At 41.9% G+C, this 57,671-nt stretch carries 41 protein-coding genes, 1 tRNA gene, 1 pseudogene and 1 CRISPR repeat array (1 of these 44 cut by a window edge); of the genes and pseudogenes, 13 read left to right on the top strand and 30 right to left on the bottom strand.

Annotation, left to right across the window (positions count from 1 at the left end; translation table 11 throughout):
- A protein-coding gene (locus tag TOL9009_RS0127445) for a DUF3685 domain-containing protein (protein ID WP_029636375.1) crosses the window boundary here: on the top strand, positions 1-1,704 show its 3' portion. Its footprint begins 57 nt before the window's first position; only the last 1,704 of its 1,761 coding nucleotides appear in the window; its start codon lies off the left edge, out of view; its stop codon occupies positions 1,702-1,704.
- Positions 1,705-1,817: 113 nt separating this feature from the next.
- On the opposite strand, the gene TOL9009_RS42355 is transcribed toward TOL9009_RS0127445, so the two are convergent.
- The 9 genes and pseudogenes from TOL9009_RS42355 to pilM all read right to left on the bottom strand — a co-directional run bounded on the left by TOL9009_RS42355 (position 1,818) and on the right by pilM (position 12,274).
- On the bottom strand, positions 1,818-2,192 hold the full coding sequence (locus tag TOL9009_RS42355; protein ID WP_221928656.1) for a hypothetical protein: 375 nt from the start codon (positions 2,190-2,192) through the stop codon (positions 1,818-1,820).
- Between the two features lie 152 nt (positions 2,193-2,344).
- Positions 2,345-3,841 carry a dihydrolipoyl dehydrogenase family protein gene (locus TOL9009_RS0127435; RefSeq protein WP_029636374.1) on the bottom strand — a complete coding sequence of 499 codons (1,497 nt, stop codon included), beginning with the start codon at positions 3,839-3,841 and terminating at the stop codon, positions 2,345-2,347.
- A gap of 225 nt (positions 3,842-4,066) precedes the next feature.
- On the bottom strand, positions 4,067-5,275 hold the full coding sequence (locus TOL9009_RS0127430; protein ID WP_029636372.1) for a threonine-phosphate decarboxylase: 1,209 nt from the start codon (positions 5,273-5,275) through the stop codon (positions 4,067-4,069).
- Between the two features lie 26 nt (positions 5,276-5,301).
- Complete coding sequence (locus TOL9009_RS0127425; protein ID WP_029636370.1) at positions 5,302-5,586, bottom strand: HU family DNA-binding protein; 285 nt, start codon at positions 5,584-5,586, stop codon at positions 5,302-5,304.
- 883 nt (positions 5,587-6,469) lie between these two features.
- Positions 6,470-6,697: pseudogene (locus TOL9009_RS40680) on the bottom strand (DUF433 domain-containing protein); the annotation flags it as partial.
- A 245-nt stretch (positions 6,698-6,942) separates the two neighbouring features.
- Positions 6,943-9,438: a type IV pilus secretin family protein gene (locus tag TOL9009_RS0127415; RefSeq protein WP_029636368.1), complete on the bottom strand. Its 2,496-nt coding sequence runs from the start codon at positions 9,436-9,438 to the stop codon at positions 6,943-6,945.
- 190 nt (positions 9,439-9,628) lie between these two features.
- Positions 9,629-10,393: a hypothetical protein gene (locus TOL9009_RS0127410; protein ID WP_029636366.1), complete on the bottom strand. Its 765-nt coding sequence runs from the start codon at positions 10,391-10,393 to the stop codon at positions 9,629-9,631.
- Positions 10,390-11,160 carry a PilN domain-containing protein gene (locus tag TOL9009_RS0127405; RefSeq protein WP_029636364.1) on the bottom strand — a complete coding sequence of 257 codons (771 nt, stop codon included), beginning with the start codon at positions 11,158-11,160 and terminating at the stop codon, positions 10,390-10,392. Before TOL9009_RS0127405 ends, TOL9009_RS0127410 begins: the two co-directional genes overlap by 4 nt.
- 4 nt (positions 11,161-11,164) lie before the next feature.
- Positions 11,165-12,274, bottom strand: a complete 1,110-nt coding sequence (gene pilM / locus TOL9009_RS0127400; protein ID WP_029636362.1) for a type IV pilus assembly protein PilM — start codon at positions 12,272-12,274, stop codon at positions 11,165-11,167.
- Positions 12,275-12,449: 175 nt separating this feature from the next.
- On the opposite strand from pilM, the gene TOL9009_RS0127395 reads away from it, so the two are divergent.
- Entirely contained in the window at positions 12,450-13,751 is a 1,302-nt protein-coding gene (locus TOL9009_RS0127395) for an ABC transporter substrate-binding protein (protein WP_029636360.1), read from the top strand.
- A gap of 119 nt (positions 13,752-13,870) precedes the next feature.
- Here the strand turns inward: TOL9009_RS0127395 and TOL9009_RS0127390 are convergent, their stop codons facing one another.
- The 3 genes from TOL9009_RS0127390 to TOL9009_RS0127380 all read right to left on the bottom strand — a co-directional run bounded on the left by TOL9009_RS0127390 (position 13,871) and on the right by TOL9009_RS0127380 (position 16,178).
- Positions 13,871-15,145 carry a bifunctional folylpolyglutamate synthase/dihydrofolate synthase gene (locus TOL9009_RS0127390; protein WP_029636358.1) on the bottom strand — a complete coding sequence of 425 codons (1,275 nt, stop codon included), beginning with the start codon at positions 15,143-15,145 and terminating at the stop codon, positions 13,871-13,873.
- Positions 15,146-15,218: 73 nt separating this feature from the next.
- Entirely contained in the window at positions 15,219-15,338 is a 120-nt protein-coding gene (locus TOL9009_RS0127385; RefSeq protein ID WP_029636356.1) for a photosystem II protein Y, read from the bottom strand.
- A gap of 306 nt (positions 15,339-15,644) precedes the next feature.
- The gene (locus TOL9009_RS0127380) at positions 15,645-16,178 is read right to left on the bottom strand and encodes a gamma carbonic anhydrase family protein (protein WP_029636354.1); all 534 of its coding nucleotides are present in this window, start codon (positions 16,176-16,178) and stop codon (positions 15,645-15,647) included.
- Positions 16,179-16,419: 241 nt separating this feature from the next.
- Between TOL9009_RS0127380 and TOL9009_RS0127375 the strand changes: the two genes are divergently transcribed.
- The gene (locus TOL9009_RS0127375; RefSeq protein WP_029636352.1) at positions 16,420-16,929 is read left to right on the top strand and encodes a TIGR02652 family protein; all 510 of its coding nucleotides are present in this window, start codon (positions 16,420-16,422) and stop codon (positions 16,927-16,929) included.
- Between the two features lie 99 nt (positions 16,930-17,028).
- Positions 17,029-17,442 (top strand): VOC family protein, encoded by a 414-nt coding sequence (locus tag TOL9009_RS0127370; RefSeq protein ID WP_029636350.1) that lies wholly within the window; start codon positions 17,029-17,031, stop codon positions 17,440-17,442.
- A 187-nt stretch (positions 17,443-17,629) separates the two neighbouring features.
- Here TOL9009_RS0127370 and TOL9009_RS40675 read toward each other — a convergent pair whose 3' ends face one another.
- From TOL9009_RS40675 to TOL9009_RS0127340, 6 genes are all read right to left on the bottom strand, one after another.
- Positions 17,630-18,757, bottom strand: a complete 1,128-nt coding sequence (locus TOL9009_RS40675) for a protein kinase family protein (protein WP_038296632.1) — start codon at positions 18,755-18,757, stop codon at positions 17,630-17,632.
- 330 nt (positions 18,758-19,087) lie between these two features.
- Complete coding sequence (locus tag TOL9009_RS0127360) at positions 19,088-22,300, bottom strand: hybrid sensor histidine kinase/response regulator (RefSeq protein ID WP_029636348.1); 3,213 nt, start codon at positions 22,298-22,300, stop codon at positions 19,088-19,090.
- 107 nt (positions 22,301-22,407) lie between these two features.
- Complete coding sequence (locus tag TOL9009_RS0127355) at positions 22,408-25,248, bottom strand: methyl-accepting chemotaxis protein (RefSeq protein WP_029636346.1); 2,841 nt, start codon at positions 25,246-25,248, stop codon at positions 22,408-22,410.
- A 62-nt stretch (positions 25,249-25,310) separates the two neighbouring features.
- Complete coding sequence (locus tag TOL9009_RS0127350; protein WP_029636344.1) at positions 25,311-25,808, bottom strand: chemotaxis protein CheW; 498 nt, start codon at positions 25,806-25,808, stop codon at positions 25,311-25,313.
- A gap of 4 nt (positions 25,809-25,812) precedes the next feature.
- Positions 25,813-26,190: a response regulator transcription factor gene (locus TOL9009_RS0127345; RefSeq protein WP_029636342.1), complete on the bottom strand. Its 378-nt coding sequence runs from the start codon at positions 26,188-26,190 to the stop codon at positions 25,813-25,815.
- Positions 26,191-26,267: 77 nt separating this feature from the next.
- Entirely contained in the window at positions 26,268-27,329 is a 1,062-nt protein-coding gene (locus TOL9009_RS0127340) for a response regulator (protein WP_029636340.1), read from the bottom strand.
- A gap of 876 nt (positions 27,330-28,205) precedes the next feature.
- Here TOL9009_RS0127340 and TOL9009_RS0127335 point away from each other — a divergent pair.
- Genes TOL9009_RS0127335 through TOL9009_RS0127325 form a run of 3 tightly spaced genes read left to right on the top strand, consistent with a single transcriptional unit; the run spans position 28,206 to position 31,294 of the window.
- Positions 28,206-29,960, top strand: coding sequence for a Mu transposase C-terminal domain-containing protein (locus tag TOL9009_RS0127335; RefSeq protein ID WP_084763316.1), 1,755 nt, complete (start codon positions 28,206-28,208; stop codon positions 29,958-29,960).
- 3 nt (positions 29,961-29,963) lie between these two features.
- On the top strand, positions 29,964-30,794 hold the full coding sequence (locus TOL9009_RS0127330; RefSeq protein ID WP_029636336.1) for a TniB family NTP-binding protein: 831 nt from the start codon (positions 29,964-29,966) through the stop codon (positions 30,792-30,794).
- Positions 30,791-31,294 (top strand): TniQ family protein, encoded by a 504-nt coding sequence (locus TOL9009_RS0127325; protein WP_029636334.1) that lies wholly within the window; start codon positions 30,791-30,793, stop codon positions 31,292-31,294. Before TOL9009_RS0127330 ends, TOL9009_RS0127325 begins: the two co-directional genes overlap by 4 nt.
- 134 nt (positions 31,295-31,428) lie before the next feature.
- Here the strand turns inward: TOL9009_RS0127325 and TOL9009_RS0127320 are convergent, their stop codons facing one another.
- The 6 genes from TOL9009_RS0127320 to TOL9009_RS0127295 form a co-directional block, all read right to left on the bottom strand.
- Complete coding sequence (locus TOL9009_RS0127320; RefSeq protein WP_029636332.1) at positions 31,429-32,835, bottom strand: hypothetical protein; 1,407 nt, start codon at positions 32,833-32,835, stop codon at positions 31,429-31,431.
- Between the two features lie 61 nt (positions 32,836-32,896).
- Entirely contained in the window at positions 32,897-33,235 is a 339-nt protein-coding gene (locus tag TOL9009_RS0127315; protein ID WP_029636330.1) for a hypothetical protein, read from the bottom strand.
- A 10-nt stretch (positions 33,236-33,245) separates the two neighbouring features.
- On the bottom strand, positions 33,246-39,659 hold the full coding sequence (locus TOL9009_RS49730; protein ID WP_051503046.1) for a tetratricopeptide repeat protein: 6,414 nt from the start codon (positions 39,657-39,659) through the stop codon (positions 33,246-33,248).
- A 290-nt stretch (positions 39,660-39,949) separates the two neighbouring features.
- A complete protein-coding gene (locus TOL9009_RS0127305) occupies positions 39,950-40,153 on the bottom strand; it encodes a hypothetical protein (RefSeq protein WP_029636328.1) in 204 nt (67 codons plus the stop codon).
- A 103-nt stretch (positions 40,154-40,256) separates the two neighbouring features.
- Complete coding sequence (locus tag TOL9009_RS0127300) at positions 40,257-40,559, bottom strand: hypothetical protein (protein WP_029636327.1); 303 nt, start codon at positions 40,557-40,559, stop codon at positions 40,257-40,259.
- Positions 40,556-41,113, bottom strand: a complete 558-nt coding sequence (locus tag TOL9009_RS0127295; RefSeq protein ID WP_029636325.1) for a hypothetical protein — start codon at positions 41,111-41,113, stop codon at positions 40,556-40,558. Before TOL9009_RS0127295 ends, TOL9009_RS0127300 begins: the two co-directional genes overlap by 4 nt.
- A 172-nt stretch (positions 41,114-41,285) precedes the next feature.
- Between TOL9009_RS0127295 and TOL9009_RS40660 the strand changes: the two genes are divergently transcribed.
- The 3 genes from TOL9009_RS40660 (at position 41,286) to TOL9009_RS0127280 (ending at position 44,958) form a co-directional block, all read left to right on the top strand.
- Complete coding sequence (locus TOL9009_RS40660; RefSeq protein ID WP_072022197.1) at positions 41,286-41,450, top strand: ribbon-helix-helix domain-containing protein; 165 nt, start codon at positions 41,286-41,288, stop codon at positions 41,448-41,450.
- A gap of 281 nt (positions 41,451-41,731) precedes the next feature.
- Positions 41,732-42,061 (top strand): hypothetical protein, encoded by a 330-nt coding sequence (locus tag TOL9009_RS0127285; RefSeq protein WP_029636323.1) that lies wholly within the window; start codon positions 41,732-41,734, stop codon positions 42,059-42,061.
- Positions 42,062-42,063: 2 nt separating this feature from the next.
- Positions 42,064-44,958: a CHAT domain-containing protein gene (locus tag TOL9009_RS0127280; RefSeq protein WP_029636321.1), complete on the top strand. Its 2,895-nt coding sequence runs from the start codon at positions 42,064-42,066 to the stop codon at positions 44,956-44,958.
- 239 nt (positions 44,959-45,197) lie between these two features.
- Here TOL9009_RS0127280 and TOL9009_RS0127275 read toward each other — a convergent pair whose 3' ends face one another.
- The 4 genes from TOL9009_RS0127275 to TOL9009_RS0127260 form a co-directional block, all read right to left on the bottom strand.
- Positions 45,198-46,865, bottom strand: coding sequence for a restriction endonuclease subunit S (locus TOL9009_RS0127275; RefSeq protein ID WP_186227661.1), 1,668 nt, complete (start codon positions 46,863-46,865; stop codon positions 45,198-45,200).
- A gap of 70 nt (positions 46,866-46,935) precedes the next feature.
- Positions 46,936-48,378 (bottom strand): type I restriction-modification system subunit M, encoded by a 1,443-nt coding sequence (locus TOL9009_RS0127270; RefSeq protein ID WP_029636317.1) that lies wholly within the window; start codon positions 48,376-48,378, stop codon positions 46,936-46,938.
- A gap of 68 nt (positions 48,379-48,446) precedes the next feature.
- Positions 48,447-50,780 (bottom strand): EcoAI/FtnUII family type I restriction enzme subunit R, encoded by a 2,334-nt coding sequence (hsdR, locus tag TOL9009_RS0127265; RefSeq protein WP_084763314.1) that lies wholly within the window; start codon positions 50,778-50,780, stop codon positions 48,447-48,449.
- Positions 50,781-50,906: 126 nt separating this feature from the next.
- Entirely contained in the window at positions 50,907-51,359 is a 453-nt protein-coding gene (locus tag TOL9009_RS0127260; protein ID WP_029636314.1) for a MerR family transcriptional regulator, read from the bottom strand.
- 80 nt (positions 51,360-51,439) lie between these two features.
- Here TOL9009_RS0127260 and cas12k point away from each other — a divergent pair, with 80 nt between their 5' ends.
- Complete coding sequence (cas12k, locus tag TOL9009_RS0127255; protein ID WP_029636312.1) at positions 51,440-53,359, top strand: type V CRISPR-associated protein Cas12k; 1,920 nt, start codon at positions 51,440-51,442, stop codon at positions 53,357-53,359.
- Positions 53,360-53,804: 445 nt separating this feature from the next.
- Positions 53,805-54,421: a CRISPR direct-repeat array (repeat unit 37 nt; unit sequence GTGGCAACAACCTTCCAGGTACTAGGTGGGTTGAAAG).
- A gap of 285 nt (positions 54,422-54,706) precedes the next feature.
- On the opposite strand, the gene TOL9009_RS0127250 is transcribed toward cas12k, so the two are convergent.
- Positions 54,707-54,788, bottom strand: a tRNA-Leu gene (locus tag TOL9009_RS0127250).
- A gap of 82 nt (positions 54,789-54,870) precedes the next feature.
- Here TOL9009_RS0127250 and TOL9009_RS47815 point away from each other — a divergent pair.
- The gene (locus TOL9009_RS47815) at positions 54,871-55,032 is read left to right on the top strand and encodes a hypothetical protein (RefSeq protein WP_186227660.1); all 162 of its coding nucleotides are present in this window, start codon (positions 54,871-54,873) and stop codon (positions 55,030-55,032) included.
- On the opposite strand, the gene alr is transcribed toward TOL9009_RS47815, so the two are convergent.
- Positions 54,998-56,185, bottom strand: a complete 1,188-nt coding sequence (alr, locus tag TOL9009_RS0127240) for an alanine racemase (RefSeq protein ID WP_029636310.1) — start codon at positions 56,183-56,185, stop codon at positions 54,998-55,000. The genes TOL9009_RS47815 and alr overlap by 35 nt on opposite strands.
- Before the next feature lie 133 nt (positions 56,186-56,318).
- Between alr and TOL9009_RS0127235 the strand changes: the two genes are divergently transcribed.
- The gene (locus tag TOL9009_RS0127235; protein ID WP_029636308.1) at positions 56,319-57,521 is read left to right on the top strand and encodes an RNA-guided endonuclease InsQ/TnpB family protein; all 1,203 of its coding nucleotides are present in this window, start codon (positions 56,319-56,321) and stop codon (positions 57,519-57,521) included.
- The last annotated feature ends 150 nt before the right edge of the window (positions 57,522-57,671 follow it).

Below are 57,671 nucleotides of genomic sequence, written 5' to 3'. Positions count from 1 at the left end.
TTGCGAGTAGTTTTGGAACAAGTCCCTAATTTGGAAGTTACATCGGAAGCTGAAACAGATACCGTTGCCTTGCATATATTAGCAGAATTTGCCAAAAAAGACCCCAAAGCAGTGAATTTGGTAATTTTGGAATTAGGTAATAGTCGTTATTTACAACTTTGTCGCCAACTTAAAGCTGAGTACCCCAATTTACCGATTTTACTGCTCAGTTCTGTTTCTGAACCAGGGCTGCTGATGGCGGCAAGAGATGCTGGTGTAGATGGCTACTGTCCCAAAGGTACACTTGTTTCTGAGTTAGTTGAGGCAATGCAACTCATAGCATCTGGTGGTAATTATTGGCAGGGGGGGGGAAAAATAACTCCAAACTCCTCACCTTCGTACAGACGTTCCGACGGAACGTCTCTACCTCAATCTTCCCGTCTTCCTTTCGCTAGGCTGCGAAATAATTGGCATTTATTAGGAATTAATTCTATTAACGCTACTTTGGCGGAAGTGACCGCAAAACTGCAAGTCCCCGGTTTGCCGCTACTAGAACGAGCTATTTTAGCTGGACAGCGACGCGAATTATTAGCAGCTGGTTGGCTAGTCAATCGGCTGTTAGCCACACCCCAAGAAAGGCAAAATGACAAAATGACAGCGATCGCCCAACCACTAACAAATCCTTCACTTAATAGTGCTATTGTCATAGACTCGCCAATAAAGCAAAATTATCCTTCTTTACTTAGCCCAAGAGCGCTGCAAGCAACATTATTTTCATCTTGTGTTGCAAAACTTCAATTACCTTTACAAAATTTGAGCGATCAACCTTTAGAAGTTGACATTTTGCGTCCAGATAAAAAACGGGATTTACTTTATCTCATTCTGCAAAAACTTGCTAATTCTTTGGATGAACTGCGTGCTTCTCAAATAGAAGTTCATCAATTAAAGGAGTTAAAACATATCATATTATGTGATTTATGGCAAGCATCAACAACAGACTTTTTTGGTAAATTTACCAAAGTACAAGTAGGTAATCAAAATTTAGAAATTGTTACTTTCTTGCTGCAAGCTGCGAAAGTTGTAGAAACAGAAATTATTCTAAAGATTCCTCTGGTAGTAGAGTTATTTTCTTATCTACTATTTCAAACAGATTTATCTATTGATAATGCCATTTACGCAGCGGGTAGCTTAGAGGCTATGGAGCAATCTTTAATAATTTTAGAAAATTTATTAATTCAAGTGGCAAATGGTGTAGTGCAGCCACTGCTTAACACATTAGCAGATGTAGAAGCCATTAAACAAAGTTTTTACGATCGCCAATTTATTTCCACACGAGAAATCGAACGTTTCCGCAATGATTTATCATGGAAATACCGCTTGCGAAATTATGTCAGTGAAGCTCAGGCGATTTTTGAAAGTCGTTATGAACTATTTGTATTTACCCCTCGCGGTATTGCGAAAATATCAATTTATGCTCCCCGCAGTCAAGAGTTAGCCCAACTTTCTGGAATTCCGCTATTAGTGACATTAGCATTAGAATTTCGGGATGCGATCGCTCCTCGGCTAAAATCACTATTATCTTTATTTGGTGGTGGTATTGTTTTTGTTCTCACTCAAGTAATTGGTAGAGGTTTGGGGTTAATTGGTCGTGGTATTCTCCAAGGTATTGGTAGTGCAAAATTGCCGGAAAGAAACTTGAAAAGAAACGATGATCGATCTAGATGATTATAATAATCCTGAAAAGTTAGATTCCCCACTTCTTTAAGAAGTCGGGAATCTGAACACCGCTAATTTTCACTCTTTGATCTAGGATTGCTATAGCTTTAAATCAGAGACTTTTATCGAATTAATTCCATCTTCGTGATTAGGGTTTCTAGTCGGCTTTTACCGCAGGGTTCAGCGCTTTGACAATCGTTAACTGAGACTTTTTTATAAAATAAGCGCACTTTCTTGTTTAAAAAAGTTTTTTCTCTGGCACAAATTTCAAAAGACGCACCGATATTTTGGTAGACTTTTCCTTTGTTATCTACTAAATTGACATAGCACATAATGTCGCCATTGGTCATACTTTTAACTGTGGCAATGGTTGGTTTTGTGACTACCTCCCTTGCTTGAACAGCAGTTAGGTTAGTAAAAAAGCTAATACCACCGCTAACAGCTGAGACAGACAAACCTAAAACGGATAAGTATAAAGGTATTTTTTTACCTTTCATTCTTTTTTGATGTTGAGCTAGCATAATGAAATTCTTCTATTTATGTGCTAATTAGTAATTATATTATGTCTAATTAACATTAAAAAAATATCGCAACCCTCGTAGAGACGTTCCGCCGGAACGTCTTTACTTTACAATGAGATAAAAATCATTTAAACATTCCAATTGCGGCGAAAATGGAAGAAGCCTTCCAGAAAATCTTGCAAACCAATATTGCTATTTAACTTTTGCCGTTCCCATTCTTGTGCAGTTTGTTCAATAATTTCTGAGAAACCCGGATAAACAAAAGATAAATTCGCTAATTGATTAATTTTAATTTTTTGAGATATAGCCAAAGCAATGATATTTATTAATTCTCCCGCTTCTGCCCCCAGTAAAGAAGCGCCTAAAATTTCTCCATTACGATGGACAATTAATTTGCATATACCTGTAGTTTCTTCGCTAATTTGGGCTGCTGTCAATATTTTAAAATATTGTCGCAAAACTAAAACTTCATCTTGAATATATCGACATTTGGCTTGTTTTTCTGTTAAGCCGACTTGTGCCAGCATTGGATAAGAAAACAGTCCCCAAGGAACGCATTGATAATTAACTTTACTAACTGGAAAAAACAAAGCATTCTTTAAGGCAATTTTGGCTTCATAATTAGCAATATTAACAAATTCATAACCACCAATAACATCACCACAAGCATAAATATGGCGATTAGTTGTTTGCAATTTGTCATTGACTATCAAGCGATGTTGATGCCATTTGACACCTACCGCAGCCAAATTTAAAGATTCAATATTCGGCTGTTGGGCGATCGCTACCAAAATTTCATCAGTTTCAATTGCCTTATCTCCAGCCTGAACCCACTTTTTGTTATCAATTCGTCTCACCTGAGTTACAGTTGTTTGCGTCAGCAAGCGCACACCATCGGCTTCTAACTGCCCTTGTAGCAACTGGATTATCTCTGGGTCAAGATTAGGCAAAATATAGGGATGCTTGACAACTAGCGTCACGCTGCAACCCAATCGCGTCAAAGTTTGTGCTACTTCAACGCTTTGGGGGACACCGCCAATTATCACCCAATTTTTGGGTAATGTTGAAAACTCACCCAAAGCCTGCCAAATATTAGATAAAGTAAAAAAGCCGGTACTTTGCAACCCTTCAATTTCTGGAATTGCCGGACGGGAACCACTAGCTATTAAATAGGTACGTGCGTGAAGCTGACGCTTATTAACGGCAAAAGCAAGATGAGGTGACAATACAAATTCACCGCTACCAATGATGACATCGACACCCTTTGCCGCTAAAATGGCGAGTGAATTTTGTTCTTGAAGATTTGAGACAACACCGCGAGCATAAAGCATCGCCTCTTGCCATTCTACAGATATTTGGCACTTTTCTGAGAAGACTGTTGTGGGTATTCTCCCGTTTAGGTAATCCTGTGCAGTATCCCCATAGAAATGAATACCAAAATTAGCCGCAGCATCAACACGCTGGGCAAGTTTGCCTATTTCCCCAAGCGCGTAGTGATAAATAAACCCCAAGTTGACCTTGGGTTCCACTAAGGCAACAGTGGCGTGTAGATTAGTAGCAGCAAGGGCTGCATTGCGTCCAGCGAGACTACCGCCAATAATTACAACATCGTAGTCAATAGTCATTAGTCAATAGTCAATAGCGCTCTTTTATTACTCTGGAGATAGGAAATTTGAAACCCTATTTTCAGGTTAGTCCACGTAGGTGAACTTTGTTTGTGTAGCCGCGAATTATATTCGCCCAATTATCTCTTGAATTTTAGATTTTGGAGCCAAGGATTTTGGATACCCAATCCAAAATCCTCAAGCCTCATTTTATGAGTGGGTAGGTTAAATCCACTCATCTCAAATCTAAAATTGTTTGACTAATGCTTTCAGCGCTGTTAGTAAACATTGGTTATCTGATTTAGAGCGTACAGCAACTCGGAAGTAGCGATCGCCTAATTCTTTAAAACTAAGACAATCGCGAATGTAAATTTGGTAATCCTTAAGTAATTGTTCTTGCAATTGGCAGACAGATTGTTGTGACTCAACAAGTAAAAAATTAGCAGCACTCTCCTTTGGTTGCAACCCTGGTAATTGAGCTAAACCCTGAAAGAGTTGGTTTCGTGCAGGTGGTAGCCATTCCCAGGTTGCAGACTGAAACTCTTTATCGCCGAGTGCAGCGATCGCCGCTGCTGCTGCTAAAGTGTTAACGGGCCAAGGATCGCGCCACAGCTGCCATTTAGACAAGCGATCGGGATGAGCGATCGCATATCCGAGTCGCAGTCCAGGCAGACTGTAAAATTTTGTTAGCGATCGCAAAATCACCAAATTCGGATATTTCTGAATTACCGGAATTAGACTTTGTTCCTCATGCGGAGGCAGAAAATCCATAAACGCTTCATCCACCACCACCAAAGCAAACTGTTCCAAGTAAGGCAAAATTTCTTCTACCGAAAACAGCTTACCCGTTGGGTTGTGGGGATTATTCAGCAATAACCCGCTTTGGGAGAGGGGGGGATGGGGAGAGGGGGAGACAAGGAGAGGGGGAGACAAGGAGAGGGGGAGAAATTCTTTCTTGTTCCCCTTGTCCCCTTGCCCCCTTGTCCCCTTGCCCCCTTGTTCCCCTTGTCCCCTTGCCCCCTTGTCCCCTTGTCCCCCTTGTCCCCTTGTCCCCTTGTCCCCCCCTCTCCTCAAATCAATCGGACACTCCAGCACTTTGGCATCATATGCCGCAAGCGATCGGTAGTAATCGCCAAAAGCTGGAGTAATTAAAGTTGTTGCGGCTAGCTTGGAAAAATCTTTACCTGATAACGTAAGTAATTCTGCCGAACCGTTACCCGGCAGAATCCATTCAGGCGGCAATTGATGGAAGTGACCCAGAGCCTGTCTTAGTTCACTGTAATCGGGATCTGGATAGTGCTTAAGATTACCCAATTGAGACGTAATAGCAGCGATCGCGCTGTTTGGTGGTCCCAAAGGGCTGATGCTCGCAGAAAAATCCAGAATAGCACTAGGGGAACAGCCAGCGAGTGCTGCTGCCCAAGCTAAATTTCCCCCGTGTGCTCTTTGCCGCATAAAAAAAGAGTTTCCTAAAAAAGAATTTATACTTTTGGGGGTGCAACTCTTTCTCTAAACATTTTGCCAGCGGAAAAAGCAGGAACCTTGGTTGCTGGAATTTCCATCTTTTCGTTTGTTTTCGGGTTGCGACCTTCACGAGCTTTACGTTCGCGTGATTCAAACGAACCAAACCCCACCAGCGTTACCTTATCACCAGAAGAGACAGCTTCGATAATAGTTTCCAACGCCGCACTTAAGACAGCATCAGCTTGCTTCTTCGTCACACTAGCTTTTTCAGCCACCGCATCAACTAATTCACCTTTGTTCATGTGAAACTCCTTGAAGTTTATTTTCGATTGTCTACAGGCACAGTTCAAGAGCGCATCCTTACGTAAAACTCTGTTTGGAGATTTACAAAAAGCGGACTTTGGGAGCATTCCACATAAAATGCCTGTAAATCCTGTAGACTGCACTTTTCAAAGATTCATTCTAAGGTGTTGTAGCCTGATGTGGATAGATGAAACCATTAATTTATATAGATTTCGGCATTTTTTCTATTTATAAAGCGATTGTTTGACTAAAAACTAGGAAAAAATACTTAGTAAAACACTAACTTTAGGGGCGATCGCTAATTTGGATGATAGCTTCACCTTATCTTAAACGTTCTAAAGCATCAGGAAGTGTAGTAAATAGGTAGACAAAAATATTTACAGTCCGAAGCGATCGTAATGAGATAAATATTTTTGCGTAACCACTTATTGTCATTGCGTTCGCGCAACGCGTCTCGTAGAGAGGAACGTTCGCGGAGCGTCTCGAAGAGAAGCAATCGCAAGATTTTGGGTTTGTCGCAATGTGTAAATATTTTTGCGTAACCACTTGCCTAGACTTCTTGCATAAATCAAAAAAAGAACCCCACCCCGCCTTTGACGCAAGTCAAACTCTCCCCTCCCCGCTTGCGGGGAGGGGCTGGGGGGTGGGGTCTTAGGGGAATGAGTGCAAGAGGTCTCCTGGGCATCGATCCAGATATTCATGCATTGACATACCTCCTCGTCCTGAAGGAGCGAGGATTCCTTGACACTTCACGCTCGTTGCGCCACTAAGTGGTCTTATCGTCCCTCCATGTCCGTTTATAGTCTCCCAATGCCCTATGGCGACTATACATATTCTAGCAAAAGCCGTCCTTCTAGGACGGGGCTTGTATCCCATTATTTTGGTCAACAGAGGAAAGTCTGTACGTCGCGCTGCAAATAACAGACAAGCTTGAATGTCTTCTGGCTCCAGATCGGGAAAATCTTCTAAAATTTCGGCTGCACTTACATTTTCAGCCAGCATCTCTAAAATGTCAGTCACACGGATTCGCATTCCTCGAATACAAGGACGACCTCCACATTGCCCAGGATTTTGCGTAATTCGACTTAGAAACGTAGCTGCTTGAGTCATTACTCTACTATTGCCTGAATTAGTTGTATGTTAACAAAACATACCATTTTCAATATCGGTCGGTTGATCTGATATCTTGCACTAGTGCTATCTTCCGCCATTCAGTTATAAACCGCTGTCTCTCTCATCGCTAAAGTCTTCGTGCATAAGACTGAACAGGGGTTTGAGTCCACTTAAGTGGACTTTAGCTATTAGCCTCAGAATTCATTCTGAGGCGGTTGTTGGAGTTGGTGCAAGATATCAGCTTATCTGCCTGGAACCTTCAAGCCGCTACGCTCCAGGGTTTGCCGCACCTCTGGGCTAGGAGTGTAGTTATAGCCGTAGGAGGAGCGCTCAGAGTCATCCATAATTTGCGGCGTCAGCAACACAATCACCTCTTGACGCTGATTCTGTCTGTTTGTGCTTCTAAACAAGGAACCAAGGAGGGGAATATCACCCAAAATGGGAATCTTGGAGACAGTTGTCCGGTCTGAATCTTGAATTATGCCGCTAAGAATTAGTGTCTGACCATCTCGTAGACGAATCAAGCCAGAAGTAAGGGAACGCTCAGACACTAAAACGATTCTTCCGTTTCCTGTATTTTCTGAACCCGAAGGTGCGCTTACAGTAGGAGCAACTGACAGAGAAACGAAACCATTATCGTCAATCCGCTCAATTTTCACATTCAAGGTTAAGCCAACTTTTTGTTTATCAATTGTGACTCTTTCTCTAGAGCCACCAGCATTATCGGTTATCTCTCTTGTAACGTTTCCTACTACTTCTTGAGTCAAGTTGACAAGAGCCTGTTGACCTTCTTGCACAATTAAAGTTGGATCAGTCAAAATCTTGGCATTACCACTGACTACCTGAGCCTGCAAAGTAGCAAGCAAGCGTTTGGGAAACTGGAACAGAGACGGGAGAGCCGTTGTAATTGACCCAATAGTTCCTGGAGTGGTAGCAACAACTCTACTGGGAGCAATTGCAGCAGTACCAGGAATTGCAGGAGTAATCACAACACCGTTTGCATCAATAACAGCAGGAGTACCAGGAGTTGCAGCAGTACCAGGAGTATCTGTAATAGTGGTTGTAGTTGGCGTACCTGGTGTAACGTTTGTGATCACTGACTGGTATGGGTCTGATAAAACCCCTGTACTAGGCGCGGCAAATGTTGCAGCACCTCCGGGTTGATTTGTTACTATCCGCCCATTATCAATGACTATTTGACCTACTCCAGTTCCTGGAACAGATATCGGATTATTGGGATTTAGAAAACCCTGCGCTCCTCCATAGGGATTTGTGATAACTGGTGGAGTGGTTAAACTTGAAGTTGCTTGTACTCGACTAGGTGGATTGACACCACCAAAATTCAGAGATGCTGCACCACCATCATTGGTAAAGAAGTTTTTGCCAACGCCAAAAGAAAAGCTGGTGTTGAAGTCTTGAGTGTTATTGAGGTTAACATCAACAATTTTGACGTTGATTGCCACTTGACGACGCCGGATATCAAGTTGACCTAGTTGTGCCATTGCCATTTCAACAAGCTTCGGTGGACCAATCAAGGTCAGCGAATTGGTGCGCTCGTCTCCTAGTGCTTGCAAACCTCTTAGTAATGGCTTTGAATCTTCAAAGTTAATGCGTTGATTTTCAACTCTGCTTTCTGTAGTCGTCTGAGTTTGAGTGATTGGCGTAGCTCCAGTACCCACAGGTACAGCACTGACGCTAGTAACTTGTCGTTCGCGGCTGACGGCACTTTCTGCCCCTAAGCCGACCAAAAAGTTCAAAGCAACTCCCACCGTTACCTGATTGAGTCGCAAATTACGCATTACCGTATCACGAGTAGCGTTAGGTAAATTCGCTCCCACAAAAATGGTGCGTCCGCTACGGTTAGCCTCTAAACCACTTAGACGCAAAACGTAGTTAAAAACATCTTGCACTGGCTCGTTTTCAATATCTAGCGAAATTGTCGGTCCATCACCCCCAGCAGCAGCAGCCGGCTTCCCATCAGCACCTTGTCCCCCTCCTGCATAAGCCAAATTCAAATTAGCAGCACGGGCAAGCAGTGATAAAACTTCACGTACTGGAGCATCTCGTAACACCAAGCGCGGGACACGTTCTTGAGTTCCCAAATCAATCACGCTGGGAGAAGCATCAGTATTAGAAATGGCAATATCTCCCACTGGTGGGGCAACCGCTCTCGGTAAAAAAGGCGGTGCCGCTGTCCCAGGTTGACCAGGACCCGATGCTTGTGCCGGTGTCCCGTCCACCCTCACTTGCGGATTTGGAACAACAGGAGCCGGTTCGGATGGGGTAGAAGCAGCCGGCGCTGGGGAAATTGGTGCGCCCACCGCTATTTCCGTTCCTGGGGTATAGCTGAGGGTAATTCCGCTGCCTCCTCGCTTCACAGGCTGAGTATTGGGAACTCCTTTCTCTCCAGTCACCGTTACTCGAATGCTATTTGCATCAAGCTGATTGATTACTACAGAGGTAATTCCCGGTGCGGGGTTATCTTGGCGGAAACTATTACCTTTAGGCAAACGTAGTTGCGTATTAATCAAATCTGCCACTAGACTTTTACCCCGTTTTGTGGTAAAAACCTGTGAGCGCGAACCTGAGGAAGTTTTTAGAACAACATTAATTCCCCCATCAACGGGATTTAACTGTACATCAGTAATCTCAGAAGTCTGTGCCGACACAGGTTGAGCGGCTACAAACACAAAAGCAGCGGCTGCCAATATAAAACTTTTACCGTGAAGTTGTTTCACAGTTCATTCCTCACTTTATAAAATAATTTAGTTCACCCGCCCGCAGGCTATAAGCCTGGGGCTAATCTTACGAAGCCCACCTTGTCTGCGACACGCTACGCGAACGTGGGCTGGATTTTTTAGCCTGCGAAGGCAGGCTTTGTTTGTATAGCCCCAGGCTTCCAGCCTGAGGGCTTTGCGAGAATCTCATTTACTTCTTCACTTGCCCCTCTTTAGCTGCTGCTGCTACTTCCTCAGCATTAAGTGGCATCAACGCTTGTAACACGAAGGACGTAGTAATCGGTGCTGGACCAATTCGACGCACCCCTTTACCTGGTTCAACAGCGGGTTCTGATGCCAAAATAGATTGATAATCTTTAACTAGCAACAAAGGCTGTAAACGTTCAATGTTGCGGAAAATCGATTGTGTTTGTTCATAGGTTCCTTGAACTTCAATATTAATAGTGCTGCGTTTCAATTTGCCGTTTACTAGTGGTCCCAAACTACTATCGATAATCGGTTCTGGTTTCTGCCCAGATGGTGCAAACTTTTTCAGTTTTGCCCTAACTGCATTTGCCGGAATTTGAGCATTACCAGATTCAACTAAGCGATTCAAATCGAGTAACAATGTATCCAAGGTTTTCTCATTGGCAAATAAAGATAAAACTTGGATTTGTTGCTGTTTTGATTGCGCTAGTTCTTCTTTAACTTTGCCAATTTGTCGGATGCTGGCATTCTTTTGCTGAATTTGCGAATCTAACTCTTGGCTTTTTGTTTGCTGTTGTTGAAAGCTCTCCCAAGCCGGCATCACTAAGCTAAAAAGCATAAAACCTGCTACCCCCAAACCTACAACCCCCACCAAAATGCCAATGATTTTTGGTGTGAAGGTAATGCCGAATGCGCTAGGATAAGCAGAAGCAGCCGCCTCAAACGCGCCATCTTGCTCACCAAAATTTAAATCTTCACTGTACGTCATTTAGAAATGACTCCTGTTTGTTGTAGACTGCGAATTCTACTGACTAATCCAACTGTGCCTTTTTGCTCCAACTCGCGGGTTAATTGAGAAGCCGGAACATCGCTCATGGTGGATTGAATAGTGTATTTGACTATTTGTGGTGGTTTAATTAATACAGAATTTGCAGGTGCGGTATCGGCAGGTATGGGAGCATCTACTAACTCTGCTGTTGTAATTTTGCCCTCGGTGGATTTAAGGAAAGGTGACTGTTGCAGACTGAGTAAGAAATCGTTGACATCGTTAAAAGAGCGAGCATAGCCAGTAATTTCCACTCCAGAAGGGGGATTAGCTGGTGGTTGCCCTTGAACAGCTGCTGTAGTGAGTGTGATTTGCTTGATGTTTTCAATTTGCACAGTTGCGGGAATGCGATCGCGCATATCTTGCAAGATCGCTGACCAAGGTCGAATTTGGTCAAATACAGTCACTAAAGCTTGAGTCTCTGCTTTAACTTTGTTCGTTTCTTCCTTGATTTTGTTAATATTCCCAACTTGCGACTCTAATTGTTGGTTTTGTTGCTCTAGTTTGGCTATGTTCTCTCCTAACTCAGTATTTTTCCCTTGCAAAAACCACAATCCACCCCCCACCAAAGCCGGTAAAATCACACCAACAGTAGCTCCTATATATATCGGTGTTAAATCACCAAGAGAAATTGCCTGTCTTGGTTTCTTGCCCTTATTTTTCGGCTGAGGTGCGCGGTCTTTAAGAAAATTAACGTCTAAACTGTACATTTTGTTATACCTCCCGCATTCCTAGACCAAGTACTATTCCCAATCCAGGACGTTGCACCAAGGGATATTTTTCCTCGTCAATTTCCAACGACAGCGCACCTACTGGATCGATTTGGGTTGTTGGTAAACTTAATCTTTGAGTAAAAAACTCATTTAACTGCCCCAGTCCACCTCCCGAACCAGCCAACATAATCTCTGCTACCTCCAAATTTTCAGCTTGATTGAGGTAAAAATCGATTGAACGACGCACTTCATCTGTTAATTGTCCCAATTCTCGCACCATCGCTGCCATACCAGGATTAATGCCAGTAACACCAGTTTTCCCCCCATCTTCCATCGGTGTTGTCGGAATAATCATTCCCTGCAACAGTTCGATGTCTCGTGAGGCAGGTAAATTCATCGCTTTTGATAAAGCAGTTTGCAGTTGATAAGTGCCTATGGGCACCGTGCGCGAAAATTGTGGCACTCCATTAACAACGATCGCTATCTCTGTGTTGTCGAATTCGATATCAACTAACACTGCTGCTTCTTGCGGTCCGAATTGCCGCAATTTTTCGCGAATTGTCCGAATTAAAGCAAAACTGCTAATTTCTAAAACATCAACTAGCAATCCCGCTTGCTCAAACGTACTTACATAAGAATCAGTAATATCTTTTCGGGTAGCAACTAAAAGCACCTCTACTTTTTCAATGCCATCTTCATCTACTTTGTATCCAAGTTTCTGATAATCAACATCAGCTTCTTCGCGGGGATAAGGCAAATATAAACCAGCTTCGTGGTTAAGCACCATTTCCCGCAGTTCTTTGTCATCTAACTCTGCTGGCACGGGAATCAAACGTACAATTGATTCTCGTCCTGGCACGGCAGTCGCGACGCGAGAAGCTTTGATTTTACTTTCAGCTAACCCCTGCTGAATTAATTCCGCCATTGCAGCAGGATCGGCAATTTGACCATCAACAAAAATGCCTTCTGGAACTTGTACTGTTGTTAAGGAGTCTAATTTTAAGCTTTGACGCTGCTTGCGTAGTTGAGCTATATTCACCCGATCGGGAGCAAGTTCTATCCCGATCCCTTTATTTGATTTACTAAAGAATTTCTGAAAATTTTTAACCACAGTTTTTCGCGCCGCACTGTATAGTAGAAAATTTAGTTAGTGGGTAGTGGGTAGTGGATAGTTGATAGTGGGGGAAGCGTGGTGTGGATAATGGTTAGCCTCAACCAACAACTATCAACCAACAACTAACAACTATCAACCAACAACTATCAACCAACAACTATCAACTAGCACGATGATTCAAATTCAAAAATTAAAACGATTGACTGTTTATGTGCTGCTTGGCTTATTAACCACTTGGATTGTCAGCTGCACAACAGGTAATGTCGGCACAAGTACAAAACAAGCTTCTTCAGGGGCAAGTATTGAGTTTTGGACAATGCAACTCCAACCTCAATTTACTAACTACTTTCAAAGCCTAATTGCGACTTTTCAAACGCAAAATCCTGGTATAAAGGTGAACTGGGTTGATGTGCCTTGGGCAGCAATGGAGAACAAAATCTTAACAGCTGTAACGGGAAAAACGCCACCTGATGTTGTGAATTTAAATCCAGATTTTGCATCTCAACTTGCAGGACGAAATGCCTGGTTAAATTTGGATGCAAAAATCCCAAATGAAACACGCTCTTTCTATCTACCAAATATATGGAAAGCAAGCACACTTAATGGCAAGAGTTTTGGGATTCCCTGGTATCTCACCACGCGGCTAACTATCTATAATACCGCTTTATTAAAACAGTTAAGTATTAATAAAGTACCCAGTACTTACACGGAATTAGCAGTTTTTGCTCAACAAATTAAGGAAAAAACTGGGAAATATGCTTTTTTTGTGACTTTCGTACCACAAGATTCTGGTGAAGTAATTGAATCTTTGGTGCAGATGGGAGTGACTTTGATAGATGCTGAAGGCAAAGCGGCTTTTAACACTTCCCAAGGGAAAGCGGCGTTTCAATATTGGGTAGACTTGTATAAGAAGAAACTTTTACCACAAGAGGTGTTAACTCAAGGTCATCGTCATGCGATCGATTTGTACCAAGCTGGAGAAACGGCTATACTTGCCAGTGGTCCTGAGTTTTTAAAGCAGATTGCGATAAATGCGCCGAAAATAGCTGAAGTTTCGGCAACTGCACCGCAAATCACAGGGGAAACGGGTAAGAAAAATGTCGCTGTGATGAACATAGTTATTCCCCGCGACACTAAGCAACCAGATGCGGCTGTTAAATTCGCGCTATTTGTGACTAATGATGAGAATCAGTTAGCTTTTGCTAAAGCGGCAAATGTTCTCCCATCGACTACCAAAGCGCTCTCTGACAGCTACTTTAAAGATGTGCCTGCTAGTGCTTCGACTTTAGAAAAGGCGCGATCGATGAGTGCGAAAGAGTTGCAACAAGCAGAAATTTTGACTCCGACTTTGAAGGATTTTAATAAGCTGCAAAAGGCAATTTATGAGAATCTGCAAGCGGCAATGTTGGGTGAGAAAACGGTAGATAAAGCTGTTGAAGATGCAGCGCAGGAGTGGAATAGCAGCAGGAGTTAGGTAGAGACGTTCCGGTGGAACGTCTGTAAAAAAGGCGCGGTAGATACGTTCCGGTGGAACGTCTGTACAAAAGGTGTGGTAGAGACGTTCCGGCGGAACGTCTGTACAAAAGGTGTGGGTTAGGGTGTCGGGGGCGTTGTGGTTTTTACGATCGCTAAAAAATGCCCAACCAAATAAAGTGAACCGCACAAAATGACTAAATTATCGGTTGCGCGAAAAGCTGTTTCTAGTGCTGATAATAAATCTGGATAAGTTTGGCGATCGCTCAATTCTGGACAAATTTCCTGAGCTAGTTTTGCGAGTTCCCTTGTATCGGCTGAACTATGATCTGGTACTGGCGTTAAGTATAAATTGTCCTTTGGTCGTAGTAAAGCTTGGAAGATGTCGGCATGTTCTTTGGTGGAAAGCATTCCCATTACCCAATTAACGTTGGGAGTATCCAGACTATCTACATACGCACGTAAGGCTTGAGCCGCAGCTGGGTTATGAGCGCCGTCAATTAATAGTTTATGATTTCTCCAGGTTGTCCATTGCATTCGTCCTAGCCATTTAGTTTTGGCGATGCCGTTGATGATGGCTTCTTCAGATATCTGCCAACCTTTTTCTTGTAAAATTTCTAAAGCAGCTAAAGCTAAACTTGAATTAGCTAACTGTATCTGTCCTTCTAAGGGCAATTGATATTTAATTATTTGGGAATTTTCAATTGTTTGATATTCTGCCCATCCTGGAGATATTTGACGGGCAGGTTGAGGCACGATATACGGACATTGTAATTCTAGAGTACGCGATCGCACGACTTTTTCTGCATCCGTTGGCAATATTCCCACAACTGCCGGACATCCGGGTTTCAGAATCCCAGCTTTTTCTCTCGCAATCTCGGCGACTGTAGAACCTAATTGTTGCCAATGTTCGCGGCTAATGGAAGTGATAATACTTACCAAAGGCTGTGAGCAAACGTTTGTCGCATCTAAACGTCCTCCCAATCCAACTTCTATTACCGCCACATCGACTTGAGTTTGTGCAAAATATAACCAAGCGGCTGCGGTAATTACTTCAAACTGAGTTGGTGATTCTTCATCTGGGATGATTGCCGCTTGGACTTCCAGTAATAATTGACACAATTTCTCGGAGGCGATCGCTTGTTCATTCAGACAAATGCGTTCCGTCCAATCGACCAAATGCGGTGAAGTATAGCGTCCTGTGCGATACCCTGCCTCAGTAAGTACTGAGGAAAGATAAGCACAAACAGAACCTTTACCATTAGTACCAGCAACGTGAATTACCGGGACTTGATGATGGGGGTTGCCAAGATTTGCCAAAAGCTTGAGAATCCGGTCTAATCCCAGATGAACGCCGAAGCGTTGGAAGGGTTGTAGTAATAAATCGATATTCACTTCTTAGTTAGTAGTTAGTGGTTAGTGGGTAGTTGTAACAAATATTTACTAACCACTAACAACCACATTAAATTTAGGCTTCTTTGTCTAAAAAGCCTTGAACTTGTCTTAAAGCAGCAGCACCGATGTTGAATAGTGCCCAACCAGCAGCAATAGCAATTGGTGCTAAAACGATTACAACACGCATGTCCATATTTAGAACCCCTCTGTTAAGTAGAAATTAAAGTTTTGTCAACTGTTCTCATTTTTATTGTTAGCCGAAGTGGGCAATTTTTCCAGACCTATTTGTAAAGAATGTTTACAAATTTATTATCAGGACATTGGGCATGGGGCATTGGGTAAGAGGAAAGGGGAAAGGGGAAAGGGTTGAGGATAAGAGGGGGAAAGGTATGGAAATAAAGAATTATTTAAAACAATTCATGATATTTTTCTTTCCCTTTCCCCTTTTTTCCTTTCCCCCTTCCCCCTCCCTCTTGCCCAATGCCCGATGCCCAATGCTCTACTCTCCAGCCTTTATAAAACCGATATCAGTTCCCTTCCCAGCATGAACCAAAGCTAACTTTTGGTAACGTTGAGCATGTTCGATGAGTTCGGCTGCTTCATCGTGGGTGACTTGTCGCAACACTTTCCCCGGAACACCAGTTACTAAAGATAAAGGAGGTACATTTTTAGTTACGACTGCACCAGCTCCAATAATACTACCAGCGCCTACCCGCACCTTGTTCAAAATAATCGCGCCAATTCCAATTAAGCTGCCACGTTCAATGTAAGCAGAATGTATCACAGCGCGATGCCCTACGGTTACATAATCTTCTAAAATTGTGGGAAAGCCTGGATCGCCGTGTAGAATTGCTCCATCCTGAATGTTGGTGCATTCGCCAATTTCAATGCTTTCTACATCTCCCCTAACTACGGCTTGATACCAAATGCTCGCTCCAGCGGCTATGTTTACCGATCCAATAACCACAGCATTAGTTGCAACGAAAGCAGCTTGAGAAATATCAACAGAAGACCAGTAAGAAGCGGTAGACACGATAGAATATGAATATGGTACCCAGGAACACTGGAAAAACTCCAACCTTGAAAGCTGGTTGCATTCAACAGGATATCACGGTGTTAAGCCTTGATCTTGAGAAGATACGCTTTGTGGAAAACTGACAGCGCAACTCAATTTCTGCACAGCAATAAGTAATTACCCCAAGGAGGGGGAGTAAAAGTATAAACTAAAACCATTTTGCGGGTGAAAACAAAAGTATGTTTGTACGCACTTCATGATGAATCCAGGCTTGCAGTACCCAATATTTGGTCCTGAAATCCAGTGTCCCCACTGCCGTCAAACAATTCCGGCACTGACACTAACAGACACATATCTATGTTCTCGACATGGCGCTTTTGAAGCAGATCCCAAAGATGGTGAATTGATTCATCTTCAGTCGGGGCGTCATTGGCGGAGGTGGAATAATGAATGGTATCGGCAACATACGCATCCCGATGGCATTCGCTTTGAAATTCACGAGGCGCTAGACAAGCTGTATACTCAAGGATACCGAGCAACAAAAGTGATTATTGCCAAACGGTATCAAGAATTGATGAGTGGGTACTTGGAACGCACTACACCTTGGCGTTCTGGTCAAAGCGAGACAACATCTTCGCGGCTTTACGGCTTACCGGTAGAGTTTAGCCCGGATTCCCCAGAAGATGGCTGCTGGGAAGTGATAAATTTTGATTTGGAAAAAGAGCCTGGTGTGCCTGTGCGCTATCCTTATTTTCGGTTGTTTGAGTAATCGTTAGGAGTCACGGAGTTCTAGAGACGCGAAATTTCGCGTCTCTACAGTAGTTTGGAGTTAAATTTAATTCATAACTCATAACTCATAACTATCAAGATGCATCACGTTTCTATTCGTACAGGGAATATTCATCGTGCGATCGCCTTTTACGAGCAGTTGGGGTTTACAGTTTGTGAACGCTTCACTACAGGCTATACTTTGGCTTGCTGGATGGAAGGATTAGGGGGCAGAATAGAGCTGATCCAAATTCCCGAACCGAAACCAGCCCCGGATGCATTCGCAGATGAGCATTATGTGGGGTATTATCATCTGTCATTTGAATTAACACAGATAGCCACAGATTTACCTAGTTGGTTAACAAATCTAAAAGAACGTTTGGCGATCGCCTCACAATCGTTGGTAGTGCTTTTAGAACCAACACAGCAGCAAATAGGCTCGCGTATCTACGAAGTTGCTTTTATTGCTGATACGGACGGATTGCCACTAGAATTTATCCGGGTTTTATCATAAATCGGCAAAATGGTACATAAATGTCCCCTAGATTACATATGATGTAGAGACGTAGCATTGCTACGTCTAATCAAGGATTTCGGATTTTTTTATTAATGTCAATTAAACGGACATAATATAATTAGACTTTGGACAAAAAAAGTGGTTAGCGAGTAGTCCTTAGCTTTAGTGAAGCTGATATTACACCTTAGTTGTTGTGAGATGTTTTACCTACTCGTGCATCAGAAACAAACCCCGTCTGTTTGAGCAGCAGCCCTAGCTTTGCGTGAGGAAGTTTCGTGTCCTTGTTTTGATTTCCCCACATATCAGAAAAAAAGTCTTGCATCAGCGTAATGATGCTGCGGTATTTGACGATGCTGGCAACGTAGAACTCATCTAAATTCAAATCCCCATCAGCATGTATCTGCTCGATATTGTCGAGTAATATAGCTCCCACTTCATAAAGTTCTAAGCCTTCTTTTATGACATATTTTTTCATGATCTTGCGTTTCTCGTCCTCCGAACATGAATCATAGGGTGATCGAATCAGGTGCCCAAGATTCCGCAAGACTTCTCCGTAATCGTAAAATGCGTTCTGCTCAAAGAAAGACTCTTCATCTTTGGTCAAAATGAAACTCTTGTCCAGCACCAAACCAAAATCGGTCAAGTATGTTTGCTGTCCATCGGTGAGAATGTTGCGAAAATGCGCGTCGAAGTGGATAATTTCCTTCGTCCTCAAAAAGTCAATGGTTGTGCGTACATCCTGAAGGGGTTTCTCAAGTTTATTGGGGTTTAAGCGCAGCCATGTTTCCAGAATATGCGGTATGTACTCTAGAAACAGAACCAACTCATGGTTTGCGTTCGCTCTATCTAACACACAAGCTCGGACGTTTGCATTATTGCCCCATTGTTCTATATCCACATCCGCACGCCACCCGGAGAACGGAATAATCCGATAATGGTACATCAGTGGGAAAGTGGTGATCTCCCCCTCCAATACCCAATTAGTTGTCTTGATATGGGTTACGAGTTCACGGAAGATCCCAAAACCAGGGCTTGGGGGGGTACCAATGCCGTAGTTATAAGAAGTTGGCAGATCATAGAGGTTTTTGGTAGAGAACAGGTTGTCATATTCCATGTTCGTAACCGGAACGCGCTTTACAAACACCTTGAATTGCCCAAGGACAATGGTGTGATTCATCCCCCAACCCGTACTAGACTTATTCGACTCACTATTGTCAAACAGAGAACGCAATTGTGCATTATCCAACCCAGCAATTTGTGAACTGAGCTTGAAGTACCTCTTCCTTTTAAGTTCTATATAATCCTTAGCCATTTTCCCCCTAATGAGCTAAAAGTTTATTTTATAGTGCAAGTCACAAAACGGTATGAGTAGCTACGACACTTCAAGGGTTTTGGGATAGCGATCGCAATTCGCCAACAGAGCCATGATAATCCAATACGGTTTGGATAAGACTCGATCCCCCCAACCTCCCGATAAATTGGGGGGCTAAGAATGGCTCTATTTCCCCCTTTTTAAGGGGGATCTTTAAAGACTATGCACCTTAACCGAACCGTATTGCATGATAATCGCGAACCACTCTTTTTTTGTCCAAAGTCCAAAATATTAGCAAAAATGGGAATTGGGCATTTCCCATTCCCAAATTTAATTAGATGATGCCACTTCTGCCATCCGAAAGATGATTTGTTCTAAAGTTCGCAACAATTCTTGCTCATTGTAAGGTTTAGAAAAGTAGGCTCTAGCACCCAATTGCAATGCCAGTTGTCGATGTTTATCACTACTGCGAGATGTTAACATGGCAATCGGGATATCTTTCATATCATTGTTTGATTTAACACGACCTAAAAAGCCGTAACCATCAATGCGCGGCATTTCGATATCACAAATCACCGCTTGAACTTGCAAGCCACTATTAAGTTTTTCCAAAGCATCTTGACCATCTTTTGCCTGTTCTACTTGATAGCCTCCTTTTTCGAGAGTCAAAGCCAAAAAGCGCCGGACATTTATTGAGTCATCTACGATCAAAATAGTGCCTTTCTGGTTATGAGGCAGCGGCAAAATTGGTTTATCATCATTAGGTACAAGGAAGGCAGTTTTTAATTTTGTTGATGGCAATTTATTGGTTTTAGGTGTGCGCTGATTAGTGGTAATCCAATACAATAATTCATTGGCGTTAACTAAAACCACTACCCGACCATCACCAAGAATTGTACAGTTGCTAAAACCATTAGGCAAAGGTATATTTCCCTCAACTTGGCGGATGGCAACTTCTTGTTCACCCCAACAACGGTCTATCTGCACTGCTGCTGGCTGGTTGTTACCTTTGATGACTAACACATTGGCAGCATTAATCGCTGGGGCAGTTTCTAAATCTGGACTATTATAACGGGGGCAATTAAATTCTAAGTGCTGTCCTAGTCGAATCAAAGGCAGCATATTTCCTTGCCAGTTGATAACTTCGCTATCAGCCATTGGGAAAACTTGCTCGTTTTGGAGTAAGAATATTTCCAGAACCACATCTGTGGGAAATGCCAATAGCATTCGATTACTTTCTACCAGCAGTACTCGTGCTACAGAAAGTGTAAATGGCACTGACATAGTAATAGTGGTTCCAACTCCGGGAGATGTATCAACTTTCACATCTCCCCGGATTTGTTTGAGGTTGTTGCGAACCACATCCATACCGACACCGCGACCAGATAATGTTGTAACTTGTTCAGAGGTGCTAAATCCTGGTTCAAAAATGAGCGATAATAGTTCTTCGTCACTTGCTTGTGCCAGAAGAGTTGCATCTAAACCCATAGATGCTGCGCGATCGCGAATTTTATTCAAGTCCATGCCACGTCCATCATCACGCATAGTAATGATGGTACGATTACTGCGGTGAGTGGCTTTAATTTCAATCAATGCTTGTTCTGGTTTCCCGGCAGCGCGACGGGTAGCTGCATCTTCAATACCGTGATCGAAAGCATTTCTTAACAGGTGCATTAAAGGATCGTTTAATGCTTCTAAAATGCTGCGCTCAATCAGAGTGTTGCCACCTTCTATTTTCAAATGGACATTTTTGCCATATTCTACATTCATGTCCCGCAAAGCTCTGGGAAAGCGATCGATTAAATCTGATAACGGACGCATCCGTATTTGTGTAAGCTTTGTTTGTAAATGCTTTGATGTTTTGTTTAGCTTTCTGGCAAATTGATCTGTATCGTCAACACTCAGTTGAATATCAGTTGTGACTTCTTGTACTTGAACAATAGTTTCCATTACCTCTTGCGACAAGAGGCTTAATTCGTTATAGCGATCCATTTCTAAGGCATCGAATCCCCTTTCTAGCTGCGGTGAATAGTCGCTATCTTCAAATTCAGAGTTGTCTGAATTGCCATTACTTGGATATGTTAGTGATGGTGAATTAGATGGAACTCCAACATGAGTAGTAATTTTGTCGTATGCTGTGCGTAATTCATGATTTTCTCGATCGAGAATTTGCACTCGCTGGCTAAGATTACGTACCAGTTTACGTAATCTTTCCATTTGCAAGTTCAATCCATTACGCTGGATAATTAGTTCCCCAAATAAATCGTTAATTTGCTCAAGTTGTTTGCTGGGAACTCTAACTGTATTTTCATGAACTTCGCGGTCTTTGCCAACTATACTTGGCTCTGGTTTGCGTTCAACAAATTTGTAATCTGTGGTGGAAAAATCTCTAGAAATTACTACGCTCGTTGGATCGTCAAGAGTAGCGTTGTCATCGACAATTTCTGCTTCCAAAGATTCAAAACTTGCGGCAATTATTTCTGGATTTAGCCAACTTTCTTCAGTATCTTCTGTTTCTAACAGATTGAGTTCTAGTATTTCTGCTTCTTGATCGTGAGATTCTACCTCATCGCTTTTGAGAAACTCAGCGATCGCTTCTTCTGCTTCTAAACTATGAGATTGTACCCCATCGCTGGCGAAAAATTCCGCGATCGCGTCCATTGGATCTAATTCATCAGATTCTACCGCATCGCTTTTGAGAAACTCAGCGATCGCTTCTTCTGTGGATAGCAGATCCATTTGGGCATAACTCTGAGGTGCCATCGTCTCAACTTCGATAGTTGTAGGTAAACTATCTCGTTGATTTGTCAGTACCAAAGCTTGTGATCGCCGCCATGCTTGCAATGCTAACCGAGCAATTTGTTCAACTTCTGTATCCGTAACGGCAGTTGCTATGTAATGCGTTATCGACTGACAAAGCTGGGTAAAAGCTGGTAATTGCAACATTTCTCCCAAACCGCCCAATTCAGCTGCCATTATGGCAACTTCTTCTCGCAAGCAGGGTTGTTGACTATCTGCAAATACAGATTCTAGACGTTGCAAACATCCTTCTACTTCTGTCTCAAAAAGCAGAGGTATGATATCTTGCCCTTCGTCCGCCGAAAGTATGGTTGAGGCATCTTCTGGGGTAGGATCTCCCAGGCGATCGTGCAGTTCTTCAAAAACTGGATAACAAAAAGTTGCTAACCAATTATCTTCAACCACATTACCTTCTGATAGCAATTCGACTATCTGACGCAGCCAATCTACGCCAGATAGTAATAAGCTTTGTAATTGGGTGTCAATTTCTAAAGAGTTTTTTCGTGTCCTTAAAACTTTAAAAGAATCTTCCAAACGGTGAGCCAAATCGCTTAGGGTACGAAACCCCATCATGCCCGCCCCACCTTTGATAGAATGAGCAGCTCTAAGTGCGGCGTTAATTTTATCTAATTCGATGCGGTTGGTTGCGCTGATTTCCAGCAATACCTCTTCTAAGGTATCGAGATAATCTGTTGCTTCCTCCAGAAACTGCATCTGGATTTCAAGTTCTTTATCCTTTGACATACTTTTTATCCATAGTCAATAGTAAACAATCAACAGTCACGCAAGTCATTAGTGCGATCGCGAAGCGAATCCAAAGGAGTATCGCACTTTGACGGCAGGACTAATGACTAATCCACTTTGAAAGTTTCAACAGTTTCCTGTAACTCTTGGGAAATCACCGCAGTTTGTTGCAAAGAATCAGAAACTTGCCGCGAAGAATAGCTGGTTCGCTCTGAAACTAAAGCAATTCCTCTCATCAACTGGCTGACAGCTTGGGAGGTTTCTACCTGGGATGTGGTAGCGGTGGAAATCGACTGCACCAAAGAATCAATTTGGCGCGAAACATCCAATATTTGACTCAAGCTGCTTTTAGCATCTTCAACAATTCGGGTTCCTTCTACAACTTGGGCAGTTCCCACTTCCATCGCTTGCACAACTTCGCTAGTTTCTCTTTGAATGTTCTCGACAATTTGTTCAATTTCTTTTGTTGCCGCTGCACTTCGGGCAGCTAATTCACCTACTTCTTCCGCAACTACAGCAAAACCTTGACCTTCATCCCCCGCACGCGCTGCTTCTATGCCGGCGTTGATGGCAAGTAAGTTGGTTTGCATGGCGATTTGATTAATCAAAGATACTACGCGGGAAATTTGTTGGGTAGATTCTCCCAAACGCTTGACTTTTTTCGCTGTTTCGCCTACTGTTTCCCGCAATTTTAAGATATTCTGCACTGTCATATCCATTGCTTTGCCGCTCTTTTTGGCGGTGTGCGAAGCATTTTGAGCAACCTTCGCGGCTTGTTGGGCGTTTTCGGCTACATATTGTATGGAATAGGTCATTTGATCAACAGCATCTAAGGTGCGATTGATTTCTGAGGCTTGCATTATAGCATCTTCTGCCAGTTCCCGCATTGCTCCTTGGTTAGAACCAATCGCAGTGTTGACTTGATAAGCCGCTTGTTTAACTTGGGTAACAATCAATCGCAAATTTTCAACGATGGAGTTGAAAAAGTCGGCGACGGTGCCAATTTCCCCGGTGGTGACATCAGCTCGCACTGTCAAATCTCCGCTGGCTGCACCTTCTACTTCCCCTAGTAGTTCAAGAAGTTGCATTTGCAAAGCTTCTTTTTGATGGCGTTCATCTTCAGAACCTTGTTCTGCCTTGTGTCTACCTTGTTCTACTTCCTCTAAAAGTTTTGCTTGTTCTAGAGCATAGCCAACTTGAGTGGCTACCTGCTTAAAGAAATCAATTTCTGCTTGTTGCCAAAAACGGGGGCTATCACATTGATGAGTAATCATTAAACCCATCAATTGCCCGTCTCTAATCATTGGTGAGATTAAACTTCCCTTGACGGAAAATTTTTCCAACATTTTAATGTAACAGTTTGCATTTTGCAAGCTTGGCTCTTGATAAATGTTGGCGATCACTCGCACTCTTCCATCTTTATAAGCTTCTACATGGCGATCGCGAAAACATGGATCGTCGATTTGCACTCCCATCATTTTCGGATAACCGGACGCAACCGATTCGGCAACGACTATTCCATCCCAAGTGCTGCGATCTAAGGCATAAATAACTACGCGATCGCTTCTCAAACACGAGCGAACTTCTCTGACTGCTGTTTTAAAAATATCTTCGGTTTTGAGATTTCGGCGAATCCGCAAAGTAATTTCTGTAATTATTTTTGCTCGTTCTGCATCCAGTTCTTGTTCTTTTAACAACAACTGTAATTGCTCTGCCATCAAATTAATATTTTCACCCAATTCGCCGAGTTCATCTTCTGAGTCTATCTCTAAACGGGTATTGAGTTCACCTTGTCCCAGCCTTGCTACTGTCTGAGTCGCATTCAAAATTGGTTGTGTGGCACGTTTAGCTAACCAAGTTGCAAACACAGACGCCAACAATGTTGTTAATACCGTCCCACCTAATATAGTCAGAAGTAAGTCTCTTTGCGGTGCCAATGCCGTTGCTGTATCTGTAGCCAAAATTACTTGCCATTTTAAATCTGGCAAACCGTTGAGGTTTTCGGCAGCATAGCTAACTAGCTGTTCTTTATTATTAATTTGGTTAACTGTTTTGAATGTGGCTTCTTTTTTTGCGGCTTGTAGTTTCGCCAAGCCGGGAAAATTTATTCTTGCTTCTCTACCTACTTGCTTGGTTTGCGAAGACATGAAAAATTTCCCAGAGGCATCAATTAAATGATATTCTTGCCCTGCAAGAGCGTAATTTTTAATTATCTCTTCTAAATTTTTTACCGGCATCCGCGCTCTAACTATGGCGATGGTTTGCCCTGTGACGACATCTTTCACCGGGGCAACAGTGAAAACACTATTTATTCTTGTATTTTTAGATACTTGTGGTTGGCTAATTAATGGGCGATCGCTTTTTAATACCGATTGAAAGTAATCGCGATCGCTATGGTTGGTGAGTGGTTCTCCTTGGGATTGTAAAATCGGCGCACCATTTAAGTCAAACACAGCAATGCTGTCATAGACTTTATAACTCTCGACAATCTTGTTTAATAGTGCTTGTTTATCTTGTTGAGTTGTAATTCCCCTGACGCTGGAATTTGTCAAAATGGGCAAACTAGCCAGCACTTGAATATCGCTATACCGTTCAATCATGAAACGGTTTACTTTATCTGCCAAGCCATCAGCTTCGGCTTGTTGGAGGGCGGAAATTTTGTTACTTATCGATTGGCTGGCAATCTGATAAGCTAAACCACCAATACCTAATACTGGCAGTGTGCTGATCGCGATCGCCAAAATTGTAGCTTTAGATCGCAAATTGAGGCGATTGAAAGCACGATTAGCACGCTGTAAGGGAGAATTGGCATTTTTTGGCGATGGGCGATCGTCTTTCAATGGTGGTATGTTACTATCGGTGACTTTTTCTTCGGAAACTTCAGACGAAATAAACGATGGGCTTTTTTCAGCATCACTGCTCTGAGCCGAATCAGTTTTATTAAACATAAAGTAATTTGCTTGAATAGGTTTATCTAAACACCAAAAATCCGTTCTTTTAGTAGTACACCCTAATCATTACGAAGAACCGAAGACTGGACTATTGCCTGTGCATCTAGTACCAGCAAGATTTCTTTGTGTTGCACAAAACATCCACGTAAATAGGGAACTAAGCTAGATGCTACTTGTCCTACAGGAGAGTGGATTTCATCCGGCGTAAATTTGGTGGTACCTGTGATTTCTTGCACCACTAAACCTAAAAGCACTGTTTCCACTCGAATAATTATTACATTGTATTGCCGCAGTCTATAATCTAGGCTTTCTAGATTCAGCATTTTTGACAAATCAACTGCCCAAACTATCCGACTGCGCCAATTCATCAATCCCAGTACGCAAGCTGGCATACTGGGCATGGCAGCTACAGACTCAACAGAAACAACAATCGCTTCTTGCGTGTGTTTCATTGATAATACAGCAGCCGTCTGGCGATTTAATTGAAACCTAAGATAGCCATCTCCTAAGTTATTTTGAGCTTCTTTGCTAGAAAGTATAGTCTTTGAACTATTCATTGATTCAAATCGCTACTGATTTAATCGCTCGCAAAAGTTGTTCGCGAGTATACGGTTTAGTTACATAGGCATCAGCACCTTGTCTCATTGCCCACAATCGATCAATTTCCTGATTTTTAGAACTGCAAATCACTATCGGTACTTTTTGAGTAACGGGATTTCTTTTGAGAGAACGGCACAATTCAAACCCGCTCATTCCCGGCATTACTACATCGGTAACAATGATGTCCGGTTCTTCTGACATAGCTTTTTCTAAAGCTTCTTTTGCACCACTTGCTTTTATCACGTTGTAACCACTCTCGTTCAGATAATGGCTCATTAATTCCAATTCACTGGGGGAATCTTCAACAATCAGAATTGTGCCAATCAAAGTTAGACTCACTACTAAATCTCCTAAAAAAGTAATTTGGGACTATTAAAGTTACTTTTTCTAATTTTTACTCCTTATTCAATTATCAGCTAACTAATATGTTTAAACACCATTTTCAGCAATTCTGGTTGAGTAAAAGGCTTAGTTAAATAGCCTGATGCCCTAACCATCTTTGCCTTGGCTCTATCTATAAATCCTGTTCTGCCCGTCACCATAATGATAGGTGTATTTTTGAATGCTGAATGCCTCCGCAACAAAGAACATAACTCATAACCGTCTAAATTCGGCATTTCCACATCTAATAATATCAAATCGGGCTTGCTGCGAAGTATTTGCATCAATGCTTTCACCGGATCGTTAATCAGAACAACTGAAAACGTGTTCTCGTCCAAAAAGTTCTTGATGGAATTTAAGACTGTTTGGCTATCATCAATGCAGGCAACTCTATACAGTTGTTTGCTAGCAGTTTGCCCTTGCATTTTATTATTGTTAGTATCTTGACTATCAAAATTGCTTTGATGAGGCAATGGTTGCCCAAGCTGCATTTGAGATTGCGGCAGTCTGGTTGCTTTTTCCACTTGCGTTTTTCCTGGTGCTGGAAGTGGTAACTGGCTATTTTGCTGACTTCTCAATTGCTTTTGACAATGTTCGACTAACAACCGCAAATCCAAGCTACAGAATTTTGGCAGTTGATTTAAGCTATTCTCAGCACTAAACTCATAACTTCCTTCTTTTAAGGTCAGAAATAACTCCAGTACTTCTTTAGCCAAGTTCTCTATCAGCATTCCTGCTTGTGAAGAAGTGATATGAGCTTGATTGGCTAACCAGCAAATAGCTTGATAATCTGCATCTGATATTGGCTGATTTTCTCCCTTCGGTTCAAACATCAGCCGCATCTGCATAGCTGTCGCACTGTTGAGAGCCGGAATTTGCTGACTCAACTGTTGTAAGTGGTTATCTAGCCGATCAAATAACTTCTCTGAATAAGAGGCGTAAGTAAGTTTACCGTCCTCTAGATAGATTGACCAAGAAACAGTCCCGGTAAATATCCGTAAGCACCCTGTAGCACGCCGACTGGTTAGTTGTGCTAACAGAGATAGCGGGTGTAGTTTCTGGGAAAACTTGTAGCTACCTATAGGAATTGTGCTCATTTTACTTTTACTAGGGATAACTTCGATACATTTAATCTAAAATTGTACAGAGGTTTGACAATTTTAATCAAATATTAGATATCATAACTGTTGTAGCTTAAAAGACAAACATCGCAAGCACAGGTTTGTGGCAAAGCTGAATGGTAGGAAGGTTTTCTACTTAATCTTACTAAGAGTGTTAATTTACTTACCTGAGATTAACAAACATTCTTTGAGAATAATCACAAAAAATGTAAAGACTAAATAAAAGCAGTCACCTATAAGTAAATGACCTATGGGCGTAACCCAATAATGTCTTCAAGCACAAGTTCCAACTGGTAACTTGCAGTATTAATACTTAAATATTTTTTTGTATTCAAAAAAATATAAACTAAACTTAATAAAAATTAACTTTACTTATTGTTAACAATAATGAAGGAATTCTTGATAGATGTTTTTATTGTTTTTTGAGATTTAAAATGCGATCGCTCGTAATTATATTTGATATAAAGTATAATTTGACACAGTAACAAAAATCTACCTACCCTCGTAGAGACGTTCCGCCGGAACGTCTTTACATTTATTATGTGTTGCCCAAAACCATTGTAGAGAGGTAGCATTGCTACGTCTCTACGTGTACAGTGACTAATTATATGTCGTTGTGACAAATTATTGTCATCAGTAAAATCCTTATACAGTATAGATTATAGCGCTTTGGCAGTTTTAGCATAACCTCTTTGCAGTGACAAAATAGATGTCGTTGTCCGTGATTGTGACAAATTAGCTGTCGCTTTGCAAGATAGGAAAAAGCTTTTGTGTATTTTCATAATGACAAATTGACTGTCGCTTTGTATATAGATAGAATAACAATATGTTTTTATAAAAAAGTTTTATATTATGAACAGTCAGCAAAATCCTGATTTAGCTGTTCATCCCTTGGCAATTCCTATGGAAGGCTTACTAGGAGAAAGTGCTACAACTCTTGAGAAGAATGTAATTGCCACACAACTCTCAGAGGAAGCCCAAGTAAAGCTAGAGGTAATCCAAAGTTTACTGGAACCCTGCGATCGCACAACTTATGGGCAAAAGTTGCGGGAAGCAGCAGAGAAACTAAATGTATCGTTGCGAACGGTACAAAGGTTGGTGAAAAACTGGGAACAAGATGGCTTAGTCGGACTCACTCAAACAAGTAGGGCTGATAAAGGAAAACACCGCATTGGTGAGTTTTGGGAAAACTTCATTACCAAAACCTACAAGGAGGGTAACAAGGGAAGTAAACGTATGACCCCTAAACAAGTTGCTCTCAGAGTCGAGGCTAAAGCCCGTGAATTAAAAGACTCTAAGCCGCCCAATTACAAAACCGTGTTACGGGTATTAGCACCCATTTTGGAAAAGCAACAAAAAGCCAAGAGTATCCGCAGTCCTGGTTGGAGAGGAACTACGCTTTCGGTTAAAACCCGTGAAGGAAAAGATTTATCGGTTGATTACAGTAACCATGTTTGGCAATGTGACCATACCCGCGTGGATGTGTTGCTGGTAGATCAACATGGTGAAATTTTAAGTCGTCCCTGGCTAACAACAGTAATTGATACTTACTCTCGTTGCATTATGGGTATCAACTTGGGCTTTGATGCACCCAGTTCTGGGGTAGTAGCATTAGCGTTACGCCATGCAATTCTACCAAAGCGTTACGGTTCCGAGTACAAACTGCATTGTGAGTGGGGAACCTATGGAAAACCAGAACATTTTTATACTGATGGCGGTAAAGACTTTCGCTCTAACCACTTGAGTCAGATTGGGGCGCAATTGGGATTTGTCTGTCATTTACGCGATCGCCCTTCTGAAGGTGGAGTAGTAGAACGTCCCTTCAAAACATTAAATGACCAACTATTTTCAACGCTTCCTGGGTACACCGGATCTAATGTGCAGGAACGCCCAGAAGATGCAGAGAAGGACGCAAGACTTACTTTGCGAGAACTAGAACAGTTACTTGTGCGTTACATCGTAGATCGTTACAACCAAAGTATTGATGCGCGGATGGGCGACCAAACGCGCTTTGAGCGTTGGGAAGCAGGATTGCCTACAGTGCCAGTACCAATACCAGAACGAGATTTGGATATTTGTTTAATGAAGCAGTCACGGCGCACTGTGCAAAGAGGTGGTTGTTTGCAGTTTCAGAATTTAATGTATCGGGGGGAATATTTGGCAGGTTATGCCGGAGAAACTGTCAACTTAAGGTTTGACCCCAGAGACATTACAACAATTTTGGTTTATCGCCAGGAAAACAATCAGGAAGTATTTCTGACTCGCGCTCACGCTCAAGGTTTGGAGACAGAGCAACTGGCATTAGATGAGGCTGAGGCAGCAAGTCGCAGACTCCGTACCGCAGGGAAAACTATCAGTAACCAATCATTATTGCAAGAAGTTGTTGACCGCGATGCTCTTGTCGCTACCAAGAAAAGCCGTAAGGAGCGTCAAAAATTGGAACAGACTGTTTTGCGATCTGCTGCTGTTGATGAAAGTAATAGAGAATCCTTGCCTTCTCAAATAGTTGAACCAGATGAAGTGGAATCTACAGAAACGGTTCACTCTCAATACGAAGACATTGAGGTGTGGGACTATGAACAACTTCGTGAAGAATATGGGTTTTAAACAATGACAGAAGCTCAGGCGATCGCCAAGCAGTTGGGTGGGGTAAAACCGGATGATGAGTGGTTACAAGCTGAAATTGCTCGTCTCAAGGGTAAGAGCATTGTGCCTTTACAGCAGGTAAAAACTCTCCATGATTGGTTAGATGGCAAGCGCAAGGCAAGAAAATCTTGCCGAGTAGTTGGGGAATCGAGAACTGGCAAGACAGTTGCTTGTGATGCCTACAGATACAGGCACAAACCTCAGCAGGAAGCTGGACGACCTCCAACTGTGCCTGTCGTTTATATTCGACCTCACCAAAAATGTGGCCCCAAGGATTTGTTTAAAAAGATTACTGAGTACCTCAAGTATCGGGTAACAAAAGGGACTGTATCTGATTTTCGAGATAGGACGATAGAAGTACTCAAGGGTTGTGGCGTAGAGATGCTAATTATTGATGAAGCTGACCGTCTCAAGCCTGAAACTTTTGCTGATGTGCGAGATATTGCCGAAGATTTAGGAATTGCTGTGGTACTGGTAGGAACAGACCGTTTGGATGCGGTAATTAAGCGGGATGAGCAGGTTCTCGAACGCTTTCGGGCGCATCTTCGCTTTGGTAAATTGTCGGGAGAGGATTTTAAGAACACCGTAGAAATGTGGGAACAAATGGTTTTGAAACTGCCAGTATCTTCTAATCTAAAGAGCAAGGAGATGCTACGGATTCTCACGTCAGCAACTGAAGGCTACATTGGTCGCCTTGATGAGATTCTTAGGGAAGCTGCAATTCGTTCCTTATCAAGAGGATTGAAGAAGATTGACAAGGCTGTTTTACAGGAAGTAGCTAAGGAGTACAAATGATAGAAGCACCAGATGTTAAACCTTGGCTATTCTTGATTAAACCCTATGAAGGGGAAAGCCTGAGCCACTTTCTTGGCAGGTTCAGACGTGCCAACCATTTATCCGCAAGTGGATTGGGTACTTTGGCAGGAATTGGTGCTATAGTGGCACGTTGGGAAAGATTTCATTTTAATCCTCGCCCTAGTCAGCAAGAATTGGAAGCGATCGCATCTGTAGTAGAAGTGGATGCTCAAAGGTTAGCCCAGATGTTACCGCCTGCTGGAGTGGGAATGCAGCATGAGCCAATTCGCTTGTGTGGGGCTTGTTATGCCGAGTCGCCTTGTCACCGAATTGAATGGCAGTACAAGTCGGTGTGGAAGTGCGATCGCCATCAACTCAAGATTTTAGCAAAGTGTCCAAACTGTCAAGCACCTTTTAAAATGCCTGCGCTGTGGGAGGATGGGTGCTGTCACAGATGTAGGATGCCGTTTGCAGAAATGGCAAAGCTACAGAAGGTTTGATGATAAAACCAGAAAAAGGTGTGAAATTAACTAAGTCCCTGAATTGATCTGGTTGTCCAAAAAATTTGTGCGATCGCATGGCAAGATTATTCCTACTATTGATGTGGCGTGAGTCGGATAACTTGCTCTAATGCCTACTTCTGTTTATTTCTCTTTGGTTTCGGTTTAGTAACCCACCACGCCACTATACCAAAGATCGCCGTAGCTAAAACACTCCAAAGTAAAGATGATACCAAGGGGTGAACTGGGTACTTGAAATTTATCTGTGGTGCAAAGGGTTTATCTATGTGTTGGGTGACAACACCAGAAACTATTGCACCGCCACCAAAGGCTATACCTAGTACTTGGATGGTGCGTTCTAAAGAGCGATCCCGTTTGGCTTGTTCTAACTCTACTATGCCGCGAATTGTGCCAATCATCTGGTCAAAGAGGTTTTGACCGGGGGTAAGATAAGCTAAGTTTGTGTTAATTTGTTCGACTAAGGTATCTTCAGCTAGTTCTAGGAAGTTGGACAAAAATTCTAAATTATCTGAGCCAATGCCTATTTTATTTAGCTTTTCAAGATATAAACGATAGTTTTTACTATTAGTTTGAATTGTAGTTTTGTGCAGTTCTAAATCTTTTAAATAATCAACATAATTAAAAGAAATTTCTGGTATTTCCTGAAGCCATTGATTTAAATTATTAAATTTTGAATCTATAGAGTTATTTTTTTGCTCTTTAAATTCTTGCTTATACTTTTCCAGATCAGAATAAGCTGATTTAGCTTGTTCATAACACCATATAGCTTCAGAACGAGCATAAATAATTTTACTGCGACAAAGCAGAAGGTCAATTAAAGGATAATAATATTCTCCCTTGTTTTCTAATTCTGTAGTAATATCATGGGTATTTAACCAAATTAATAAATGACACTGTTTTTCAGGAAAATCAGCATCATTGTTATATTCAAATATTGGACTACCTAATAATTGCCCTTGATGCTGACAATAAATATTTAGTTTTTGCGAAATTTCTTCTGATAGTAATGCTTTGACACAAGCATCAGCGAATGCTTGTTCATCATGTATTTTTCCTACAGGTTGAGCAAAAAATACTAGGGTTTGTCCTAGAGAAGCTTTGATATTTTTAGACAGTAAGCAATCATCTAGATTTAGCCCTCTTAAATCAGCAAGTTTTACTTCTGAATAAGGATAACGTAGAGTTAAATCAAGGGCGTAGGTATCGTGAATTTCTAAGGGATTAGCTTCACCGCTTAAGTGTAGATTTGGTTGATGTTGGATGGCGGTAAATTTTAAGAAACGTTCGGGAAGTATTTCTCCAGTGATACTAGTTTTTTTATTATTTGCTTTTTCAATCAGTTCAGGTAAAGTTTCTAGTTTAGGAATACCAAGTTGTTTACCAAGCTGCTGGCATTTTAACCATAAATCGTTAGCATTTTTTACAGGGATTTTAGGTTTTTGTGACAGGCTATGCTTCAGATGAAAGGCATAAAGAGTTAGTTTGGGATAAGCTATCTTTCCTGTTGAAAAATAATCCATTTTAAAATAAGGATAAATGTCGCGGTGTTCAGATCCCCGACTTCTTAAAGAAGTCGGGGATCTAAGTCGAAGTCGTTTTTTTTGTCTCCTTAGCAGATGACGAACTTTGTTGAATTTCATTAAGTATATTCTTTTTATCAAGTTCGTATTTGGGAATATTTGTATTTGCTTGCTTATCGCCTGGCCCTCTTACTACTATTTTCTCAAATTCTCCTAAAGCTTTATCTACTTCAGGATGTTTTGCACACCAATCTGAGATAGTATCAGATAAAGATTTAATGTCATCAGGTTGGTTATTAATCAATTTCATTAGTGTAATTCTATCCTCTGCTGAAAATAGATAAGATTGAGTATTCAGCAGATGGATAAAAGTATTAACAGTTATTTCATAATCAGACATTATTATTCTCCTATTTGCCAACAGCAGTAAATGCAGCCCAATGAAAGGGAGAGTTGAATGGTTGCTCTCCTGTCATATTATTAATTTGACGACGTATCTTTCCTTTCTTAGTACTATCTAACGCCAATTTTTTTACCCATTCCTGCAACTCTTCTTTCGTCGCATCCCGCAACCAACGCTGGGCTTGATTCATACCAAGTGGTATTGACATATCTGTAGCATTTTTTAAAATTTGAATGAACTTAATCATCAAAAAGGATGTTGATAAATCGTTTACCGTCCATAAACTACTTACAACACTGCTACTACCTGCATACAGAAAGCCACTGGGTAAGCCGATATATTCATCGCTGGTATTATTGAAGTCAATTAAACCTGTTTCGCAGGCTGAGAGAACCACGAGACGAGTTTGACTAAAGTCGAAGGTTTGTTCAAATAAATTACCCAATGTCAAACATTTACTTAAATCTATAGCTTCGGTATCGGAAACTTTGAGATATCTTTCTGGGTTAGCATCATCAGGAATAGGGGAAATATATGCATCTGCTAATAATAAAAAAGAATTTTGGGGATAATTTAAGTTGAAAGAGCCGTGACAAGAAAAGTGGAGATAATTTGCTTGTTTTAATTGTGTTGCTGCTTGGGATAAGGCAGCTTTTGTGGCTTGCTTTTTGGATAATACTTGATGGGAGGGAAAGTAAGATAATATGCTTTCTACTTCTAAATTGGTGTAATTCAGGTCTTCCGTGGGATTTTGAATTGCAAATAGAGATTGAAAATCAGGGCGTTGTCGCTGTTGTACTTGTTGCAGTAGTTGACAACTGGGTGCATAGCTGACACCACCAGCAAATAAATCTAGAAGACAAGACGAATTTTCAGAATTTTGATTTATTGGTAGTGCATGAAGGGGGAATAAATGCAGGAAGAAATGGGGAATTAGGATGAGTTTATAGGAGTGCTTTGGTATCTGGGTTAATATTTCATCAATGTGCAGAATGGAGGCTAATTCTTTAAGTTCTTCCCCTAAACTATTCAGCCATTGGTCTTTTTGATCGTCGTAATTCTGCAAATATTGATTTCCCCAATTTACCAAAGCTTTTATATCTTCTGGTTGGGATTGCCAAACAGTTAACTCTCCTGTTTTTGTGACAATAAACGCCAGAATTTTATCGTTGAGAATATACCACTCGATAATGGCTGTACGCTCATCCAAAGTAGCCTGGAATGATTCAAATTTGAAACCATAACCAACAGGTAAATAGCGATTTTGCAATTCATTTCGCTGCTGTCGCAATTCTTGGAGATGTTGTGCTAGAAGTCTTGGATTTTCAGCTTTACCATTTTGGATTTGATATTGTCCTGTAGCTATTTCATCTCGAAGTTGTTCTAATTGAGTGACAACTTCTGGCGGGAAAATAGTTTTGAGGTCGCGGTTGAGGATAAGTTCTACTAAATTGCGGGTTTTGCTGCGTTCAATATATTCTATGGCTTCAGTGTCCTTGCCCAATTCTAGGCAAACTGCTACCATGCGTTGATAAAGTTGATTCCATTCCTCTGCTTGTTTGCGCTTGGCTTCTTCACCAGAAACAGTTCCACCCCGCAAAGTTTCGGCTGTTTCTATTGCCTGAAGAAAAGTATTGTAAGCTGAGTCCAACTGTTTTTCGTCTTGGTATAACCTGCCGAGATTTAACAAAGTTGTTGCATGGTTTTGAGGGAAGGCGTTGCGGGTTCTGACTTCCAGTGCAGCTGTATAAGCAGTGATCGCACTTTCAATATTCTCGGCTTTTTCTCCGAATATTCTCTCTCGGTAAGCACCCCCCAGATTAGTTTGCGTCATTGCCCAATTTTCAGGAAACGCACTGCGGGTATATACTTCGAGTGCAGCAGAAAAAGCAGCGATGGCTAATTCAATATTCTCGGCTTTTTCTCCTAATATTCTGTCAAGGTAAGCATTCCCCAGACTATTTTGCGTACCTGCCCATTTTTCAGGAAAGGCGCTGCGTGTTCTAACTTCGAGTGCGGATGAATAAGCAGCGATCGCACTTTCAATATTCTCGGCTTTTTCTCCTAATATTCTGTCAAGGTAAGCATTCCCCAGATTATGTTGCGTACTTGCCCAATCAACAGGAAAAGCGCTGCGGGTTGTGACTTCGAGTGCAACAGAATAAGCAGCGATCGCTAATTCAATATTCTCGGCTTTTTCTCCTAATATTCTCTCACCGTAAGCAATCCCCAGATTATTTTGCGTTGTTGCCCAATCTTCAGGAAAGGCACTGCGGGTTGTGACTTCGAGCGCAGCAGAATAAGCCGCGATCGCAGTTTCAATATTCTCGGCTTTTTCTCCTAATATTCTGTAAGTGTAAGCACCTCCCAGATTATTTTGCGTTATTGCCCAATCTTCAGGAAAGGCACTGCGGGTTCTAACTTCCAATGCAGCAGAATAAGCAGCGATTGCTAATTCAATATTCTCGGCTTTTTCTCCTAATATTCTCTGACTGTAAGCACCCCCCAGATTATTTTGCGTTGTTGCCCAATTTTCAGGAAAGGCACTGCGGGTTCTAACTTCCAATGCAGCAGAATAAGCAGCGATCGCTAATTCAATATTCTCGGCTTTTTCTCCTAATATTCTGTAAGTGTAAGCAATCCCCAGATTATTTTGCTTATCTGCCCAATCAACAGGAAAGGCACTGCGGGTTCTAACTTCCAATGCAGCAGAAAAAGCAGCGATCGCTAATTCAATATTCTCGGCTTTTTCTCCTAATATTCTCTCACCGTAAGCAATCCCCAGATCATTTTGCGTTGTTGCCCAATCTTCAGGAAAGGCACTACGGGTTCTAACTTCCAATGCAGCAGAAAAAGCAGCGATCGCCAATTCAATATTTTCATCTCTGTTTCCTAATATTCTCTGCCTGTAAGCAATCCCCAGATTATATTGCGTACCTGCCCAATATTCAGGAAACGCACTGCGGGTATATACTTCGAGTGCAACAGAATAAGCAGCGATCGCAGTTTCAATATTCTCGGCTTTCTCTCCTAATATTCTCTGACTGTAAGCACCTCCCAGATTATTTTGCGTACGTGCCCAATCTATAGGAAAGGCACTGCGGGTTGTGACTTCCAGTGCGGCTGAATAAGCAGCGATCGCAGTTTCAATATTCTCGGTTTTCTCTCCTAATATTCTCTGACTGTAAGCAATCCCCAGATTATATTGCGTACGTGCCCAATATTCAGGAAAGGCACTGCGGGTTGTGACTTCAAGTGCAGCAGAACAAGCAGCGATCGCTAATTCAATATTTTCGGCTCTGTTTCCTAATATTCTGTAACTGTAAGCACCCCCCAGATTATTTTGCGTCATTGCCCAATCTTCAGGAAAGTTGCTGCGAGTTCTAACTTCGAGTGCAGCAGAATAAGCAGCGATCGCCAGTTCTAAATTTTCTGCCTGCTCACCTTTGATTCTATTAGCATAAGCAGTACCGAGATTATCTTGCGTATTTGCCCAATCATCGGGAAATGCTTCAAAAGTATAAATTTTCAGAGCATTTTGAAAACAAGCGATCACCAGTTCTAAATTCTCTGCCTGCTCTCCTAATATTCTGTCACGGTAAGCAGCACCGAGATTATTTTGCGTACTTGCCCATTCATAGGGAAATGCGTCAAGAGTATAAATTTTCACAGCTTTTTGGTGGCAAGCGATCGCCTGTTCTAAATTCTCTGCCCGCTCTCCTAGTATTCTGTCACGGTAAGCAACACCAAGATTATTTTCCGTACCTGCCCATTGTTGGGGAAAAGCGTCAAAATTATAAACTAAAAGAGCATCTTGGAAACAAGCGATCGCCAGTTCTAAATTCTGTGCTTGCTCTCCTAGTATTCTGTCACGGTAAGCAGCACCGAGATTATTTTGCGTACTTGCCCATTCATAGGGAAATGCGTCAAGAGTATAAACTTTTACAGCTTTTTGGTGGCAAGCGATCGCCTGTTCTAAATTCTCTGCTATATTTCCTCTGATTCTATCAGCGTAAGCAAGACCGAGGCTATTTTGCGTCATTGCCCAATCAACAGGAAATGCTTCAAAAGTATAAACTTTCAGAACTTCTTGGTGACAAGCGATCGCCAATTCTAAATTCTCTGCCCGTTCTCCTAGTATTCTGTTGCGGTAAGCTTCACTGAGATTATTTTGTGTGCTAGCCCAATCAACAGGAAATGCGTCTAAAGTTCTAACTTTCAGAGCTTCTTGGTAATAAGCGATCGCCTGTTCTAAATTCTCTGCCCGTTCTCCTAGTATTCTGTTGCGGTAAGCCCCACCGAGATTATCTTGTGTGATAGCCCAATCAATAGGAAATGCGTCTAAAGTTCTAACTTTCAGAGCTTCTTGAAAACAAGCGATCGCCTGCTCTACATTCTCAGATTGATCTCCTCTGATTCTTGTTAGGTAAGCAGTACCGAGATTATTTTGTGTATTTGCCCATTGTCGGGGAAAAGCGTCAAAATTTCTGACTTTCAGAGCATTATGATGACAAGCAATCGCCTGCTCTAAATTTTCGGCTTTCTCCCCTCTAATTCTCTCAGAGTAAGCATTAGCAAGATTATTTTGCGTCATTGCCCAATCAACAGGAAACGCCTCAAAAGTTCTAACTTTCAGAGCTTCTTGAAAACAAGCGATGGCTAGTTCTAAATTTTCTGCCCGCTCACCTCTGATTCTTTTTTGGTAAGCAACACCGAGACTATTTTGCGTCATTGCCCAATCAACAGGAAATGCGTCAAAAGTATAAACTTTCAGAACTGCTTGGTGACAAGCAATCGCCAGTTCTAAATTTTCTGCCCGCTCACCTCTGATTCTATCAGTGTAAGCAGCACCGAGATTATATTGCGTACTTGCCCATTCATAAGGAAAAGCGTCAAAAGTTCTAACTTGTAGAGCATTTTGAAAATAAGCGATCGCTAGTTCTAAATTTTCTGCTATATCCCCTCTGATTCTATTAGCGTAAGCAGTACCGAGATTATCTTGCGTACTTGCCCATTCATCGGGAAAAGCGTCAAAAGTATAAATTTTCAGAGCATTTTGAAAACAAGCGATCGCCTGTTCTAGATTCTCTGCTATATCCCCTCTGATTCTGTCAAGGTAAGCAGCACCGAGATTATTTTGCTTACTTGCCCAATCATCGGGAAAAGCGTCAAAAGTATAAATTTTCAGAGCATTTTGAAAACAAGCGATCGCCAGTTCTAAATTTTCTGCCCGCTTACCTCTGATTCTGTCATGGTAAGCAGTACCAAGATTATTTTGCGTACCAGCCCATCGTTGGGGAAAAGCATCAAAAGTATAAACTTTCAGAGCTTCTTGGCAACAAGTAATCGCCAGTTCTAAATTTTCTGCTCGCTCACCTCTGATTCTTTTTAGGTAAGCAGAACCAAGATTATATTGCGTACCTGCCCAATCATCGGGAAATGCGTCAAAAGTTGTGACTTTCAGAGCATTTTGCAAATAAGCGATTGCCTGCTCTAAATTCTTCGCTCGCTCCCCTCTAATTCTGTAAAGGTAAGCACCAGCAAGAGTATTTTGCGTAACTGCCCATTCATAGGGAAAAGCGTCAAAAGTTCTGACTTTGAGAGCTTCTTGTGAACAAGCGATCGCTTGTTCTAAATTCTGTGCTTTTTCCCCTCTGATTCTGTTACGGTAAGCAGAAGCGAGATTATTCTGCGTCCTTGCCCATTCATAGGGAAAAGTGTCAAAAGTATAAATTTTCAGGGCATTTTGGTAACAAGAGATTGCTTGCTCTAAATTCTGTGCTTGCTCTCCTCTAATTCTGTTACGGTAAGCAAATCCGAGATTATTTTGCGTTTGTGCCCATTCATAGGGAAAAGCTTGCTGAGTGTAAACTGTCAGCGCGACTTCATAGCCAGCGATCGCAATTTCCATATTGCTGGCTTTGCTACCCAAAGAGAATTCTGTCATGAGATAGCTAAAAAAGACAATCACTTCTGCTAGTTTATGCACCTCATCTGCGTCCCCTTCCCCCAGTCTATTTGTCCCCCAACGGCGCAATGTTTCTGCTAATACCTCGTCGAGTTTGTCTGTATTCATTACCAGCAATGGGTAAACTCCAAACCCACTGTCTGCGGTTGCTTGTAGTACCTGCATCAAGAATTGGATATATGCTTGTCCCTCCTCCTCATTGAGACATTGCAAATCTACTTTAGTATCTAGATTTAATACTTCCCTTAGTTGCATTGCCAAATTTCGCAACCAATTCGCTGTCTTTTCATCCCCCTGTTGGAAACACATCTGTGCTACTTCTTCTATCTTCTGCAAGAAGCCAGTATCAAGTAATTCTTGGTTTGCTGCTAAAATTTCTGGTTCTTCACCACTGGGGGAATCTAACAGGCTGCGAATGAGGTTGAGATAGGCTTGCTGACGCTGTTCGTTCATGGACAAGGGCGTGACACGCAATTTTATTATGAGATAAATTCAACACCAACGCCCTAAATTCCAGAAAAACGTACAATTTCATCACAAATGATGTGTGTCTGACAATGAAAGAACCTCGTGGATGAGTGTTTTTTACTTGTGAACAAACAATATATTGATTTTGCGATCGCATTTGTTATTTCAGCGATCGCATTTGCTATTTTGGCGATTAACGATGGCGCAGAGCAAGTTTCCGTCTGCGTGAGTCAGGTTACAGTAAAATGCGTTGGCGTAGCCCAACCCAGGCATCGCTACTCATTTACAGCAGTCAAATCTTGCTGTTCTAACCCTACATTGAAAATTAGTGTAAAACTCACACCAGGAATGAGTCGGCGTAAAACTTGTAAATGAGCTTCTGCATCACTGCGGCGACGAAAACGAGCTACAATCTGGTTTTGCATATTAGGTTTAAGTCGAACTATACACCAAGGACTGAGCTTTTCAAGGTAAGTCATCGAATTCTCCTGGTAAAATCTGTAATTTCCAAGACAAAAGCCAGCCTACTGTGACGGTGGCTGGCAAGAAATATCAAATTGATATTGAAATTAGATTCAATTCCTACTCACTCTTCTCTGGAAAACAAAGCTTCTGCAACACTTCTTCGGGGATATCCTCAAAATGTTCGAGCAAAAAGTTCATCAGCGCCAGGTGGCGTAAATCGACTGGCATGGGGCGGCGGTAGTTTTTACCTCTAGCAAACCAGCGTCGAACCGTGGAAAGGGAACGATCGCAAATCTGAGCCATTTCTTCGTAGTTTACCTGCCACTTGGAGTAAAACTGCTTCGGAGTCATGCCCAGTTGACAGTAACTGTAGAGTTGCATCAAATCTTGTTCTCGCTGCTTGAGTGGATGAGGATTCATAATTCTGTCTCCTCACTGATTGGTTCTAAATCTTCTTCCCAAGCAATATCGGCAGATGTCCAAGCGGCACTGGGGCTATTTTTGCTCAACCAAATCAGGTAGCACCAACTCCAGCAGCAGCGATCGCAAGCATTGCTATAAAATCGACCAATGACAATACCCCAGTCAGTATTGCTTTCAGTTGAGAGCCAACGCAAGCGATCGCCATATAAAAATCTGGGTGTCTTTGCTACATCGGAAAAGTTAGCGGGAAGCTCAATAGATGCGTCTGGGCATTTGAGGTTAATCAAGCTTGGGACTATATCTTGGTTACTGTGCCGGATGAGATTGAGATAAGCGGCAATCAACTTACCATTGAGGCTGTAAGTTAATTGAGAAATCAGAATCGCAGCTAGACTTTCTATTTCTTGCTGCTGGAGTTGTATCCAGGCACTATCAAAGTCAACATCAGAGTAGTTGTTGAGCTTTGCCAGTAATTCTGTAATGCCGAAATCATCTAAAGCTTGTTGATAAGCTCTGTGTTGATCTGTTTTGTAGCTAACAGGCTTTAACATGGAAAATGTCTCCTGTGATATGGGGGCCAAAAGCCAGCATCCGCCCTGAGAAAGTTGATGGCTGGCTTTTGACTTATCTGTAATTATACGCTAAAATAAAGTGTTTTTGTTTTAATTAGTGTGTTTTAATGTATTTAATACAAAAACAAACAAAATCGCTTATGATGCTGACATGGGAAAAGTAACTGTAACTCTTTATATGGAAGAAGAAGACAAAGAAGCCCTGCAATTTTTGGCTGATGCAGAGGAGCGTTCTTTGTCTCAAATGGCGGTGTTAATTGTGAAACGAGCGATTAAACAAGCTCAGAATGACGGCAAAATTCCACCAAAGTCGTAATTTGTTAACGAAGCGCAAGTAACGACTGTCTAATTTCTGCCTATCTGTTAGGAGACTTTGGTTATGTGGTGCTTGTGATGTACTGTTGTACATCCTTGAGATATTCGCAGAGAGATGACGCATTCCCAAGGAATGTAACAATTTTAGGTAGATGCCAAGGTGGGGTGTGAACCTTGTGTTATTTTGTTTAACAGTTTCTAACATCCGCTAATTCAAGTAAAAATATAAGCGCCATTTAACTGAATTTTCTCTCCGAATTTTTTATTTAAAGATTTAGCAATATGAAAATTGAAATCCAAGGACGAGATGCAGTAAAAGCTACAGAAGAACTTTTAGCAATTGAGGGATTAGAAGGAAGTTATCAAACTATTGAAGAAGTCGAGCGGGAAGGAACCCTAGCCACTATAGCCACGATTGTGGGAATTGTGAGTGGAACATTGACCATTGCAGAGAGCATTCACAAGTGGAAGGAGAAGAATCAAAAGTCTTTACACGACCCAACTGGTGCCAGGGTTGAGAAGGTTTTGATTGTTACTGATGACAATCGTCGATTACTGCTCAAAGACGCAACAGTAGAGCAAATCAAGGAGATTCTAGAAAACTACAAGTAGTAATGAAGATTCTCCACCTTTACCTGAAACTCGTGGGCGATCGCTACGCTCAGTTGCGTTTATTCTGGGATAATCCCAACAATTGCCAGTCCCGTCAGCTACCCCTGGCAGAAATCACTGGGTTGATTAAAAAGGTAGAAACAGATTATTACACCAGACTGCCCGAAGACTATGCTAAGACTGGGCAAGCACTTTATAACTGGTTAGACGGAAGCGATCGCATTTTTCAAAGTGCAATTGACCAGCATAAGCGTGAGGTTATCGTTCTTGCCATTGCTGCAACCGAAAAACTCGCCCATTTACCGTGGGAAATACTGCATGATAGTACAGATTTTTTGGTGAATCGACGACCTTTTCCCATTATTCCCATCCGATGGGTAAAGGATGATGATTCTAAACAACTGACACCGGAAGATCAGCCAGCAAATCGGGCATTAAATGTTCTGTTTATGGCAACTTCCCCATTGGGAATCGAACCGGAACTGGATTTTGAGGCTGAAGAAGCCCAAGTTTTGTCAGCAACGAAGCGTCAACCCTTATCGTTGATAGTGGAAGAAAGTGGTTGCCTAAAAGAGTTGGGTTATTTGGTCGATGATTACGATAAGAGTTACTTTGATGTTATCCACCTGACAGGTCATACCACATTTCGGGATGGAGAACCACGTTTTATCACTGAGACGGAATTGGGACAAGCAGAATATAGCAGTGCAGAAGACATCGCTACAGAATTGCAATTCCAACTGCCCAAGCTAATTTTCCTTTCTGGTTGTAATACTGGATACTCAAGTGACGCTGGTGCAGTACCATCAATGGCAGAGGCATTACTAAAGCAAGGTGCAACGGCTGTTATCGGTTGGGGTCAGCGAGTGTTGGATACTGATGCCATAGCTACTGCTGCTGCCTTGTACCAGGAATTGTCAGCCGGAAAGACGCTTACAGAAGCAATTGCGATCGCTTATCAAGTACTGCTAAAAAATCAAGCACGAGATTGGCATTTGTTGCGCTTGTATGTGGCAGAAACTCTACCGGGTGCGTTGGTCAAGCGCGGACGTAAACCCGTACCTCGTGCTTCTGTTGCTCAAGAGTTTTTAGACCCAGAGAAGAAACTTAGAGTTGCCACTCGTGAAACTTTTGTTGGTCGTCGTCGCCAGTTACAAAACTGTTTGCGGGTACTCAAGCCCTATTCAGAAAAGATTGGGATTTTAATTCATGGTATGGGAGGATTAGGAAAAAGTACGATTGCTGCAAGATTGTGCGATCGCTTATCTGAAAGTGAAAAAATCATTGGTTGGCGACAAATTGATGAATCTAGTTTGGTGAGTAAGCTAGCAGATAAACTGAGGAATGCAGAACTACGGACAGCACTCAGGGAAGGCAAAGAGGAACTCAAATATCGATTAAGAGATGTGTTTGCGGAGTTGAACCAATCTGGAGAGAAACCCTTTTTGCTGGTATTTGATGACTTTGAATGGAATTTAGAACATCGTCAAGGAAGGTATATTCTCAAAACTCAAGTAGCCGAAATATTGAAGTCATTAGTATGGGCAATTAAAGAGAATAATGCCGACCACCGTATTATTATTACCTGTCGTTATGACTTTGAATCAGACCTGGATGAATCATTCTACAAACAACCTCTAGAATCCTTCCGCAAATCGGATTTACAGAAAAAACTGAGTCGATTAAAAGCTTTTAATTCCGAGGAAATTTCTCTAAATTTAATTGAGAGAGCCAAAATTTTGGCTGATGGTAATCCTCGGGTGTTGGAATGGTTAAATGATGAGGTGTTGTTAGGAGAAGATGCAGAAACAAAACTCACTCAACTTAAAGCTAATCCTACTGAATGGCAGGGAAGAATAATTTGGGAAGAGTTATACGAGCAACTTGACCAAGATATTGAGCAAATACTCAGCCGATGTTTGGTATTTGAAATTCCCGTCCCCATGATAGCATTATCAGCAGTTTGTGAGTCTACTTCTGACTACAAAAAACAGTTGAGTCGAGCGATTGAATTAGGGCTTATAGAAGTAAGTTCCGAAGCAGAAGAATCAAATCGACTTTATCGAGTCTCCCGCATTATACCTCACATTATTCCCAATATCCGCCTCCCTGAAGCACCAGAAGTCTATTGTCTCTACCAGAAAGCTTATGAAAAATTACATCAGATGTGGGGGGATAAAAATAATAGAAGTGAAGAAAAATGGCAAGAAATTTTTCGATTGAAATTCGCTAATAAAGACAATCCAGAACGATTCAGGCAAGGCTTTTCTCAGATGTTGGCAGTTCAAGATAACTCAGAAGCCGATAAAGCTTTTGAATCTGAATTGAGAAAATGTACTAATGAATTGGAAGCAGATAAACTATGTGAAGCATTAGAAAACTATCTTCAACAAGAACAGTGGAAACAGGCAGACAAGGAAACTGCTTGGACTTTTTACCAAGTCATGGTTAAAGAGAACTATGCAGATTGGCATGAGCTTTTGAAAAATTTCCCTTGTGAAACTCTTCAGGAAATTAATCGACTCTGGCTTGAAAATAGTAACAATAAATTTGGCATTAGCATCCAGAGTAAAATATACCAGAGTCTAACTGGAAAGGATAATTCTTGGAACAAGTTTTGCGATCTCGTAGGTTGGCGAAAACGAGGGAAGTCCCAGACGTATAATGAAATCGTGGACGAGTTGACCGATATTAAACGGGTGGTAAACGACACGTTTGCGGATGTACATGTACCTTCTTTACCAGCATTAATTTATACTCGTCTTGGTGATGGGTGGACTACCTCGATGGGTTGGACGGTTGGAGACGAGAGACCGGGGTTTGGGGGCTTTGGCTTTTTGGTAGTGGCTTGTGGGATAGAAAATCTCTTCTCTCTTGCAGAGTCTTGTAAAGACTAACATTTAAGGCTTTCGCAAGTTTATAAATATTTATTACAGCCGACGTTTCCAGGAAATAATCAGCATCTCGCAAATCCGATACCTGGCACCGGCGGGATATAGCAGTTTTCAGCAATCGGGAGCCAGTCATCACTTAGCAGTAATAGCCTCAAGACTACGATCGCAGTTTTCCACAATTTGAGTTAACAGTATTCAGCGATCGCCTGCAAGCTGATTGAATGTGAAACGCAAGAAAGTTATCAGGCTGTTAAAACTTGCTTTGCTGCGACTTCCATCAGTTTCTCGCTGCTGTCTCGCCCTTGTTTCAATTTGGCTTCTAGAGTATCGCAGAGAGACATCAGGCGATCGCACTTCTCTACAATCCGTTTTTGTGTCTCAATTGTGTAGAGTGGTATTCTCAAACTACGACATTGCTCAAGGGAAAGATTATCTTGTCCTGCTGTTCCCTTTGTTTCATTCAAAACTTTTTCTAAAGTTGCATAACTGGATAAAGCATAGTACATAAACCTATTATAAACAGAATCTACAGGTCTAAAAACAGCAAGAGCTTGGTTTATATTCCACTCAGGAAAATCATCTGGTACAATAGCTATTTTTCCTAATGGTGGGCCAACAATGTTCATCAATACATCACCAGGACAAACTAATGAACGTTTGAGTTTTGTTGTATGAACTGTTCTTGAAATATAGGTTGGTTTATAAAAAAAGTCAATTTTATTATCAACAATATTGTAAACCTTTAAATATGGAATTTCTCCTTCTGGCAGCAATTCGCTATTAGATGGTGTTGTTCCTTTTGTAATAAAGTCACAAATACAAATCGCTGGTATTTCAAATTCTTCAGTCTTGCCCTGAGCAGATTCTTCAATAATTTTGCCAAATTCAGATAAAATTCTTTGTTTATCTTTTTCATTAGGACAAAGAGCTAATCTTTCTTCAGTAATTCTTTCTATTAAATATCTCAAAGCACTCTCATCAAATTCTTGACGCACAAGTTTACCCTGCACTGCTAATTGCAAAATCGCCTGACGCAGTTTAGGAATCGTTTCAGGAACGCTGTAGAATAGGTCAAAATTGTTGCGAATGCGCTGCCAGTGTTGGCGGAATTCATCGGGATTTTGAGAGGAGAGGAGTTGAGCGATCGCACTCTCATTCATCCTCAAAATGCTCTCCTGCCTTTGCTGCTGGCGTTTTTCGATTTCGTCACAGATGGAAAGCAAGCGATCGCACTTCTCTACAATGCGTTTTTGTTCTGCAATTGGAGGAAGTGGAAATAGAAGCTGCTTAAGAGCTTGCACCCCTACAATATTTTTGATAGCTGTTCCCTTCAGTTCAGTTAGCACCGAAGTGTTCATAAAAAATGCAGGAAACAAAATTTTAAAATAATTATTAGATAAAAGTTTTGTGTTAAGTGTTATTTTTAACAAAGCTTGATTAATAATTCCTTGCCTAATACTCTCTGGCGCTACTGCTATTCTTCCAATAGTTCCAGAACAACTTATAATAATGTCATTCGGCTTTAACTCAAAATCTTTTAATTCCTGAAACTTTTTTTCATTTATAAAGTAGTATCCTAATTGAAAATCATCATAAATCGCATTTTTCTGCTCATAAACTTTGTATCCGTCTGGTACAAAGAACTCCTTCCTTATTGAACTACCAAAAGGCCCTCGTTTAATGGAGTTTTTTCCTTTATCAACAACCTCAACTAGACTTACCCATTCCCATCTATGAGGAATAGTAGCCAGTGATCTATTATTTGGGCAAAATGAATCTAATTCATCTCTAGCAAAAATCTCTGTCTGCTGAAAAAACTCATTTTCTATTTTGGCTCTATTTAATGAACTCAAAGCAGGTTCATCATTTGGTTTTTGAGAAACAAGCTTTCCCCGCACAGCCAATTGCAAAATTATTTCTCGTAACTTTGCAACTGCATTGGGTGCATCAGTCAATAATTCAAAATTTACAAAAAAACTTTCAATCTTCATCTATTTCCAACGCTTCTATTAACTCGAATTTCAACTTACTTCGCACCTCACCCAACTCTGCCATGAGTTTCTGATGCTCTGCTAACATCTCATCTAAATCAGCGTGTTCTACATCAACTTTGTGAGGATTTTTAATATCTATATTGTAGTTATTCGCTTTCAAATCTGCAATTGAAACCTGCCAAGCAAACTCATTTTTCTCACGGTTATCCCACCATTCTTGCTCCGGTGCAAACTCCTCAAAGCGAATTGGCTTAGTTTTCGAGTATGACTTATAACCTGCTGGGTAAGGGTGTTCATAATACCAAATCCTTTCTGTTGGTTCCCCTTTAGTGAAAAATAGCAGATTAGTTTTAATACTTGTGTAGGGATTAAATACCCCATTTGGTAAACGCACAATTGTATGTAGATTGCAATCTTGCAGCAGTTTTTCTTTAATCCGTGTCTTTACACCTTCCCCAAACAGGGTTCCATCAGGCAGAACTATTGCCCCTCTACCGCCTTCTTTGAGTAAATGAGCAATCAGCACCAGAAATAAATCTGCGGTTTCTCGCGTGCGGAAAGTAGCGGGAAAATTGTCCTCAATTCCATCTTCTTCCATCCCACCAAAAGGCGGATTAGTGATAATTACATCCACCCGTTCGTGAGGACTGTAATCGCGCAATGGTCGTGCCAAAGTATTATCATGTTCTGCTGACGGCACATCAATGCCATGTAAAATCAGATTCGTGACACAAAGGTTAAAAGGTAAGGGCTTTTTCTCAGTTCCGCGAATCGTCCGTTGCAGAGTTTCTGGGACATCAGCACTCTGAAAATTTTGGCGAATGTAATCAATTGCTGCCGTTAAAAAGCCACCTGTACCGCAAGCTGGGTCAAATACAATTTCGCCTAATTGCGGCTTGATTCTATCGACAATAAACTTTGTCACCGCACGGGGAGTATAATATTCTCCAGCATTTCCCGCACTCTGCAAATCTTTGAGAATTTTCTCGTAAATTTCGCTAAACTGCTTTTTTTGATCTTTTTTATTAAAATCAACTTCATTGAGCTTATTAATTACTTGGCGGATGAGAGTGCCATTTTTCATATAGTTGTAGGCATCCTCAAACACCTTACCAATCATCTGCCCACGCGCATCAGTTGCCGTAGTTCTCAGTTCTTTGAGGGTTTTAAATAAAGCATTATCTACAAAATCTAGTAAACCATCTCCAGTGATACCTTCAGAATCTGCTGCCCAATTCCGCCAACGCAACCCTTCAGGAATAGGAGATTGATAATTATCTTCCAGTAGTTCATATTCTTCTTCACGGGCATCAAAAACTTTGAGGAATATCATCCAAACTAACTGGTTAATGCGTTGCGCGTCACCATCAACGCCCGCATCCTTCCGCATGATATCTTGAATAGTCTTAATTGTAGTGCTGATTGACATAATATGAGACTGCGATCGCTGATTGGCAGAATTAACCTAGAAGAGAAATCATATCCTATTCCTGGATGTCAAGATACTCGATATATTTCTGACTTGAGAACAGACAAAGCTTGTAAATAAGCCTGCTTACCACCGAAAATACTAATTATCTCTAACGGAGTGCCTAAATCGCTGATTGGTTGTACCTTTAACACATCCAGACTTTCAATATCTTCAATTCCCTCATCAGCATACTTATCCAACAAAGCATTTAAAACCGTTCTAGCTTGTTCGCCATAGTTGCTAAAGTAGTTACGCTTGCGGACATTGTTTGCTCTTTCTTTGCGAGTTAATGGTGGTTGGTCAAAAACAACATGACAAATCAAATCTAATGGGTCAAAATCCCTACCAATCTCTTTTTCTAACGCTTCCAAAGGTACACCCAACTCTTGTAACTCTCGGATAATAGCCTGCTTCTGCTCCGTAGAGTGCCATTTCTTCAAGAAAGCATCTAATGAGGCGTACTCCTGACTAACTGTTTTGCGAGTATAGTCCTTAATCGATTCCGTAATCAGCTTACCGTCTTTGCCGTAGTATTGCTCTCGAATAAAAGCAATAGACACTTCTTCGTCTGCAATTACATACCTATCCCGCGTTTGCTTGCGGCTAATCTCGCCATCATCTATAACTACCTCATCGTCTCCAGTATCAGGCGGAACAATGGGATCAACTGGCTTAGGCTGATAAATTTGTACAGGATCGCCATCAAAATCAGGGTCAGCAAATAACTCTGTCGCTTTTTTAAAGTCCATAATTGTGAAGAACATTTTCCCATAGTCTTCATCAATGCGAGTCCCGCGACCAATAATTTGCTTAAACTTGGTCATTGACAGGATGCGCTGATCTAAAACAATCAATTTGCAAGTTTTAGCATCAACACCCGTCGTCAGCAACTCAGAGGTAGTAACAATCGTGGGATATTTACTTTCTGGATCGATGAAATTATCCAATTCAGCCTTACCTTGAGCATCATCCCCAGTAATTCGCATAATATAGCGGCTATTCCCCGCCACCAAATCAGCATTCTCATTAACTAATGCCACCCGCATCCGTTCGGCATGGTCAGTCGTCTCACAAAAAATGATAGTTTTGGCAAAGCGATCGCTTGATTTAAGATAATCAGAAATAATCCGTGCAACTAACTCAGTGCGCTTCTCTAGCACGAGAGTTCTATCAAAATCTCGTTGATTATACACTTGGTCGGGAATTGGTTTACCATACTTATCCCGTTGACCTGGCTTTGGTTTCCATCCACTCAAGTCTTTATCTAAATCAATCCGAATCACTTTGTAAGGAGCTAAAAAACCATCTTCAATCCCTTGTTTGAGCGAATAGGTAAAAAGTGACTCACCAAAATAATTGATGTTAGAAGCTTCTTCTGTCTCCCTTGGGGTAGCTGTCAAGCCAATCTGTGTAGCATTTCTAAAATATTCCAAAATTTCTCGCCATGCGGAATCCTCATTAGCGCTTCCTCTATGGCATTCATCTATAATAATTAAGTCAAAAAAATCTGGCGAAAACTGCCGATAAATGTTTTTCGCCTCTTCATTTCCCGTTACTGCCTGATACAGACATAGATAAATTTCATAAGATTTATCTATCTGTCGCTTCTGAATTTTGGTCATTCTTGAGCCAAAGGGTTTAAAGTCATTGACTCTAGTTTGGTCAACCAAAATGTTGCGGTCTGCCAAAAACAGGATACGCTTTTTCGCCCCCGATTTCCACAACCGCCAGATAATCTGAAAAGCGGTAAAAGTCTTACCTGTACCTGTTGCCATCACTAACAAAATGCGATTTTCTCCTTTGGCGATCGCTTCAATTGTGCGATTAATGGCAATCTGTTGATAGTAGCGTGGCTGTTTTTTATCAGAACTAGGATAGTAATCTTGAGAAACAATCGGCTGAATCTCTGAGTCAATTCCCTTCCAATCACAGTATTTTTGCCAAAGTTCCTGCGGTGTCGGGAACTGCTCAAGGGGGATTTCTCGCTCTCGCTGTCCTTCCGTAATCGTGCGATCGCACATCATAAAAGCGTCGCCATTGGAGCTAAAGATGAATGGTACATCAATTAGTTCACCAGTTGCGATCGCTTGTTGCATCCCCGCACTGACACCGTGATTATTATCTTTAGCTTCAATTACAGCCAGTGGTACACCGGGTTTGTGATACAGCACATAATCAGCGCGTTTCTGCTCACCTCGACTAGCAAGCTTACCCCTAACAATCACCCTACCTTTTGTCAGCGTCACTTCCTCACGAATCTGAGTGTTGATATCCCATGCCCGATTAGTTAGAGCAGGTGTAATGTACTTTGTACAAATATCACGTTCACTCAAAGATTTCTTGTCAATTGCTTCTGGCATAAAAGGGTAGGCTTTCGGTTAAGAAGAGTTTTGGTATAATTATACACTCCAGTATTGCCTATTGTTAAGTGTGAAACTAGGATTGTGCTATGTAGCAACCACAAAACCTATATATTCAAAGTCAAATTAGCTACTGAAGCTCTTGAGATTGTCCCTTAATTGTTGATGAATGCGATCGCACCAAAAAGGAATTACAGTCTGCCCTTGACAAAGAGCTTCTAGCGCCGCCTCTTTATCAAATTCCGCTAGTGTTAAAGGCTGTTCAAGAGAGCAAGTAGTCAAGAGCATCAAGCGCTTCATTTTTTCTTTAGGGACAAACTCCTCAAATAGCCAAGGCTCCTTTTGTCGCAGTATAACCAAAGTTTGCCGACTAACTTCAAAACTCAACCCAACAGATAGTAAATAATGCATCACGGTTAATACCAATAGATCAGATATTGAGTAATAAACATTACGACCTTTACCTGTGGTATTCACTGTTGGCACGACAACACCTTTATCGCGCCAATACTGTAGCTGACGACGCGAACAATTAGTGATTTGAGCCGCTTCTGTGCTTGTGTAGAATTTTCCTTCCATAGAAATCATCCTACAGAAGTAGTTTTTTAAATTTACATTTTTTAAAAGCACATTATGTATTCATGTGATATTATTTTTTTATGAGTCAAATAACTATTCAAGCTCGACTTATTTCCTTTGAATCAAACCGCCAACAACTCTGGAAGTTGATGGCAGATTTAAACACGCCGTTAATTAACGAACTGCTTTGCCAGTTAGGTCAACACCCCGACTTCGAGAAGTGGCAACAAAAGGGTAAACTCCCGTCTACCGTTGTGAGCCAGTTATGTCAACCTCTCAAAACTGACCCTCGCTTTGCAGGTCAGCCCAGCCGTTTATATATGTCGGCAATTCATATTGTGGACTACATCTACAAGTCCTGGCTGGCTATACAGAAACGGCTTCAACAGCAGCTAGATGGAAAGACGCGCTGGCTAGAAATGCTCAATAGCGATGCTGAATTAGTAGAACTTAGTGGTGACACTTTAGAGGCTATTCGTGTCAAAGCTGCTGAAATTTTGGCAATAGCTATGCCAGCATCTGAGTCAGATAGCGCTTCACCTAAAGGGAAAAAAGGTAAAAAGGAGAAAAAACCCTCATCTTCTAGCCCTAAGCGTAGTTTATCCAAGACATTATTTGACGCTTACCAAGAAACGGAAGATATCAAGAGCCGTAGCGCCATCAGCTACCTGTTAAAAAATGGCTGCAAACTTACTGACAAAGAAGAAGATTCAGAAAAATTTGCTAAACGTCGTCGTCAAGTTGAAATCCAAATTCAAAGGCTTACCGAAAAGTTAATAAGTCGGATGCCTAAAGGTCGAGATTTGACCAATGCTAAATGGTTGGAGACACTCTTGACTGCTACAACCACTGTTGCTGAAGACAACGCCCAAGCCAAACGCTGGCAGGATATTCTGTTAACTCGATCAAGTTCTCTCCCATTCCCCCTTGTTTTTGAAACCAACGAGGATATGGTTTGGTCAAAGAATCAAAAGGGTAGGCTGTGTGTTCACTTCAATGGCTTAAGCGATTTAATTTTTGAGGTGTACTGCGGCAATCGTCAACTTCACTGGTTTCAACGCTTCCTAGAAGACCAACAGACTAAACGCAAAAGCAAAAATCAGCATTCTAGCGGCTTGTTCACACTCAGAAATGGTCATCTAGTTTGGCTTGAAGGTGAGGGTAAAGGGGAACCTTGGAATCTTCACCACTTGACCCTTTACTGCTGTGTTGACAATCGCTTGTGGACAGAGGAGGGAACAGAAATCGTTCGCCAAGAGAAAGCAGATGAAATTACTAAATTCATCACAAACATGAAGAAGAAAAGCGATCTAAGCGATACACAGCAAGCTTTGATTCAACGTAAACAATCAACACTTACTCGAATAAACAATTCCTTTGAGCGTCCTAGCCAACCCCTTTATCAAGGTCAATCACACATTTTGGTTGGAGTAAGCCTGGGACTAGAAAAACCTGCCACAGTAGCAGTAGTAGATGCGATCGCCAACAAAGTCTTGGCTTACCGGAGTATTAAACAATTACTTGGCGACAATTACGAACTGCTAAATCGCCAGAGACGACAACAGCAGTACCTATCTCACGAACGCCACAAAGCACAAAAAAACTTCTCTCCCAATCAATTTGGAGCATCTGAGTTAGGGCAACATATAGACAGATTATTAGCTAAAGCAATTGTAGCGTTAGCGAGAACCTACAAAGCTGGCAGTATTGTCTTGCCCAAGTTAGGGGATATGCGGGAGGTTGTCCAAAGTGAAATTCAAGCTATAGCAGAACAAAAATTTCCCGGTTATATTGAAGGTCAGCAAAAATATGCCAAACAGTACCGGGTTAATGTTCATCGGTGGAGCTACGGCAGATTAATTCAAAGCATTCAAAGTAAAGCAGCTCAAACAGGAATTGTGATTGAGGAGGGAAAACAACCTATTCGAGGTAGTCCCCACGACAAAGCAAAGGAATTAGCACTTTCTGCTTACAATCTCCGCCTAACTAGGCGAAGTTAACAAATATCTGAACCTTGATAATAGAATATTAATAGCGCCGCAATTCATGCTGCTTGCAGCCTCTGAATTTTGTTAAATGAGGGTTAGTTTGACTGTATAAATACAGTCTTGCTTTCTGACCCTGGTAGCTGCTCACCCTGATGCTGCTGTCAATAGACAGGATAGGTGCGCTCCCAGCAATAAGGGCGCGGATGTACTGCTGTAGTGGCTACTGAATCACCCCCGATCAAGGGGGAACCCTCCCCAATTCTTCATTTGAAGGACTAAAATCAAGGCAAAATTTCTAAGAGATCCGCGCAAGTTCCAAATACCTTATCTCGTCTTGATTTCATCTTTTTTTAACCAAGGCATGATTCTTGAGACTGAGGCTCAAATGAGAAATTGGGAAACATCCGCGCTGAAGATATCTGGAAAGGTTGGCTCACAACATTTTGTAACTGGGTAGGTGGCAACAACCTTCCAGGTACTAGGTGGGTTGAAAGGGCTATTGCCTTATCTAATTGCAGTCGAGTCAATGGGTGGCAACAACCTTCCAGGTACTAGGTGGGTTGAAAGGCTTGGGATATAAAACAAGGGATATTCCAAACCCGTGGCAACAACCTTCCAGGTACTAGGTGGGTTGAAAGCTATTTCTCGCTTCATCCCAACAGCGGTTTTAAGGACGTGGCAACAACCTTCCAGGTACTAGGTGGGTTGAAAGTGCAAAGGGATCATCTTTATTTCATCCTTTGCAGGTGGCAACAACCTTCCAGGTACTAGGTGGGTTGAAAGGTTGATTTTTCGATATCGATGGCTCGTTAATCGACAATCGAGTGGCAACAACCTTCCAGGTACTAGGTGGGTTGAAAGATTCCCGCAACCCGCACTCCCTGCTTTTCGGCAGGTGGCAACAACCTTCCAGGTACTAGGTGGGTTGAAAGAAGCTATCTTTGTCTTTTTCGACAAAGCGATCGCGTGGCAACAACCTTCCAGGTACTAGGTGGGTTGAAAGAACGACCAGAAGACGATCGCCACAAAGACAAGAAGTGGCAACAACCTTCCAGGTACTAGGTGGGTTGCAAAATCTTTTAAACCGAGATTAGTTTTGGGTTTCAGTAACTATTAAACTTAGGGGTGGGTTGAAAGCAAGTCCTTTTATCCGCTTGTTTTAATTGCTTTGTATAATAATTGCAGAGCATATTATATTGATGACATTTAATTTGTCATCAATTAATTAAGCAACGCTGATGGGTCACGACGACAATTAAATAGTCACAATGACATTAATCTGTCACCGACGACAGATAATTTGTCACTGTACACTACGCCTTTTGTGGAGATGTCTAATAAACTAAAAATTTTTGATAGTGCGGATAAAAGGACTTGAACCTTCACTCCTTTCGGAACTAGAACCTAAATCTAGCGCGTCTGCCAATTTCGCCATATCCGCATCAGTTTCCTATATTACCATAACGAATTATCTGTGGCAATAGGGATTCGGGACTGGGACAAGGAGGAATTCCCAATGCCCCATGCCCCATGCCCAATGCCCCATGCCCAATGCCCCATGCCCCATGCCCAATGCCCAATGCCCCATGCCCAATGCCCAATGCCCCATGCCCAATGCCCAATGCCCCATGCCCAATGCCCAATGCCCAATCAAATCACAGCAACACGAGGCAGACGATGTTTGAATCCGCAGAGAATTTCCCAAGAAATGGTGTTTAATTGTTCTGCCCAATCGTCGGCAGAGATTTCTTCTTTTCCCTCTTGCCCAAGTAAGGTAACTATTTCGCCTTCTTGTATATTTGGTATGGCACTGACATCGAGCATTAATTGATCCATCGTAATTGCACCAATCTGTGGCACTCGTCTGCCTTGAATTAATACTTGCATTTTGCCGGAGAGATTTCGAGGAACTCCATCAGCATAACCAATGCCGACGACAGCAAGGCGCATTTCCTGTGGGGCAATAAATTGATGACCGTAGCTGACACCAGTACCGGCAGTGATGGTTTTGATGTGGGTGACTCGCGCTTTTAATTGTAAAACTGGCTTTAAGTCAAGGCGCGATCGCAAGTGAACAGCTGGCGAAAGTCCGTATATAGCTAATCCCACACGCACCATATCATAATGCAAAGCCGGATCGCAAAGAGTGGCGGCTGAATTTGCCAAGTGTAAACAAGGTGGTTCTATACCCAAAGCTTTAATTTGGGCGATCGCCTCCTCAAATCGTTGATGCTGTTGTATCATCACTTGCAGGTCGAGACTATCTGCCGTTGCCAAGTGAGAATAAATGCTCTTTATTTCTAAATGAGGCAACCGCTGCACTAACTGGACAAACTCACCTGCTTGCTGCCAATTTGTGCCTAATCTAGACATTCCCGTGTCTAACTTGATATGTACGGGGATGGAGTCAGTAAACTTAATCGCTTCTAAAGTTTCGGAAAATATTAGTGCTTGCTTTGGGTTGCACAGTGTTGGTTGAAGTTTCCAATGAGCGATCGCGTGAATTTGCTCTAATGTATGGGTTGCTCCTAAAATCAAAATCGGAGCTTTAATTCCAGCTTCGCGCAATTGAATTGCCTCTGGAACTGTAGCAACTCCTAACCAACTTGCCCCAGATTGTAATACTGTCTGAGCGACTGTTACAGATCCATGTCCATAAGCATCAGCTTTCACCACTGCCATTAACTCAGTACGCGGTGATAACAAACTTCGCAACTGATGTACATTGTGAGACAAAGCACCTAAATCAATTTCCACCCAAGCGCGTTGCGAGAACCACGCATAAGTGTCGCACTGCTGATTTTCTGCGACACGAGGAGTTTGCTTGCGACTTAACATTTTTATTTTCTCCTATCACACCATGAACGCTTTTTTACCGAAAGATTGGGTCTAAAGCCTCGCCCTTCTAGGGCGACTTTTCTTAATTCTGTGCTTGTGTTAAACTTATTTATGTCAGACATGGCAGCGTAAAATGTTGGTATTTGAAGCAAAGCTTGAGGGAACAAAACAACAGTATGAACAGCTTGATGAAGCCATTCGTACTGCGCGTTTTATCCGCAATTCTTGCATTAGATACTGGATGGATAACCCTTATATTGGGCGCTATGAATTGAGTGCCTACTGCGTCGTTCTCCAACGTGAATTTCCGTTCGCTAACAAACTCAATTCTATGGCACGTCAAGCTTCTGCTGAACGTGCTTGGTCGGCTATTGCTCGGTTCTACGACAATTGTAAGAAGAAAGCTGCGAAGAAGGGTTTTCCACGTTTTAAGAAGCATCAAACGCATGGTTCTGTAGAGTACAAGACCTGTGGCTGGAAGCTTTCGGAAGATAGAAGAACCATTACTTTCACCGATGGTTTTAAAGCTGGAAGTTTCAAGATGTGGGGAACTCGCGACCTGCATTTCTACCAGTTGAAGCAGATTAAGCGAGTTCGGGCTGTTCGTCGTGCTGACGGGTACTACGTTCAGTTTTGCCTTGATGTTGAACGGGTTGAAAAAAGAGAGCCAACAGGTAAAACTATTGGATTGGATGTGGGGTTGGCTCACTTTTATACTGACTCGGATGGAAAGACGGTTGAAAACCCACGTCATTTGAGAAAGTCTGAAAAAGCTCTCAACCGTCTTGGTCGCAGGCTTTCTCGCACTACCAAAGGCTCGAAAAACAGAGCCAAGAGCAGAAACCGATTGAGCAGAAAGCACCTCAAAGTAAGTAGGCAGCGTAAAGATTTTGCCGTGAAGTTGGCAAGATGCGTCATCCAGTCTAACGACTTGGTTGCCTACGAAGACTTGCAGGTGCGGAATATGGTTAAAAACAGGAAACTGTCTAAGTCGATATCGGACGCGGCTTGGTCGGCTTTCCGAAACTGGTTGGAGTATTTCGGTAAGGTTTTTGGGGTGGCAACGGTTGCCGTCCCACCGCACTACACCAGCCAAAACTGTTCCAAGTGTGGGGAAGTTATTAAGAAGTCTTTGAGTCAAAGAACTCATAAATGTCATCAGTGTGGGTTAGTTTTAGACACAGACTGGAATGCCGCTCGAAACATACTGGAACTTGCACTTCGTACCGTGGGGCACACGGGAACGTTAAACGCCTCTGGAGACATCAGCCTCTGCATGTCGGAAGAAATTCCTTCAAGTAAGTTGAGTCGCGGAAAGAGGAAGCCCAAAGAGTGATCTTTGGAATCCTCGTACCTAAAGGTCGAGGAGGATGTCAATAAGTCCTGAATGAAACATATGTAACTAAAGCGTAAAATACATCAACTAAAGGGCACAGATAAGTTATCGTAGTGAGAAAACTGGCATTCATCGGTGATGAGTTAATAT

This window comes from [Scytonema hofmanni] UTEX 2349 (assembly GCF_000582685.1).
Lineage (GTDB): Bacteria > Cyanobacteriota > Cyanobacteriia > Cyanobacteriales > Nostocaceae > Hassallia > Hassallia hofmanni.
The sequence above is the reverse complement of the archived record's forward strand: the minus strand, read 5'-3'. Positions and strand labels throughout refer to the sequence as shown.

What these genes read in the sequence shown, in the direction of transcription:
- TOL9009_RS42355 (WP_221928656.1), bottom strand. Translation starts at nt 2,192, where the DNA reads ATGAAAGGTAAAAAAATACCTTTATACTTATCCGTTTTAGGTTTGTCT.
- TOL9009_RS0127435 (WP_029636374.1), bottom strand. Translation starts at nt 3,841, where the DNA reads ATGACTATTGACTACGATGTTGTAATTATTGGCGGTAGTCTCGCTGGA.
- TOL9009_RS0127430 (WP_029636372.1), bottom strand. Translation starts at nt 5,275, where the DNA reads ATGCGGCAAAGAGCACACGGGGGAAATTTAGCTTGGGCAGCAGCACTC.
- TOL9009_RS0127425 (WP_029636370.1), bottom strand. Translation starts at nt 5,586, where the DNA reads ATGAACAAAGGTGAATTAGTTGATGCGGTGGCTGAAAAAGCTAGTGTG.
- TOL9009_RS0127410 (WP_029636366.1), bottom strand. Translation starts at nt 10,393, where the DNA reads ATGACGTACAGTGAAGATTTAAATTTTGGTGAGCAAGATGGCGCGTTT.
- TOL9009_RS0127405 (WP_029636364.1), bottom strand. Translation starts at nt 11,160, where the DNA reads ATGTACAGTTTAGACGTTAATTTTCTTAAAGACCGCGCACCTCAGCCG.
- TOL9009_RS0127395 (WP_029636360.1), top strand. Translation starts at nt 12,450, where the DNA reads ATGATTCAAATTCAAAAATTAAAACGATTGACTGTTTATGTGCTGCTT.
- TOL9009_RS0127385 (WP_029636356.1), bottom strand. Translation starts at nt 15,338, where the DNA reads ATGGACATGCGTGTTGTAATCGTTTTAGCACCAATTGCTATTGCTGCT.
- TOL9009_RS0127375 (WP_029636352.1), top strand. Translation starts at nt 16,420, where the DNA reads ATGAATCCAGGCTTGCAGTACCCAATATTTGGTCCTGAAATCCAGTGT.
- TOL9009_RS0127370 (WP_029636350.1), top strand. Translation starts at nt 17,029, where the DNA reads ATGCATCACGTTTCTATTCGTACAGGGAATATTCATCGTGCGATCGCC.
- TOL9009_RS40675 (WP_038296632.1), bottom strand. Translation starts at nt 18,757, where the DNA reads ATGGCTAAGGATTATATAGAACTTAAAAGGAAGAGGTACTTCAAGCTC.
- TOL9009_RS0127360 (WP_029636348.1), bottom strand. Translation starts at nt 22,300, where the DNA reads ATGTCAAAGGATAAAGAACTTGAAATCCAGATGCAGTTTCTGGAGGAA.
- TOL9009_RS0127355 (WP_029636346.1), bottom strand. Translation starts at nt 25,248, where the DNA reads ATGTTTAATAAAACTGATTCGGCTCAGAGCAGTGATGCTGAAAAAAGC.
- TOL9009_RS0127350 (WP_029636344.1), bottom strand. Translation starts at nt 25,808, where the DNA reads ATGAATAGTTCAAAGACTATACTTTCTAGCAAAGAAGCTCAAAATAAC.
- TOL9009_RS0127340 (WP_029636340.1), bottom strand. Translation starts at nt 27,329, where the DNA reads ATGAGCACAATTCCTATAGGTAGCTACAAGTTTTCCCAGAAACTACAC.
- TOL9009_RS0127335 (WP_084763316.1), top strand. Translation starts at nt 28,206, where the DNA reads ATGAACAGTCAGCAAAATCCTGATTTAGCTGTTCATCCCTTGGCAATT.
- TOL9009_RS0127330 (WP_029636336.1), top strand. Translation starts at nt 29,964, where the DNA reads ATGACAGAAGCTCAGGCGATCGCCAAGCAGTTGGGTGGGGTAAAACCG.
- TOL9009_RS0127325 (WP_029636334.1), top strand. Translation starts at nt 30,791, where the DNA reads ATGATAGAAGCACCAGATGTTAAACCTTGGCTATTCTTGATTAAACCC.
- TOL9009_RS0127320 (WP_029636332.1), bottom strand. Translation starts at nt 32,835, where the DNA reads ATGGATTATTTTTCAACAGGAAAGATAGCTTATCCCAAACTAACTCTT.
- TOL9009_RS0127315 (WP_029636330.1), bottom strand. Translation starts at nt 33,235, where the DNA reads ATGTCTGATTATGAAATAACTGTTAATACTTTTATCCATCTGCTGAAT.
- TOL9009_RS49730 (WP_051503046.1), bottom strand. Translation starts at nt 39,659, where the DNA reads ATGAACGAACAGCGTCAGCAAGCCTATCTCAACCTCATTCGCAGCCTG.
- TOL9009_RS0127305 (WP_029636328.1), bottom strand. Translation starts at nt 40,153, where the DNA reads ATGACTTACCTTGAAAAGCTCAGTCCTTGGTGTATAGTTCGACTTAAA.
- TOL9009_RS0127300 (WP_029636327.1), bottom strand. Translation starts at nt 40,559, where the DNA reads ATGAATCCTCATCCACTCAAGCAGCGAGAACAAGATTTGATGCAACTC.
- TOL9009_RS0127295 (WP_029636325.1), bottom strand. Translation starts at nt 41,113, where the DNA reads ATGTTAAAGCCTGTTAGCTACAAAACAGATCAACACAGAGCTTATCAA.
- TOL9009_RS40660 (WP_072022197.1), top strand. Translation starts at nt 41,286, where the DNA reads ATGGGAAAAGTAACTGTAACTCTTTATATGGAAGAAGAAGACAAAGAA.
- TOL9009_RS0127285 (WP_029636323.1), top strand. Translation starts at nt 41,732, where the DNA reads ATGAAAATTGAAATCCAAGGACGAGATGCAGTAAAAGCTACAGAAGAA.
- TOL9009_RS0127280 (WP_029636321.1), top strand. Translation starts at nt 42,064, where the DNA reads ATGAAGATTCTCCACCTTTACCTGAAACTCGTGGGCGATCGCTACGCT.
- TOL9009_RS0127270 (WP_029636317.1), bottom strand. Translation starts at nt 48,378, where the DNA reads ATGTCAATCAGCACTACAATTAAGACTATTCAAGATATCATGCGGAAG.
- hsdR (WP_084763314.1), bottom strand. Translation starts at nt 50,780, where the DNA reads ATGCCAGAAGCAATTGACAAGAAATCTTTGAGTGAACGTGATATTTGT.
- TOL9009_RS0127260 (WP_029636314.1), bottom strand. Translation starts at nt 51,359, where the DNA reads ATGGAAGGAAAATTCTACACAAGCACAGAAGCGGCTCAAATCACTAAT.
- cas12k (WP_029636312.1), top strand. Translation starts at nt 51,440, where the DNA reads ATGAGTCAAATAACTATTCAAGCTCGACTTATTTCCTTTGAATCAAAC.
- TOL9009_RS47815 (WP_186227660.1), top strand. Translation starts at nt 54,871, where the DNA reads ATGCCCCATGCCCAATGCCCCATGCCCAATGCCCCATGCCCCATGCCC.
- alr (WP_029636310.1), bottom strand. Translation starts at nt 56,185, where the DNA reads ATGTTAAGTCGCAAGCAAACTCCTCGTGTCGCAGAAAATCAGCAGTGC.
- TOL9009_RS0127235 (WP_029636308.1), top strand. Translation starts at nt 56,319, where the DNA reads ATGTTGGTATTTGAAGCAAAGCTTGAGGGAACAAAACAACAGTATGAA.